The organism is Streptomyces sparsogenes, assembly GCF_001704635.1.
Taxonomy (GTDB): domain Bacteria; phylum Actinomycetota; class Actinomycetes; order Streptomycetales; family Streptomycetaceae; genus Streptomyces; species Streptomyces sparsogenes.
On sequence record NZ_MAXF01000085.1, the window covers coordinates 56710 to 113409 of the forward strand.

50 protein-coding genes and 2 pseudogenes (1 of these 52 only partly in view) are annotated in these 56700 nt (G+C 72.7%); 28 read left to right on the forward strand and 24 right to left on the reverse strand.

The features are described 5' to 3' along the window. Window positions 1–140 carry the start of an SDR family oxidoreductase gene (locus tag BBH68_RS16925; protein WP_065963266.1) on the reverse strand. 643 nt of this gene lie to the left of the window's left edge, so 140 of the gene's 783 nt are visible here — the first part of the coding sequence; the start codon lies at window positions 138–140; its stop codon lies beyond the left edge, outside the window. Window positions 141–261: 121 nt separating this feature from the next. Continuing rightward, on the reverse strand, window positions 262–1443 hold the full coding sequence (locus BBH68_RS16930; RefSeq protein WP_065963269.1) for an aminotransferase-like domain-containing protein: 1182 nt from the start codon (window positions 1441–1443) through the stop codon (window positions 262–264). 208 nt (window positions 1444–1651) lie between these two features. Here BBH68_RS16930 and BBH68_RS16935 point away from each other — a divergent pair. Beyond that, a pseudogene (locus BBH68_RS16935) lies at window positions 1652–2430 on the forward strand (hypothetical protein). Between the two features lie 117 nt (window positions 2431–2547). Here BBH68_RS16935 and BBH68_RS16940 read toward each other — a convergent pair. The 3 genes from BBH68_RS16940 to BBH68_RS16950 form a co-directional block, all read right to left on the reverse strand. Then, window positions 2548–2757, reverse strand: coding sequence for a DUF397 domain-containing protein (locus BBH68_RS16940; protein ID WP_065963270.1), 210 nt, complete (start codon window positions 2755–2757; stop codon window positions 2548–2550). Between the two features lie 183 nt (window positions 2758–2940). Then, window positions 2941–3813, reverse strand: a complete 873-nt coding sequence (locus BBH68_RS16945; protein WP_076970835.1) for a helix-turn-helix domain-containing protein — start codon at window positions 3811–3813, stop codon at window positions 2941–2943. A gap of 336 nt (window positions 3814–4149) precedes the next feature. After that, window positions 4150–4896 carry a GOLPH3/VPS74 family protein gene (locus tag BBH68_RS16950; RefSeq protein WP_065963275.1) on the reverse strand — a complete coding sequence of 249 codons (747 nt, stop codon included), beginning with the start codon at window positions 4894–4896 and terminating at the stop codon, window positions 4150–4152. Between the two features lie 259 nt (window positions 4897–5155). Here BBH68_RS16950 and BBH68_RS16955 point away from each other — a divergent pair. Both BBH68_RS16955 and BBH68_RS16960 read left to right on the forward strand, forming a co-directional pair. Next, window positions 5156–7553: pseudogene (locus BBH68_RS16955) on the forward strand (D-alanyl-D-alanine carboxypeptidase family protein). A gap of 250 nt (window positions 7554–7803) precedes the next feature. Further along, the gene (locus BBH68_RS16960; RefSeq protein WP_065963276.1) at window positions 7804–9753 is read left to right on the forward strand and encodes a hypothetical protein; all 1950 of its coding nucleotides are present in this window, start codon (window positions 7804–7806) and stop codon (window positions 9751–9753) included. 57 nt (window positions 9754–9810) lie between these two features. Here BBH68_RS16960 and BBH68_RS16965 read toward each other — a convergent pair whose 3' ends face one another. From BBH68_RS16965 to BBH68_RS17000, 8 genes are all read right to left on the reverse strand, one after another. Next, a complete protein-coding gene (locus tag BBH68_RS16965) occupies window positions 9811–11121 on the reverse strand; it encodes an ABC transporter substrate-binding protein (RefSeq protein WP_065963277.1) in 1311 nt (436 codons plus the stop codon). Beyond that, complete coding sequence (locus BBH68_RS16970) at window positions 11118–12083, reverse strand: hypothetical protein (protein WP_065963279.1); 966 nt, start codon at window positions 12081–12083, stop codon at window positions 11118–11120. Before BBH68_RS16970 ends, BBH68_RS16965 begins: the two co-directional genes overlap by 4 nt. After that, on the reverse strand, window positions 12080–13747 hold the full coding sequence (locus tag BBH68_RS16975) for a VWA domain-containing protein (RefSeq protein ID WP_065963280.1): 1668 nt from the start codon (window positions 13745–13747) through the stop codon (window positions 12080–12082). Before BBH68_RS16975 ends, BBH68_RS16970 begins: the two co-directional genes overlap by 4 nt. A gap of 12 nt (window positions 13748–13759) precedes the next feature. Beyond that, a complete protein-coding gene (locus BBH68_RS16980) occupies window positions 13760–16186 on the reverse strand; it encodes a serine/threonine-protein kinase (protein ID WP_079151029.1) in 2427 nt (808 codons plus the stop codon). Between the two features lie 47 nt (window positions 16187–16233). Continuing rightward, window positions 16234–17940, reverse strand: coding sequence for a S1 family peptidase (locus tag BBH68_RS16985; RefSeq protein WP_079151030.1), 1707 nt, complete (start codon window positions 17938–17940; stop codon window positions 16234–16236). Between the two features lie 54 nt (window positions 17941–17994). Continuing rightward, complete coding sequence (otr(A), locus tag BBH68_RS16990) at window positions 17995–20097, reverse strand: tetracycline resistance ribosomal protection protein Otr(A) (protein WP_065963283.1); 2103 nt, start codon at window positions 20095–20097, stop codon at window positions 17995–17997. 271 nt (window positions 20098–20368) lie between these two features. Then, window positions 20369–21730, reverse strand: a complete 1362-nt coding sequence (locus BBH68_RS16995; protein WP_065963284.1) for an MFS transporter — start codon at window positions 21728–21730, stop codon at window positions 20369–20371. 38 nt (window positions 21731–21768) lie between these two features. Then, a complete protein-coding gene (locus BBH68_RS17000) occupies window positions 21769–22080 on the reverse strand; it encodes a putative quinol monooxygenase (protein ID WP_065963287.1) in 312 nt (103 codons plus the stop codon). A gap of 160 nt (window positions 22081–22240) precedes the next feature. Between BBH68_RS17000 and BBH68_RS17005 the strand changes: the two genes are divergently transcribed. From BBH68_RS17005 to npdG, 5 genes are all read left to right on the forward strand, one after another. Next, window positions 22241–23071 (forward strand): Rv0792c family HTH-type transcriptional regulator, encoded by an 831-nt coding sequence (locus BBH68_RS17005; RefSeq protein ID WP_065963288.1) that lies wholly within the window; start codon window positions 22241–22243, stop codon window positions 23069–23071. Further along, a complete protein-coding gene (locus BBH68_RS17010) occupies window positions 23068–24129 on the forward strand; it encodes a TIGR03619 family F420-dependent LLM class oxidoreductase (RefSeq protein WP_065963290.1) in 1062 nt (353 codons plus the stop codon). Before BBH68_RS17005 ends, BBH68_RS17010 begins: the two co-directional genes overlap by 4 nt. Window positions 24130–24176: 47 nt before the next feature. Beyond that, window positions 24177–24920, forward strand: coding sequence for a transglutaminase-like domain-containing protein (locus tag BBH68_RS17015; RefSeq protein WP_065963291.1), 744 nt, complete (start codon window positions 24177–24179; stop codon window positions 24918–24920). Between the two features lie 93 nt (window positions 24921–25013). After that, window positions 25014–26423, forward strand: a complete 1410-nt coding sequence (locus BBH68_RS17020; protein ID WP_065963292.1) for an NAD-dependent succinate-semialdehyde dehydrogenase — start codon at window positions 25014–25016, stop codon at window positions 26421–26423. Window positions 26424–26467: 44 nt separating this feature from the next. Beyond that, window positions 26468–27175: an NADPH-dependent F420 reductase gene (gene npdG / locus BBH68_RS17025; protein ID WP_065963294.1), complete on the forward strand. Its 708-nt coding sequence runs from the start codon at window positions 26468–26470 to the stop codon at window positions 27173–27175. 19 nt (window positions 27176–27194) lie between these two features. Here the strand turns inward: npdG and BBH68_RS17030 are convergent, their stop codons facing one another. Next, window positions 27195–27827 carry a TetR/AcrR family transcriptional regulator gene (locus tag BBH68_RS17030; protein ID WP_065963296.1) on the reverse strand — a complete coding sequence of 211 codons (633 nt, stop codon included), beginning with the start codon at window positions 27825–27827 and terminating at the stop codon, window positions 27195–27197. 135 nt (window positions 27828–27962) lie between these two features. Between BBH68_RS17030 and BBH68_RS17035 the strand changes: the two genes are divergently transcribed. Continuing rightward, complete coding sequence (locus tag BBH68_RS17035; RefSeq protein ID WP_065963297.1) at window positions 27963–28787, forward strand: NAD(P)H-binding protein; 825 nt, start codon at window positions 27963–27965, stop codon at window positions 28785–28787. Between the two features lie 138 nt (window positions 28788–28925). On the opposite strand, the gene ku is transcribed toward BBH68_RS17035, so the two are convergent. Continuing rightward, a complete protein-coding gene (ku, locus tag BBH68_RS17040) occupies window positions 28926–30053 on the reverse strand; it encodes a non-homologous end joining protein Ku (protein WP_065963299.1) in 1128 nt (375 codons plus the stop codon). Window positions 30054–30083: 30 nt separating this feature from the next. On the opposite strand from ku, the gene ligD reads away from it, so the two are divergent. Then, window positions 30084–30986 carry a non-homologous end-joining DNA ligase gene (ligD, locus tag BBH68_RS17045; RefSeq protein WP_065963300.1) on the forward strand — a complete coding sequence of 301 codons (903 nt, stop codon included), beginning with the start codon at window positions 30084–30086 and terminating at the stop codon, window positions 30984–30986. Between the two features lie 55 nt (window positions 30987–31041). Then, window positions 31042–31992 carry an ATP-dependent DNA ligase gene (locus BBH68_RS17050; RefSeq protein ID WP_174589036.1) on the forward strand — a complete coding sequence of 317 codons (951 nt, stop codon included), beginning with the start codon at window positions 31042–31044 and terminating at the stop codon, window positions 31990–31992. 79 nt (window positions 31993–32071) lie between these two features. Here the strand turns inward: BBH68_RS17050 and BBH68_RS17055 are convergent, their stop codons facing one another. After that, the gene (locus tag BBH68_RS17055) at window positions 32072–33004 is read right to left on the reverse strand and encodes a 1-aminocyclopropane-1-carboxylate deaminase/D-cysteine desulfhydrase (protein WP_065963302.1); all 933 of its coding nucleotides are present in this window, start codon (window positions 33002–33004) and stop codon (window positions 32072–32074) included. Between the two features lie 227 nt (window positions 33005–33231). Here BBH68_RS17055 and BBH68_RS17060 point away from each other — a divergent pair, with 227 nt between their 5' ends. Further along, complete coding sequence (locus BBH68_RS17060; protein ID WP_065963306.1) at window positions 33232–34011, forward strand: helix-turn-helix domain-containing protein; 780 nt, start codon at window positions 33232–33234, stop codon at window positions 34009–34011. Window positions 34012–34097: 86 nt separating this feature from the next. Here BBH68_RS17060 and BBH68_RS17065 read toward each other — a convergent pair whose 3' ends face one another. Continuing rightward, window positions 34098–34934 carry a class I SAM-dependent methyltransferase gene (locus BBH68_RS17065; protein ID WP_065963307.1) on the reverse strand — a complete coding sequence of 279 codons (837 nt, stop codon included), beginning with the start codon at window positions 34932–34934 and terminating at the stop codon, window positions 34098–34100. Between the two features lie 102 nt (window positions 34935–35036). Here BBH68_RS17065 and BBH68_RS44035 point away from each other — a divergent pair, with 102 nt between their 5' ends. The 7 genes from BBH68_RS44035 to BBH68_RS17100 all read left to right on the forward strand — a co-directional run bounded on the left by BBH68_RS44035 (window position 35037) and on the right by BBH68_RS17100 (window position 43556). After that, window positions 35037–36071 carry a trypsin-like peptidase domain-containing protein gene (locus BBH68_RS44035; protein ID WP_065963309.1) on the forward strand — a complete coding sequence of 345 codons (1035 nt, stop codon included), beginning with the start codon at window positions 35037–35039 and terminating at the stop codon, window positions 36069–36071. Beyond that, the gene (locus BBH68_RS17075) at window positions 36068–36733 is read left to right on the forward strand and encodes an effector-associated domain EAD1-containing protein (RefSeq protein ID WP_065963310.1); all 666 of its coding nucleotides are present in this window, start codon (window positions 36068–36070) and stop codon (window positions 36731–36733) included. The genes BBH68_RS44035 and BBH68_RS17075 overlap by 4 nt, the downstream gene beginning before the upstream one ends. A 6-nt stretch (window positions 36734–36739) precedes the next feature. Next, window positions 36740–37381 carry a hypothetical protein gene (locus tag BBH68_RS17080; protein ID WP_065963312.1) on the forward strand — a complete coding sequence of 214 codons (642 nt, stop codon included), beginning with the start codon at window positions 36740–36742 and terminating at the stop codon, window positions 37379–37381. 73 nt (window positions 37382–37454) lie between these two features. Beyond that, on the forward strand, window positions 37455–38927 hold the full coding sequence (locus BBH68_RS17085) for a radical SAM protein (protein ID WP_065963314.1): 1473 nt from the start codon (window positions 37455–37457) through the stop codon (window positions 38925–38927). Window positions 38928–38938: 11 nt separating this feature from the next. Next, window positions 38939–40099: a formylglycine-generating enzyme family protein gene (locus tag BBH68_RS17090; RefSeq protein WP_065963315.1), complete on the forward strand. Its 1161-nt coding sequence runs from the start codon at window positions 38939–38941 to the stop codon at window positions 40097–40099. Continuing rightward, complete coding sequence (locus BBH68_RS17095) at window positions 40096–42522, forward strand: hypothetical protein (protein ID WP_065963317.1); 2427 nt, start codon at window positions 40096–40098, stop codon at window positions 42520–42522. Before BBH68_RS17090 ends, BBH68_RS17095 begins: the two co-directional genes overlap by 4 nt. 95 nt (window positions 42523–42617) lie before the next feature. Beyond that, window positions 42618–43556 carry an aminoglycoside phosphotransferase family protein gene (locus tag BBH68_RS17100; RefSeq protein WP_065963318.1) on the forward strand — a complete coding sequence of 313 codons (939 nt, stop codon included), beginning with the start codon at window positions 42618–42620 and terminating at the stop codon, window positions 43554–43556. 101 nt (window positions 43557–43657) lie between these two features. Here BBH68_RS17100 and BBH68_RS17105 read toward each other — a convergent pair whose 3' ends face one another. Next, the gene (locus BBH68_RS17105; RefSeq protein ID WP_065963320.1) at window positions 43658–44920 is read right to left on the reverse strand and encodes an MFS transporter; all 1263 of its coding nucleotides are present in this window, start codon (window positions 44918–44920) and stop codon (window positions 43658–43660) included. A gap of 119 nt (window positions 44921–45039) precedes the next feature. Here BBH68_RS17105 and BBH68_RS17110 point away from each other — a divergent pair, with 119 nt between their 5' ends. Continuing rightward, window positions 45040–45552, forward strand: coding sequence for a MarR family winged helix-turn-helix transcriptional regulator (locus BBH68_RS17110; protein ID WP_342673134.1), 513 nt, complete (start codon window positions 45040–45042; stop codon window positions 45550–45552). A gap of 25 nt (window positions 45553–45577) precedes the next feature. On the opposite strand, the gene BBH68_RS17115 is transcribed toward BBH68_RS17110, so the two are convergent. Then, window positions 45578–46195, reverse strand: coding sequence for a TetR/AcrR family transcriptional regulator (locus BBH68_RS17115; RefSeq protein ID WP_065963321.1), 618 nt, complete (start codon window positions 46193–46195; stop codon window positions 45578–45580). Window positions 46196–46336: 141 nt separating this feature from the next. Between BBH68_RS17115 and BBH68_RS17120 the strand changes: the two genes are divergently transcribed. The 5 genes from BBH68_RS17120 (at window position 46337) to BBH68_RS17140 (ending at window position 50896) form a co-directional block, all read left to right on the forward strand. Then, window positions 46337–47308 (forward strand): beta-ketoacyl-ACP synthase III, encoded by a 972-nt coding sequence (locus BBH68_RS17120; RefSeq protein WP_065963325.1) that lies wholly within the window; start codon window positions 46337–46339, stop codon window positions 47306–47308. A gap of 241 nt (window positions 47309–47549) precedes the next feature. Beyond that, window positions 47550–48065, forward strand: a complete 516-nt coding sequence (locus tag BBH68_RS17125; protein WP_065963326.1) for a toxin-antitoxin system HicB family antitoxin — start codon at window positions 47550–47552, stop codon at window positions 48063–48065. Between the two features lie 88 nt (window positions 48066–48153). Then, complete coding sequence (locus tag BBH68_RS17130; protein ID WP_065963328.1) at window positions 48154–48996, forward strand: DUF4097 family beta strand repeat-containing protein; 843 nt, start codon at window positions 48154–48156, stop codon at window positions 48994–48996. A 107-nt stretch (window positions 48997–49103) separates the two neighbouring features. Beyond that, complete coding sequence (locus BBH68_RS17135; RefSeq protein WP_174589037.1) at window positions 49104–50108, forward strand: ATP-binding cassette domain-containing protein; 1005 nt, start codon at window positions 49104–49106, stop codon at window positions 50106–50108. Then, window positions 50105–50896: an ABC transporter permease gene (locus tag BBH68_RS17140; RefSeq protein WP_065963333.1), complete on the forward strand. Its 792-nt coding sequence runs from the start codon at window positions 50105–50107 to the stop codon at window positions 50894–50896. Before BBH68_RS17135 ends, BBH68_RS17140 begins: the two co-directional genes overlap by 4 nt. A 77-nt stretch (window positions 50897–50973) precedes the next feature. Here BBH68_RS17140 and BBH68_RS17145 read toward each other — a convergent pair whose 3' ends face one another. Further along, a complete protein-coding gene (locus BBH68_RS17145; protein WP_065963335.1) occupies window positions 50974–51306 on the reverse strand; it encodes a DUF6234 family protein in 333 nt (110 codons plus the stop codon). Between the two features lie 32 nt (window positions 51307–51338). Further along, window positions 51339–51797 (reverse strand): MerR family transcriptional regulator, encoded by a 459-nt coding sequence (locus tag BBH68_RS17150; protein ID WP_065963336.1) that lies wholly within the window; start codon window positions 51795–51797, stop codon window positions 51339–51341. A 24-nt stretch (window positions 51798–51821) separates the two neighbouring features. Here BBH68_RS17150 and BBH68_RS17155 point away from each other — a divergent pair, with 24 nt between their 5' ends. The 3 genes from BBH68_RS17155 (at window position 51822) to BBH68_RS17165 (ending at window position 54655) form a co-directional block, all read left to right on the forward strand. After that, the gene (locus BBH68_RS17155) at window positions 51822–53291 is read left to right on the forward strand and encodes an MFS transporter (protein ID WP_245738085.1); all 1470 of its coding nucleotides are present in this window, start codon (window positions 51822–51824) and stop codon (window positions 53289–53291) included. Window positions 53292–53301: 10 nt separating this feature from the next. Further along, window positions 53302–54000, forward strand: a complete 699-nt coding sequence (locus BBH68_RS43150; RefSeq protein ID WP_245738086.1) for a hypothetical protein — start codon at window positions 53302–53304, stop codon at window positions 53998–54000. Between the two features lie 169 nt (window positions 54001–54169). Continuing rightward, window positions 54170–54655 (forward strand): carboxymuconolactone decarboxylase family protein, encoded by a 486-nt coding sequence (locus BBH68_RS17165; RefSeq protein ID WP_065963339.1) that lies wholly within the window; start codon window positions 54170–54172, stop codon window positions 54653–54655. A gap of 20 nt (window positions 54656–54675) precedes the next feature. Here the strand turns inward: BBH68_RS17165 and BBH68_RS17170 are convergent, their stop codons facing one another. The 3 genes from BBH68_RS17170 to BBH68_RS17180 are packed head-to-tail and all read right to left on the reverse strand — an operon-like array spanning window position 54676 to window position 56486. Further along, complete coding sequence (locus BBH68_RS17170; RefSeq protein ID WP_065963340.1) at window positions 54676–55086, reverse strand: VOC family protein; 411 nt, start codon at window positions 55084–55086, stop codon at window positions 54676–54678. Window positions 55087–55091: 5 nt separating this feature from the next. Beyond that, window positions 55092–55541, reverse strand: a complete 450-nt coding sequence (locus BBH68_RS17175; protein WP_065963341.1) for a helix-turn-helix transcriptional regulator — start codon at window positions 55539–55541, stop codon at window positions 55092–55094. A 54-nt stretch (window positions 55542–55595) separates the two neighbouring features. Beyond that, window positions 55596–56486: a hypothetical protein gene (locus tag BBH68_RS17180; RefSeq protein WP_065963343.1), complete on the reverse strand. Its 891-nt coding sequence runs from the start codon at window positions 56484–56486 to the stop codon at window positions 55596–55598. Window positions 56487–56700: the final 214 nt, after the last annotated feature.

A 56700-nucleotide genomic window follows, 5' to 3' on the forward strand; every position in this document is an offset into this window, starting at 1 on the left:
GCGGCGGCCTTCGCCAGCTGCTCCTCCGTACGGGCCCCCAGCACGGCGTTCCCGCCGTCCCGCACACACGCCGCCGCGACCCGCAGGCCGAGGCCGGGGCCGACCCCCGAGACGATGACGGTCTTGCCGCGCAGCAGCATGGGGCGCCTCCCCTGGTGATCACGACGGCCGACGGCCCTGATCTGACGTCACGTCAGATCGGGGCCGTCAGGCTAGGCCGCGCACCCCGAGAAGGCCATACCCGCGCAGCACGAGACACCCCTAGCGGAGGGCCTTCGCCAGGCGGCGCAGCCCCTCCTCGATCTCGTCCGGCGTGTGGGTCACGAACGACAGCCGCATCGCGGCCGGGTCCGGGGCGGCGGCGAAGAACGGCGCGCCCGGGACGTAGGCCACGTCGTGCTCGACGGCCACCCGCAGCCGCTCGGTCGCGTCGTAGCCGTCGGGCAGGGCGGCCCACACGAACATGCCGCCCTCGGGGCGGTTCCACCGGGAGCCCTCGGGGAGGGCGTCGCCGAGGCCCGCGAGCAGGGCGTCGCGGCGCTCGCCGTAGGCGTCGCGGACGCGGGCGAGGTGGGCGTCGAGGTCGGTGTCCGCCAGATAGCGCGCGGCGGCCATCTGGGTGACCGTCGGGGTGTGGAGGTCGGCCGCCTGCTTGGCGATGACGCAGGCGCGGCGGAGCGCCCCCGGGGCGCGGAGCCAGCCGAGCCGGAGGCCGGGCGCCATGATCTTGGAGTAGCTGCCCAGCAGCACGGTGCGGTCCGCGGCCTCCGGGTGGCTCGCGATCCAGGGCACCGGCTCGCCCGCGAAGCGCAGCTCGCCGTACGGGTCGTCCTCGACGATCCACAGCCCGCGCCGCTCCGCGATCTCGGCGACCGCGCGGCGCCGCTCGGCGGGCAGGGTGCGCCCGGTGGGGTTCTGGAAGGTCGGGATGGTGTAGAGGAGCTTCGGCCGCTCCCGCTCGACGAGCGCGTCGAGCGCGGTCGGGTCGAGCCCGTCCTCGTCGCTGGGCACGGACACGATGCGCGCGCCGGCGAAGGAGAAGCACTGCAGCGCGGCCAGATAGGTGGGGTTCTCGACCAGCACCACGTCGCCGGGCTCGAGCAGCGCCGTCGCCAGCAGGGTCAGGGCCTGCTGCGAGCCGCCGGTGACGAGCAGCTCGTCGGGGCCGGTCGGCAGGCCGCGGGCGGTGAGGCGGGCCGCGGTCGCGGCGCGCAGTCCGGGGTCGCCCTCGGTCGTCGAGTACTGCAGGGCCTCGCGCGGGGACTCGGCGAGGACCCGGTCGAAGGCCGCCCGTATCGCCTCCGCGTCGAAGAGCTCGGCCGCCGGCAGCCCGCCGGCGAAGGAGATCACCTCGGGGCGGGCGGTGAGCGCGAGGATGTCGCGCACCGGGGAGCCGGCGACCGAGGCGGCGCGGGCGGCGAGGTCGGGGAGGGCGGCGCGCATGGGACTCCTTCGCAGGTACGGGCGTGTTCCGCTGTCCTCCGCAGCCTAGAGAGATCAGTGCAGACGGCAACCGGTTTGTCCGCGATGCGGTCGCGACCCTCCCCATCTGACGCTACGTCAGCTACACATGGAGGACATGAGCAGCGACGCGAGCGAGGACACGCGGGCGGCGGCGTACGCGGAGCTGGCCTCCGTCGGCCCGTACGGGGTGCGCCCGGGCCACGCCCTGATCACCATGGTCGAACCGCATCCGGGCCATGAACACGCCTACAACCGCTGGTACGAGGACGACCACTTCATCGCGGGCGCCATGGCCATGCCCTGGATCTTCGCGGGCCGCCGCTGGGTGGCCACCCGCGAGCTGCGGCGGCTGCGCTACCCGGAGCGATCCGCCGTCGCCCAGCCGGTCACCGCGGGCTGCTACCTCACCGTCTACTGGCTCACCGAGGGCGCTACGCCGAGCACATGCGGTGGACGGTGGGCATCAACAAGCGCCTCAACCGGGACGGCCGCGTCTATCAGGACCGTACGCACGTCTTCACGGCCTTCCAGGACCACGAGGCGACCGTCTACCGGGACGGCGCGGCGGGGCCGCGCGACTTCCACGCGCTCGACCACCCCTACGCCGGTCTGGTCCTGGAGGTCGTGGCCGCCGAGAGCCCCGAGCGCCGCGCCGAGCTGCTGGAATGGCTCCGGGCCCGACATCTGCCGAAGCGCCTGGCGGGCTCGCCCGCCGCGATGGTCACCGTCTTCCGGCCGACGCCGCTGCCCCTGGACCGGATGTCCTACGTCAAGCAGGTGGAGGGGGTCGACACCCGGCTCACGCTGCTGTGGTTCCTCCAGCGGGATCCGCGTGACTGCTGGGAGGAGCGCTTCACCGGGCTCGACGAGGACGTGGCCCGCTCGGGCCTGGGCCGGGTCGAGCTGGTCGCGCCGTTCATCCCGACGATTCCCGGCACCGACCGTTACGTCGACGAGCTGCGATGAGGCCGCGAGCCCCGCGCCCGGCCCCCGTGCCCCGCGCCCCGTAAGACGGCGACGAGCCCTCTCGGCTGGGACGGCGGCCGGACGAGAGGGCTCGATGCGAAGGGCGGGCGGTGGAGTTCAGCCGCGGTCGAGGGCCCCGCCGCGGACATCGGAGACGAAGGCCGACCACGAACCCGGGGCGAAGCTGAGGATCGGGCCGTGGGGGTCCTTGGAGTCACGCACGGCCACCTCGTCGACGACGGGGGAGGCGACCTCGACACAGGCGCCATTTCCCGCGGAGTACGAGGATTTCATCCACATACTCGTCTTTCCTTGCTGAATGGACACTTCTGCTCCGATACGTTTTGTTGATGAGATGCACCCCGTTTGGAGGCGAGACCGACGTTACTCGTCAACATCGTCGGGAAAGCCGGTCGTTCACTCGACCGGATGGCATATTCCACTGGCCCCTTCCGTGCCGGGGTGCGGAGGTGTAGGGTCCGGGCTTTTTGTGTCCATTCAGCGCTGGGGTCAACCCTGCTCGTGCCGGCGCGCGTGCTCCCGGGCCACCTCGGTGATGAACTGACGGCTCTGGTCCACGTTCAGCGCCTGGGCCCGCAGGTGTTCGTACATCATGCTGTAGCTCTGCACATCGGTGTGCTTCTCGAGATAGAGGTCGCTGGTCACCCCCTCCAGATAGACGACGCTGGTGTCGGACTCATCCGAGAACTCCAGGATGGTGAACTGCCCGCTCATCCCCGGGTGGGAGCCCATCTCGAACGGCAGCGCCTGCACGGTCACATGCGGCTCATGGCTCATCCGGACCAGGTACTCCAGCTGCTCGCTCATGATCTTCGGGCTGCCGACCACCCGGCGCATCGCCGCCTCGTCCACCACGGCCCACAGCCGCAGCGGCGCGGCCGGGTCGGTGATCCGCTCCTGCCGCCTGAGCCGGACCTGGACCCGCTGGGCGATCTGCTCCTGCGGGGCCTCCGGCAGCGCCCCGCTGATCACCGCCTCGGCGTACTCCGGGGTCTGCAACAGGCCCGGCAGCACCTGCGGTTCATAGACGCGCAGCGAGGCCGCGTCCGTCTCGAAGCCGATGTAGACGCTGTACGGGACGTCGCCGAAGGCGTTCCACCAGCCCTGCTGGCGCGACTCCTTGGCCATTTGCATGAGGGAATCGACCAGCGCCTTGTCCTCGACCTTGTAGGTGCGGCACAGGTCGCGTACGTCGCGCTGGCTGATGCTGCGGCGGCCGTTCTCCAGCCTGCTGATCTTCGACTGGGAGACCATCAGCTCCTCCGCCACCTCCTCCGCCGTCATGCCCTTCTCCTGGCGGAGCCTGCGGAGTTCCTGGCCCAATCGGCGTCGCCTGACCGTGGGGCCGACGTTCGATGTCACGGGACGTGCACCTCCGGCTTCGTACTGCTGATTCATGCTGTTCAGCAGCCTGCCACTACCGGTCGGCGCCGCGCTGGGAAATGGCCGCACAGGGTGCCTCTCGGGGCACACCCGACGCATGCGGGCGGACCGCGGACCGAAGGGCCGGGACCGCAGGGGCGGCCGGGGAGTCCCGAACGGCCGCCCGGGGCGCGGGAGAACGAGCGCGCGGGGCGGTGGGCCGGCCGGTCCTCGAAGGAGACGGGCCGGTCCACCGCCCCGCGTCGGGCGGCTCCCGAACCGGGTCGGTGGGGACTGTGTGGTGCGGTCGGTCGGGTGGAGCGGGTGCGGGTGTGCTCAGCGCGCTCCGACGCGGGCCATGCTGCCGCGGCGGGACGGCTGTGCGGGAACGCCGGACGCGGGAACCGCGGCCCGTGCCCCCGGCTGGCGTCCGGTGGCCGGTGCGCGCCGTGGCTGCGCCGCGACACCGTTCTGCACGTCCATGACGGCGTGCGCCACGAGTCCGCCCATGGGGTCGTGCCTGATCAGATCCCGGAGCCTGGAGCGCGAGGAACGCCCCTCGTTCCCGGGATACAGGTGCTTGCCGAGCCCGACCGCGTGGGCCAGGGCGGCGAGCGCCGCGGTCCGCGGGTCCGGCGGCACGCCGGTGCGGATCGCGCTGTCCAGCCGGGCCCTGATCTCCCGGCTGATCGCCGTGTCCGTCGCCTGGTAGCGAGTGGTCGGCAGTACCCCGCACATCTGGCCCTCCACGGCATGCACCATGCCGCAGCGCTCCAGATGGGTGAGGTACGTCTGGCGCAGCCCCAGTCGGGGCCCGCCGATCCAGTGGACCGCGCGGACCGGGCTGCCGCGGCGGCGCAGCAGCTCCAGCGCGGAGTCCAGTGTCGGATCTCCGGTCGGCCGTGGCAGCACCACGGCGATACGATCCCCGTCAGGGGCTATCCGTCCGGCCAGAGCCAGCTCCACTAGCTGCGCTCCGGCAAGACCGAGGTCGAGCGACTGCGGCTGCGCCGTGGTGCCCGTGGTCGGGTCCAAGGCGAGCAGCAGAAGCTCCTCCGGAATTGTTCTGCGGCTCCTGCCCATCCATGCCTCCCCGCGTGGATGAATGACAGGGTGACCCCTCTCACATTGGTCTGTCGAGAGTGCGTGGGGGGTTTGAGAGGGAACCGATAGGTATGTCTTTCTCGTCTAGCGGGTGGGCGGCCCCCTGAAGGCACTCTGTCGAGGCGCCGTGGCGCGGCGGCACTCCGGGCACACAGGACACTGGTAGATGGTTGGGGCGGCGGGACGTGAGGCCGGCAGGCGGCACGCGTCCCGTGCAACGTATTACGAGGAGGCATCGGTGGCGGGCGAGTCCCCCGACAAGTCGGAGCAGCGGAAGTCGTCGGGGGAGACGACTCGCGGCGAGCGCGATCCACGGCTCGCGGTCTTGCGGGAAGGTGAGACCGCGAGCGGCGGGTCGGCGGTCGCCGTGGCGGATGACGGCTCTGAGGCGAAGGCAGTGGCGGAGTCGGGGGTTAGCGAAAGCGAATCCGAATCCGATGACGCGGTCGAGGGTGCCGAATCCGGCAAGACTGACAAGTCGGGCGAAGGGTCGAAGGGTGACGGTTCGGAGGACGAGGAGTCGGCCGAGCCCGTGGACCGGCGTACGGCGGTCTTCCGCACCCTGAAGCGCGAGCCCGCTCGCGAGCCCGGGGCGGACGGCGAGGATTCGGACGGGCCCGTGGACCGGGCCACGGCCGCGTTCGGGGTGCTGCGGCAGAAGGACACTCCGCGGTGGGCCCAAAAGGCGGACGAATCCGAAGAGCCCGGTGAGTCTCGCGAATCCGGCGATTCGGTCAAGGCTGGCGAAAAGGGCGAAGGGCGCGACGGGTCTGCCGTCGGCACGGGTGTCGACCAGCCGACGCGGGTCATCAAGGCGCTCCCGCTCCCCACCGACGGCAAGCCCGCCGACGGCCGCCGACGGCAAGCCAAGCCAAGCCAAGCCCATCGACGGCAAGCCCACCGACGGCAAGCCTGCCGATGACAAGCAGGCCGACGACGAGCCCGCCGACAAGTCGGTCGCCAAGACAGCGGACAAGGCGGCAGCCAAGCCCGCCGACGCGACGGCCGCCAAGACGGCCGCCAAGACGGCCGACAAGGCAGCGGACAAGGCGGCCGACACGGCGGCGGCCAAGGCCGCCGCCGAGACCGCCGCCAAGGCCGCCGGGAGCGCGGCGGCCGAGCCGGTGGAGAAGCCCGGCGCGCCGTCGGCCGGCGGGAAGACCGCCGACGCCGAGCGCCCCTCCGAGCGCACCAGCCGCTTCGTACCGCTGCGCTCGGACGACGCCCCGCCCGCGCGCCCGCCGGCCCGCCCGGCCGCGCCGCCCGCGCTGCCGGACCCGGAGCGGACCGCGCAGCAGCCGCTGCCCGAGTCGGAGCGTACGAAACAGCAGCCGCTGCCGCCCGCCGGCCAGCCGGCGCCGCTCGACCTGCTGGCGCAGCTCACCAACACCCCGCCGCCGCCGGAGACGCCGCTGCGGACGGCCGTGCGGCGGATCAAGATCTGGACGCCGATCGCGGTGCTCCTCCTCATCGTGCTGGGCGTGGTGCAGGCGGTGCGGCCGCTGCCGGAGCCGTCGCTGACGCTCGCCGCCGAGAGCGTCTACCGCTTCGACGGCGCCAAGCTGTCGCTGCCCTGGCCGGATCAGGGGCAGTCGGCGGTCGAGGTGGAGGGCGTGGGCAGCCTGGGCACCTCCGGGGCGCAGAAGCCCGTGCCGATCGCCAGCGTCACGAAGGTGATGACGGCGTACGTCGTCCTCAAGAGCCACCCGCTCAAGGTGTCCCAGAAGGGCCCGTCCATCCGGATCGACGCCCAGGCGGACAAGGAGGCCGGGTCCGAGGACGAGTCGCGGGTCGCGGTGAAGGAGGGGCAGACCTACACCGAGCGTCAGATGCTGGAGATGCTCCTCATCCCGTCCGGCAACAACATCGCCCGGCTGCTCGCCCGCTGGGAGGCGGGGTCGGAGAAGGCGTTCGTGAAGAAGATGAACGACGCCGCCAAGGACCTGGGGATGAAGAACACGGTCTACACCGACCCCAGCGGCTTCGTGGCGACCACCAAGAGCACCGCGTCCGACCAGCTCAAGCTGGCCAGGGCGGTGATGCAGAGCGAGGCGTTCCGGGCGGTCGTGGCGACGCCCAACGTCAAGATCCCCGGTCTCAAGAACACGATCTACAACAACAACAATCTGCTGGTGAAGCCCGGCGTGATCGGCATCAAGACCGGTTCGAGCACCCCGGCCGGCGGTGCGCTGATGTGGGGCGCGGAGAAGACCGTCGACGGCAAGAAGCAGCGGATCCTCGGCGTCGTCCTGGAGCAGCGGGCCCCCGGCATCCTGCAGAACAGCCTGGACCTGGTGCAGGAGAACAGCTACAAGCTGATCACCGCCGTGCAGGACGGCCTCACCTCCGCCACGGTGGTGAAGAAGGGCGAGGTCGTCGGCCATGTGGACGACGGGCTCGGCGGTACCACGCCGGTCGTGGCGACCAAGAACCTGACGGCGATCGGCTGGGGCGGCCTGGAGGTCGAGCTGAAGCTGACCGACGGCGGCAAGACGGTGCCGCACTCGGCGAAGGCGGGCACGGTCGTCGGCGAGCTGACCGTGGGCAGCGGCCCGGGTGAGGTGAAGGTGCCGGTGGCGTTGCAGAACGATCTGTCCGAGCCGTCGTTCGGCGCCAAGCTGACCCGGATCGCCTGATCCGGCCGGGAGACACCGTGACCGGTCCGGCGGCCCCCGGCGCCTCGCGCGCCGGGGGACCGCTCGGCCGTCTGTAGCAAGTTGTCCACACCACACCCCACCGCCTGTCCCTGAAGGCCTTTTGGGGGCCTTCGCGTGCTAGCGTCGCCTGCGCCCCCGGTCCCGGTCCCCTGGAGCGAACCGGGGGGAATCGGTACAGGATTGATGGAGCATGGGGGCAGACCTCCGGGGGAAGACGGGGAGAGCCGCAGTGACCACCGTGGATCCGACACGGGCCGACAACAGCGGGAGTTCCGAGGAGAACACCGCGGCGCGAATACGACTGCCCTCGCAGCGCTGGCCCGCCGAGGGCGCGGACGCCGCGGAGGGCACACCGGGCGCGAGCCCCGCCGAGGACGCCGGTCGGGCGCCGGCGGAGCCCGGAGCCGACGAGCCCCGGCCGGCGGAGGGGCGGGTCCGGCGGCTGTGGCGCTTCATGCGCCATCCCGTGCCCGCCGCCCTGACCGTCGCCGCGCTGCTGCATGTGGTGTGGGTGGCGCTGCTGGCCAACAGCGGCGGCGATCTGGCCGCGCAGGACGCGTGGGCGGAGTTCGCCCTGCAGCATCCCGACTCGGCGTACAACCTCGCCTGGTACGGCGGGATGCACCCGGTCTCGTACAGCGTTATCTCGCCATATTTGATGGCGGTCCTCGGTGTGCGGACGACGATGATGATCGCGGGCACGCTGTCGGCCGGGCTGCTCGCGCTGCTGCTGTGCCGCAGCCGTGTGGTACGGCGGCCGCTGTGGCCCGCGATGTACGGCGCGTTCGCGCTGGTCTGCAACGCGATCTCGGGCCGGGTGACCTTCGGGCTCGGCGCGATGTTCGGCCTCGGCGCCGTGGCGGTCATCTTCGCCTGGCCCACCAAGTGGCGTTCCCGGCGCTGGCACCACAGGATCGCCCGGGCGCTGCTGGCCGCGCTGCTGGCCGCCCTCGCGACCATGTCCAGCCCGGTCGCCGGGCTGTTCGTCGGGATCGTGGCCGCCGCGCTGTGGCTGACCCGCCGCCACCCCGCCTCGTACGCGCTGGGCATCACGCCGGTGGTCGTGGTCGGGCTGTCGGCCTGGCTGTTCCCGTTCTCCGGCGAGCAGCCGATGAGCTGGCCTTCGACGATCCTGCCGGGCATCAGCGGTCTCGCCGTCTTCCTGTTCGCGCCGAAGGGCTGGCGCACCGTCCGGGTGGGCGCGGCGCTGTATGTGATCGGCGTGGTGCTGACGTGGCTGATCCCGTCCCAGATCGGCACCAACATCCAGCGCCTCGGCATGATCTTCGGCGGGGTGGCGCTGCTCGCGGTGCTGACCTCCCGCCGGGTGCCGCCGCGCGCCAAGTGGCTCACCACGGGCCGGGGGCGGGCGTGGACGGCGCTGGTGCTGTCCCTGGTGACGGTCACGGTGTGGCAGGGCGTGAAGACGGGCGACGACGTCATCCACACCACCCCCTCGGCGTCCTGGGCGCGCGAGCTGGCGCCGCTGGTCCACCACCTGCAGCGGGTGGAGGCCGACCGGGGCCGGGTCGAGGTGGTGCCGGTGCGCAGCCACCGCGAGTCCTCGGCGCTCCCCCGCTACGTCAACCTGGCCCGGGGCTGGACCCGGCAGGCGGACATGGAGCGCAACCCGCTCTTCTACCAGGAAACGCTCAGCGCGGACGACTACCATGCCTGGCTCAAGCGCATGGCCGTGCACTTCGTGGTGCTGCCGGCCGACGAGCCGGACCACGCCGCGCGGCTGGAGGCCGAGCTGATCTCCAAGGGCCTGCCGTATCTGCGCGAGGTGTGGGGCGACGACAACTGGAAGCTGTACGAGGTCAAGGACCCCACCCCGATCGCCGACCCGCCGGCGACGGTGGAACGGGCCGGCGCGGACAAGCTGGTGCTGAAGGTGCGCGCCAAGGGTCCGGTACTCATCCGCATCCCGTACTCGCCGTGGCTGGGCCTGGTGGACGCCAAGGGCCACCGGATCAAGGCGCCGGAGGCGGAGGGGGACGGCCTGCTGCCGGTCAACCGGCACGGCTGCCTGACCAAGCAGGTCTTCGAGCCGAGCAAGGAGGGGGAGCCGGAGGACGAGTGGACCGTGCTGCACGCCCCGCACCCGGGCACCTACCGGATAGCGGGCAAGTACGACCTGCCGCGCGGCACGCCCTGCCCGGAGGAGATGGCCCCGTAAGCCGGCCCCGGCGGGGCCGGCCCGGCCCGGGAAGCACCCGGGCCGGGCCGCGGGCCACTAGCGGCACACCGTCGACGGCCAGGGCTGGTGCTCGTCCCCGCCCTGCTCGGTGCTCCGGTGGACCTTCTCCAGGCTGCCCAGCAGCGGGCCCAGGCGGTTCTCCTTGTCCGCGTCCGGATAGCTGAGGAAGGTCAGGACCGCGCGCTGGAAGGCGAGCCGCATGCGCGGCGGCATGGCGTCGGACGCGTCCAGGCACAGCGAGGAGGACTGGAGCGTCCGCGCGATCGACTGGGCGATCCTGTCGTCGCGCTGGACGGACACGGGCACCTCGCTGTTCGCGGAGAACGGCCTGGCGGAGCCCGGAGGGGTGTGCTCGGCCCAGGTCCGCTGCCCCTCGACCCCGGCGAGATAGCGCAGCAGCTCCCGCGCCTGCTCGGTGTGGCCGGTGTTCTTGAACAGCGCGGCGAAGTCCCCGGACACCTCGTGGGCGCCGCCCGGCCCGCCGGGCGGCCGGGGCGGCCCGAGCACGTCGGAGGAGAAGCCGAAGCGGGCCCGGTGGGGGCCGGGGTAGCTGCCGCGGATGAAGGAGCCCTGGTGTTCCAGGGCGCACGGCGGGCGCTTGGCGAACAGCTGCTTCCCCGCCGCCCGGAAGTCGGTGCCCAGCGCGGCCTTCGCGGCCGCCCCCGAGAACAGCTCGCCCCAGGTCCGCCAGGCCCGGGCGACCCGCGGGTCGTCCCACGCCAGCTCGCCCGTGGCCCAGCGCTCGTAGACCTGCTTGCCCTGCTGCCGCAGCAGGATGTCCTCGATCCAGTCCGTGCCGGGCCAGCCGGAGGTGGCGCCGTCGCCCATGCCCACGCACCACTGGCGGCCGTCGGCGGCCAGGGCCGGGAGGTCCCGGGGGCGGTGGCGGGTGCCGTCGTACCAGACGATGCCCTTGAGGTCGGCCTTGACCGCGATCCCGTAGACCGGCCCGTTCTCCGTCAGCCGGGGCGTCCACAGCGGGGTGTACTCCCCCTCGGGGACCACCGGGCCCAGCTCGGCCAGATAGCCGTTCGCCGCGTACGCGGTCAGCTCCCCCGAGCTGGGCAGCACGGCGATGTCGGGCGGGGTGCCGGAGCGCACCTCGGAGAGCAGCACCTCGCGCAGCGCGGTCGTGCCCTGGTACTCGACCCTGATGTGGTGCTCGGCGGTGAAGGCGTCCAGCACCTGGCGGAAGGCGTCCTCCTCGGAGCCGGTCCAGGAGGCCAGCACGCGGATCGTGCCGCCGGACCGCTGGGCGCCCGCGTCGCCCGTGCCGAGGGCGCACAGGAGCACCAGCCACAGGGCGAGCACGGCGGCGGTCACGTTCGGGCGGGTGGCGGCGCTCATCGGGCCCGGAACCTGTACTCGTCGATGCGCGGCTGGAGCCCGACCAGGACGAGCGCGGCGAGGAGCACCCCGCCCATCGGTATCCACGCCACGGCGCCGGTGCGCCAGTGGGTCTCCGCCATCTTCGTGCTCACCCTCTTGTTGGTGGTGTCGGGGGCGTTGCCGATGTTCGGCTGGCGCAGGCTGGTGCGGGCCTGGGACAGCCGGTCCTGCGTCTGGTAGCTGAGGACGGCCAGGGTGGGCACCGCGAGGAGCAGCAGCCCGGTGGCCACGAGCAGGGCGGGGTTGAAGCGGCGACGGAAGCGGTGGCGCAGGAAGCGCTGGGTGCGCACCAGCAGCACGGCCGCCGCGAGGTACGCCGCCGGGACCAGCACCCACCACGCGAGGGTCAGCAGCCGGCCGAAGGAGGTCTGCTGGTCGAGCAGGCGGAGCTGCTTGCCCTGCACCTTCGCCAGCCGGGCGAGGATGTCGCTGTCGCCGGGCCGCACCCGCGCGGCCGAGCCGTCGCCGCCGCGCAGCATCGTTTCCGCATAGCCCAGGTAGGCGTCGCGGAGGGCGGCGTTGTCGCGGTTGACGTACGCCTGCTGGATGAGGTCGCCGTAGGAGGAGACCAGGCCGGTGACGGTCAGCAGCGACTGGCGGGCCGAGGTGCCCGCGGTGGTGCTCTTGAGGGCCTGGGCCAGGGCCTGGTTGGCCGTGGACAGCGTGGTGCGGTAGTCCTCGCCGAGACCCTCGATGTCCCCGGTGCCACCGGTGAGGCTGCGCTCCGCGCCGTCGTACGAGTCGTCCAGGGCCACCTCGGCGGCGGCCACCTGGAGGATCGCGGGGGCCGACTCGTCGCGTACGGCGTGGGTGTTGCGGCTGACGCCGTAGTACGCGGTGAACAGCGCGGCCGTGACGGCCGCCGAGAGCAGCAGCAGCGTCATCAGGCGGCGGACCAGGAAGCCGCGGGTGCCGGTCACACCGCACCGGCCGGGGTGTCGGGGCCGAAGGGGGTGCCGCACTGCTGGCAGAAGGCCGCGCCGGCGGGGGCCAGGCGCGCGCAGTCGGGGCACTCGATGTCGGCGGGGGCGGGGGCGGGGGCGAGGGGTGCCGGGGACGCGGCGGGCGCGGCGGCTGCCTGGCCCGCGCCCCGGTAGCGGCTGCTCTCCTCCGACAGCACCATGGCGGAGTTCAGGTCCAGGGGCCGGATCCGCTCGCGCAGCCGCACCTCGCCCGCCGCCGCGTCCACGATGTCGACCAGCCCGCGCAGCCGGTCCAGCATCTTGCCGTTGCCGAGCTCGTGGGCCAGCCGCACGGCCCGGCCCCAGTGCGCCAGGGCCTGCCGGGGCTCGCCCGCCACATACGCGTCGTAGGCGGCGGTGACGGCCAGGCCCAGGGCGTCGTCCGTGCCGTAGTGCGCGAGCCGGGGGTGGATACGGGAGGACAGCAGCGGGTCGTCCGTCCAGCGGACCAGGACGGACCGCGCGGCCGGCATCCGCACGCCGCCCGCGCCACCCGCGCCGCCCCCGCCTCCCGCGCCTTCTCCGGAGCCCGCGCCGCCCCCGCCTTGTCCGCCGCCCCCGCCTTGTCCGCCGTCCCCACCTTCTCCGCCGTCCCTGCCTTCTCCCGCGCCCTCCGCGCATGCCCCGGTGTCCTCCGCCGGCGACAGCGCCACCTCGGCGAGCTCGATCTCCTCGTCCTGCGCGTCCCCTTCCGGGTCGGCCAGCACGCACAGGTGGTACTCGCGCACCTCGTCGCCCCACGGCCCGGTGGTCCACTCCCAGGTGCGCTCGTCGGGCCGGACGCCCTCGGCGGTGAGGTCCACCCGGGTCGGGTACACCTGCTTGACCATGCCGACCGCGCCGCCCGCGCGCGTCCGCACCCGGATCCGCACCCCGGTCAGCGCCCTGGCCATCGAGCCGCGCGCCATCGCCTCGAACTCGGCCGGCAGATCGGAGACGTCGAGCACCGCGTCCGCCCGGCCGCGCAGCCGCCGCACGATCTCCTTCAGCTCGACGGCGTCCCAGTCGTCGCCGATGCCGCGCGCGTCGCAGCTGAAGCACGGCGCGCACTCGTCGAGCACCCGATCCAGATGGCCGGGCTCGTCGTGCTCGTTCTTGCCGTCGGTGAGCAGCAGGGTATGCCGGAGCGGCGCGGGCTGCCCGGTGTGGAGGCGGCGGGCGAGGTCGAGCCAGGCGCCGATCGCGGTGCCGCCCACCGGGGTCAGCCGCGTCGCGGCGCGCGCGGCGGCCGCCTTGGTGTCGGGCCCGGCGACCGCGACCCCGCCGGTGGGCGGATAGACCACCTCCGCCCGCTCGGTGCCCCGGACCACCGCGAACCGCGTGCCCTCGCGCAGCGCTTCCACGGCCGCGACGGTGGCCTTGCGGGCCGCCCGCATCTTCGGCGCGGGCCAGCTCATCGACGAGGAGCAGTCGATGACGATGACCTCGCAGGCCGCGGCGCGCGCCGCCGCCCGGCCCAGCCCCCGGGCCTCGACCCGGACGATCGCGTGCATCTCGGCGCGGCCCGCGGCGGCCGGAAGGTACTCGTTCTGCTCCACGCTCAGCAGGAAGGCCGGGCCGCCGTCCTCCTCCGCCTCGCCGTCCGTCGTGTCGTGCTCCGCTGTCGCTGTGTCCTGGCTCAACCGATCCCCCTGTCAGACGCGGGTCATGGGCCTGACGGCGTTGGCCCGGTCGACCAGCACCTCCAGGGCCTCCGGGCTGTCCGCCTGCCGGGCCAGGGCCCGCAGGGCCTCCTCGAGCCTGGCCCGCACCACGGTTTTCTCGTCCGGCTCCCCGAACAGCGCCCCCGGCTGCCGCACGCCGCCCTGGCCGCCGCCGTACCGGAGCACCCAGTCCAAGGCGGTCTCCAGCACCTCGGCCCTGAGCCGCTCCCGGGCGTGGCCCTTGGCCCGCCCGTCGTCCAGGTACAGCCGCGGCAGCCGGGTCAGCGCCTCCGCGAAGTCCGCCTCGGTCGGCAGCCCGTCCGGGTGGCCCAGCCGGCCGGCCAGCACCCGGACCGTGGCGATCTGGGCGGCGTCGTGGTGGCGGGAGACCTTGGGCACCCCGCTGAGGACGTCGACCGCCCCGGTGCGGTCGCCCGCGGCCAGCCGCAGCCGGGCCAGGCCGAAGGCCGCGCTGCCCTGCGAGCGGTTGCGCTGCCAGACCGCCTGGTAGAACAGCTCGGCGTCGGCGTGCTCGCCCAGCTTCTCGGCGCAGTACCCGAGGGCGAGCTTGGGCGCGTACTCCCCGGGCAGCGCCCCGTACACCGCGTCGAACTCCTTCCGGGCCGCCTCCACGGCGCCCTCGGCGAGCCGCACCAGCGCGCGGTGCCAGTTCAGCCGCCAGTCGTACGGGGCGGCGTCCGTGCCGACGATCCGCTCGGCGGCCCTCACCTGGGCGTCCGCCTCGGCCGGCTCGTCGAGTTCGAGATGGGCGCGGCAGGTGCGGAATCGTATTTCGGCGGACTCGTGCGGGAAGGCGCCCAACTGCTCGATCAGCCGCCGCGGACCGCTGCTGGTCGGGGTGTTGAGCAGTGCCGCGCCCGGGTCCCCGGGGTCGGGGAACGGCACCGGCAGCCCGGGCGGCACCTCGGCGGGGCCGGGCCGGCCGTCCGCGAGCACCGGGCGGGCCTCCCCGGTCAGCCAGCGCTCCAGGCCCGGGATCCGGCCGAGACCGGAGTCCAGCAGGGCCGCGGTCGGGGCGAAGAGCGTGGACGGCTCGGGCTGCTCCCGCTCCAGCCGCAGCGAGTGGATCTCCCGCAGCACGCCACGCAGCTGCTCGGCCATCTCGCGCGCGGAGCCGAACCGCCGCCGCGGGTCGTGGGCCGTGGCGCGGGCCAGGAGCCGCCCGTACGACGCGGCGCCGAGGCCCGGCGGCCGCTGCGCGGCCCGCTTGGCCTGCTGGGACAGGCTCCCGAGGGTCTTGCCGACCCCGTAGATGTCGTGCAGCTCGGTGAGGGCGGCGGCGCCGCGGTAGACCACCTCGGGGGCGGCGAGCTTCTCGGTGATGACGGGCCGGCCGTGCCGCTGCCCCAGCCGGCGGACCGCGCCGAGGTCGATCACCTTGACCCGGCCCTCGTAGTGCATGACGTTGCTCGGCTTGAGGTCGCAGTAGACGAGCTTCTCGCCGTGCAGATACTCCAGCGCGTCCAGGATGTGCGCGCCGTAGGTAAGGATGTGCTGGTGGACGCGGGGCCCGTCGAACGGCGGGACGGACCGCGCGATGTAGTCCCTGATCTGCGCGAGGGTCACCCCGGCCACGAACTCCATCACGATGTAGCCCCGCAGGCGTCCGCTGTCGTGGTCCGGGTGGGACACGTAGTTGATGATGCGCAGAATGCCCGGGTGGTCGAGCAGGGTCAGATAGCGGCGTTCCTCGATGGCAGCGTGCTGCGCGGCCTCGTCGTCGTCGTTGAGCAGCCCCTTGACGGCGACGGGCTGGTGGTCGAGCTGGGTGTCCTCGGCGAGGTAGACCCAGCCTTGCCCGCCGTACGTGACACAGCCCACCACCTCGTACTGGCCGCCCAGCAGGTCCCCGGGGCGCAGTTGCGGGGTGAAGTCGAAGGGGTGGCGGCAGCGGTGGCAGACCCCGGCCCACAGCGCGGGCTGCCCGGCGTAGGGCGCGCCCACGATCTCCTCGCAGTCCGGCCCGGCGCAGGGCTGTCCCTGCGGGGGCGGCTGGGGGTCGTCGTCGATCAGATGGCGGAGGGAGGGGAGTTCGACCCGCGGCAGGTCCATCAGTCCCTCGCCCGCGGGCCGGACGGTGAACTTCCGGGCGACGGCGCGGCGCTGGGCGCGCACGGCGGTGGCGGTCGACTCGGACTCCAGGAGGCCGGCGGCGGAGGCGGGCGCGTCGGGGACGGGGCGGGGGCCGGGCAGGGGGCCGGTTCCGGAGGGGCCGCCCGGGGTGTGGCCCAGCGGCCTGCGGCCGCACTCCGGGCAGAACCCCCGGGCGTTGATCGGGGCGCGGCCCGCGGCCGGGCAGTCGGGGCGGACGCAGACCGCCGCCCCGCCGCGCGCCCCGCCGTTTCCCGCCCCACCCGTCGCCCCGCCTGCCGCACCGTCCGCCGTCCCGTCCGTCATCGTCCCCGTTCCTCCCCGTTTTCCGCGCATCGGCCCTGGGAGGCCGCCTACGGCCCGATCTCGTTGACGGCGCGCACGAACCGGTCCACCGCCTCCTGCGCGGCCGCCACGTCGTACGGCGCGGCCTCCAGCAGCTCGACCGCCGCGCGCTGGAGCGGGATCAGCTCGGGGTGCTCGGAGATGGCCCGGGCCCCCGCGCCCGCGGCGGAGGCGCGCAGCAGCCCCTCCAGCTCGGGAACGCGCCTGAGCTGCTCCTCGGCCGCGCGGAGCGCCGCTTCGGCGCGCCGCAGGGCCGTGGCCACGGAGTGCTCGAACATGGCCAGCTTGGCGATGATGTGATGGGTGTGCAGCCCGGGGTCGGCGCGCAGCCGGAGCAGGTTGATGCGCAGCACGGCGGCGCTGCGGGTGTACGGCGGGCCGGGCGCGGGGGAGAGCAGCGCGCGCCGCTCGGCGGCCTCGCGCTCGCGGGCCTCGGCGCGGGTCACCTGCCCGGCCAGCTCCTCCAGCCACGCGTCGATCCGCGCCCGGTCCGGGCGGAACAGCCGCTCGGCCAGGCGCAGCCCCGGCGCCCCGGGGTCGCGGAAGACCAGCATCAGCCGGCTGCCCTGGTCGGCGAGCAGCTTCATGAAGCGGACCATGGCCTCCGGGTCGTGGGCCCGGTCGACGCTCACCGCCACGATGGTCAGCGGCACCGCGTTGGCCCGGATCCGGCTGAGCGGCGAGGTGTCCCCGAGCGACTTGAGGTCCATCCGGTCGGCGACCCGCTTGGCCACGTCGGTGTCGGTGCGGCCGGTGACGTCGAGGGCCAGGTCCAGGCTGCCGATCGGCGGGACCGTGTCGCGCGGCGCGGCGGACAGCGCCTCCTCGGCGCGGCCCCCGGACAGCTCGCGGTCGGCGAGCGTCACGGCCCGGCTGAGCGCCTCGTACCGGTCGCTGTCGTCGTCGGCGATCACGACCGTCTCCACGTCGGCGATCCCCTCCCGCCCGGCCAGGCTCTCCCGCCGCAGCCACAGGGCCAGCCGCTGGGCGAAGCCGATGTCCTGCACCCCGTCGGTGAGCGGGGAGACCAGAGGCGGGTCGACGCCGCGGTGGCCGCCCGGGCGGACCCGGGGCAGATGCCGGGCGATCGTCTCGACGGGGATCATGTACGAGAAGTGCCGCCGCTCGGCGCTGGGCACGCTGTCGGAGTCGTCGTAGCGGCTGACCACCATGCCGATGACATGCCGGGTCTCCGTGTCCTCGACCCCGGCACCGCTGAAGCCGTGCCGCACCACGTGTCCGCGCGACTCCGGGTCCAGCTGGACCCACTCCGCGCGGGGGCCGGCGGTGCCCGCGATCCGGGCCGAGGACCACATACCGTGGTCGTTGCCGTAGGGGAAGCCGCACATCCGCACCGGCCGCCCGGCCACCGGGGGCAGCCGGAACAGCGGCGCGGCGTGCTCGGCGGGCTGCGGGCGGCTGAGGGTCAGCAGCGCCACATCGCCGCAGTCGTCGGCGCGCGGCGGGACCCAGCAGCCGACGGCGACGCGCGCGCCGACGGGCTCGGCGTCGGGCACGCCGACCAGGTCGACCAGGACTTCCGTGGCCGGCACCGGCCGCCCGTCCTCGGGGATCACATGGGCGCACGTCAGCACCGTCTCGCTGCCCAGAAGGATTCCGGCGCCCAGGACCTCGCCGGCCGTACTACGGATCCGTACCCGCCAAGTCCCGTCGTGGGCGGGCGCGTTGGCGGGATTGCCGATTTCCGCCCCCATGTGGCCAGAGCATACGCCCGGGACGTACGGAAGTGACCCCATCGGGCCGATGAGTCACGGGAAAGGGTGAGCGGGAGGGGTGAGGGGGCGTACGTCCGGCTTGCGCCGGTCGCGCCCCAGGGGGCGGTATCCGGACGGCCGGGACCACCACACGGCCTCACCGCGGGTCAGGCCCGGCAGCCACCGCTTCACGCCGTGCACCTCCCGGGCCGGGATCCGCCCTTCGAGCAGCCAGGCCGGTTCCCCGCCCGCGGTCTCCCGGGCGTCGGCGATGTCGGCCTCCGCCGCGGTGAGCTGCGCGGAGACCGGGGCCAGCGCGTCGTGCGGGATCTCCAGCTCGAAGGCGTGGCAGGGCTCGTACACCCGTGTCCCGGCGTCGCGCAGCGCGCGCTCCAGCACCACCGGGGTCAGGTCGCGGAAGTCGCCCGCGGTGCTGACCGGGCTGCAGAAGCCCGAGCGGACGAGGGTGACCACGCAGTCGGTCACCGGCCGCCCCTCGTGGCCCTGGGCGAGCGTCTCGTACACGGTCTCCTCGATGGCGTGGTGGAAGGCGCGGGGGAGCGCGCCCAGTTCGGTCTCGTACCGGAAGGCCGCCCCGGAGCCGGCCGGGGCGGGCTCGACGCGCAGCCCGATGGTGGCCCAGAGGCCGGTGTGCCCGCGCCGGGCGATCTCCTCGCACGCCTCGCCGACGCCCACGGGCCGCTCGATGTGGGCCGGCCGGCTGGGCTCGAAGTCGGCCTCGATGCCGAAGTCGCGGGCGAGGGTCGCCGCGATGATCTCCTTCTGCACCTCGCCGTACAGCAGTACGGAGGTGGCGCCGCCCGGCAGCGCGCGGGTGTGGATCAGCGGGTCCTGGTCGGCCAGGGTGAGCAGGGCGGCGTGCAGCCGCGCGGCGGGGCCGGGGCCGGGCTGCCGGGCGCGCACGACGGTGCTCAGGCTGGGCGCGGCGAAGTGGGTGGCGGTGCCGGTGCCGGCCGTGGTGTCGGCGTTGGTCGCGGTGTCGGCGTGGGTCTCGGCGGTGCTCTTGGTGTTGGTCCCGGCGGCGGCCGGGCCGAGCCGGTCGCCGACCCGTACCTCCGCCAGGCCCCGCACCTTCGCGATGTTCCCCGCCGTCAGCCGCCCCGCCCCGGCCTCCGCGCCGGCCCGGCCGACGACGTCGAGCGAGGTGATCTGGCCGGTGTACTCGACGGGCGTGCCGCCCGGCCCGTGGCGGTGGAGCGTCACCCGCTGCCGCACGGCCAGCTCGCCCGCGAACAGCCGCAGATAGGCGGTCTTTCCCGGGGCGCCGGCCCGCCGCTCCACGGCGAACACCGTCCCCCGCGGCGCGGCCCCGCCCGTCCCCTCCTGGCTGTTCGCCCCGTCCGGGCCGCCGGGCGCGGGCGGCAGCAGGCGCACCATCGCGCGGACGAGCGCGCCGACGCCCTCGCCGCTCAGCGCCGAGCCGAAGAACACCGGGTGGACGCGGCCCTCCGCCGTGCCGGCGGCCAGCGCGGCCCGCAGCTCGGCGGCCGTGGGCGGGGGCCCGTCCAGGACCCGGGCCAGCAGCGCGTCGTCGGTCTCGGCCAGCGCCTCGGCCGCGTGGGCGCGGAAGTCGGCGTCGTCGAGCGACCGGGGCAGGGCGCGGGCGTCCCGCGTGCCCAGGTCCCGTACGGCCGTCATGGCGACCGGGTGCGGGGCCAGCTTGTGCCGGATGTCGGCCAGCAGCCCGTCCTGGCGGGCGCCCGCGCGGTCGATCTTGTTGACGAAGAGCAGGGTCGGCAGCCGCAGCCGCCGCAGGGTCTTCATGAGCACCCGGGTCTGCGCCTGGACGCCCTCGACCGCGGACAGCACCAGGACCGCGCCGTCGAGCACGCCGAGGGCGCGCTCGACCTCGGCGATGAAGTCCGAGTGGCCGGGCGTGTCGATCAGGTTGACCTGGGCCGGCCCGACGGCGAAGGAGGCGACCGCGGAGCGCACGGTGATGCCGCGTTCGCGCTCGATGTCGCCGCTGTCGGTCTGGGTGGTGCCGCTGTCGACGCTGCCGAGGCGGTCGATGGCTCCGGTGTCGAAGAGCAGGCGCTCGGTGAGGCTGGTCTTACCGGCGTCGACGTGCGCCAGGATGCCGATGTTGACGGTCCGGGTGATGCGCGGGGCGCGCGGGGTGTGTGACGTGGGCATGCGTGGAGAAGTCCTCGAGAACGGTCGTCCGGTGGGGGCGCTGGGTCGTTCCGAGGAATCGGCGCATCGCATGCTCCTGTCGCTGGTCGGACGGACGCGGGCCATCCTGTCAGCGTGAGCGGCGGTGTCAACCGAATATCGCACGGCGGAGGATCTTGCCGACGTGTCATGCTTCCGGGCGGAGTCCTATGCCTGCCTGACCGGTCAGGTGGTGTGGTGGTCCCACCGGCTGCCGTTGTGCGGTCGTGGCCGGTGGGGCCCTGGAAGCGGCTTACTGGGGGAGGGGTTGTCCCTTGGTCTCCGGCCCGACGAACCAGACGGTGGCGATGGCGATGACGTACATCGCCACTCCGACGACCGTGGCAGCGGCAGTGATCCCGCCGAGCAGGTTGATGAGCATTCCGGTGCCGAGGGTGACCAGCGCGCCTGCGATGCGCGCGGAGTTGAACACCGCGGAGATCGCTGTGGCGCGACCCGAGGTGGGGAACAGCTCGGGCATGTAGATGGGCATCCAGGCGAACTGGCCCAGGACGAAGAACCCGGCCACCGCTGCCACGGCCAGTGCCGCCTGCGGGGTGTGGACGGCGAAGAAGAGGACCGGGACGACGGCCGCGGATACGGAGTAGTAGAGGAGCATGGTGGGTTTTCGGCCCCAGCGGTCGGCCAGGTAACCGAGCAGGAGGTAGCCGGGTACGGAGGCGCTGTTGAACACCAGGCCGGCGTTGGCACCCCATCGGGTGCCCGTCTCGCCGGTGTCCTCGCCGAGTTGGGCGGTGTATGCGGGGATCCAGGCCGACACGGCGTACAGGCCGATGACCGACACGACAGTCAGCACGAGCAGCCGCAGTCCGCGACGGCGCAGGTGGGCGTGGCTGAAGACGGCGGTGAAGGGGGAGCGCAGGAGTTCCCTGTCTGCGGCTGCGACGGTGGTGCCGGCTTCCTGGGCGGCTTTGGCCTTGCGCCGCCGGTCGCGGACCGAGGTCCACATCTCCGGGTCGCGGACGGCCCGCCGTACGTAGAGGACGATGAGTGCCGGGAGCGTGCCGATCAGGAAGAGGTAGCGCCAGGCGTTGTCGCCCACGGGCTCCAGCAGGTACCAGGCCAGCGCGGCGATGACCGCGCCGACACCGAAGCCCGACTGAAGTACTGCGGCGGCTCGTCCTCGTGAACGGTCCGGCCAGAGTTCGCCGATCAGGGCGGTGGCGCTGCCCCACTCCGCTCCCAGTCCCATGCCGGTGATGAAGCGCAGGGTGAGCAGCCACCAGTAGTCGGGTGCGAGTGCGGTCAGACCGGTGAAGAGGGCGTACCAGAGGATGGAGAGGATGAGGGTGCGGCGTCGGCCTAGTCGGTCGGCCGCGAAGCCGGCGAGGATCCCGCCGAGCGCCCAGCCGGCGAGGGTGGCCGCGAGCAGGCCGCTGACGTAGGTGGGAAGGTCTGCCAGCTGTGCTTCGGTGCCCACCGCCATGACGGCTGTGGGGGCGACGAGGACGAGGGCGTAGGTCTCGAATCCGTCGAAGGTCCATCCCAGCCAGGACGCGAACAGCGCACGGCGGCTGCTTTTGTCGATGTGGCGCACGGCTGGGGACGGGCCGAGAGGTCTGGGGGGCGACACGTCGTTTTGCAGGTCGGACATGGTGCTCTCCTTTGAGCGGTCGCGCGACGTGCCCGTCGTCAGCCGATGACGTCGACCGGCCTGAGGACGGAAACCTCGACCGGTTTGGCGAGGAGGTCGGAGAGCTGGGCCCGGTACGCCTTGTAGTGGGCCGTCGTGCGGTGTGCCTCCAGGGCCGCGGAGTCCTCGTAGCGCTCCAGGAGGACGAAGTCCGAGGCTTCCGTCTCGGTGGTGTAGAGGTCGTAGGAGCGGCATCCCGGCTCGGAGCGGGTCGGGGCGATCATCCCTTCGAGCAGGGCCCGCAGCTGCGGAGCGCGGTCTGAGGCCGGGGTGAAGCGGGCGATCACGGTCACGTGGTTCTGGTCTGACACGAGGACTCCTTTGATTCCCGGCGGGGCTACTTGCGCCCACCAGATGTAAGACGTTATAAAACGTCTTATGACATGCGTCAAGGGTTCGGTGGCCCCGCCGACCGTGACACCCGAAGGGGGTGTTACGCGTCCAGGCCTGCTGCCGGGTTCAATACGACTTATGACATCTGACATGGGCAACGAGCCCCGCTTCGACCTGTCGGCCGCCGGATTCCGGATCGAACGGGGCCGGACACCGGCGACGACGCAGCTGGCGGAGCAGATCAAGGCACTGATCCTCAAGCAGCAGCTGCCGCCGGGAACGCGGCTGCCCACGGAACGGGAGCTGATCGCTGAGACCGGTCTGAGCCGCATCACGGTCCGTGCCGCCGTGGGTGCGCTGGAGTCGCAGGGCTGGGTGGTACGCAAGCAGGGACTGGGCACCTTCGTCTCCGAACCGGTGGACCAGGAGCTGTCCTCCGGCGTGCGCACCATCACCGAGGTCCTGCTCGAACAGGGCGTCACACCGCACATCGACGTCCTGGGCTTCGGGGTCGAATCCGCTACGCCCCACGTCGCGCAGGTCCTCGGGGAGTCCGAGGTGCTGACGATCCGGCGCCGGTACGGGGACGGGGAGAAGCCGGTCGCGCTCGTCACGATCCACCTCCCGACGCGGGTGCTGGAGGCGGCCGGGCCGCTGCGCTCCGGCGAACCCGCCACCGAGACCACGTACACGATGTGGGAGCAGCGCCTTGGGGTGCGGATCGCGCAGGCCCGGCACCAGATCCACGCGGCCGCAGCCTCTCCGGACGTCGCCGCGGCGCTGGAGATCGACGAGTCCGCACCCGTGCTCGTCCTGGAGCGGGTCAGCCTCGGCCACGACGACCGCCCACTGGAAGTCGTGATCTTCCACTACCGCCCGGAACGCTACGGATTCACCGTAACGCTCCCCCGCACCGTCTCCGGTGCCCCGGTCGGCATGACCGACATGACAGAAAGGCGACATCCATGAACGACGACGATCCCTCCGGCTCGGGCACCGCCCACGAGCCCGAGCCGCACATCGGGCTGATCCTGGCCCTGACCATCCGCGGCCTCGCCGTGGGCAACTATCCCGACATGGTCCGCGCCGCGCAGGCGGCCGAGTCCTACGGATTCGACTCCGTGTGGCTGTGCGACCACTTCCTGACCCTCAGCCCCGACGACTACGTCCGGGACGCGGGCATCACCGCAGGACCCGAGAGCGACGGCGACGCCCAGCAGAGCCGCTCGTCGTCGGTCCCGCTGCTCGAATGCTGGACCGCGCTGTCGGCCCTGTCCCGCGACACCACCACCGTGCGCCTGGGCACCAGTGTGCTGTGCAACTCCTACCGCTACCCCGCCGTGCTCGCCAAGATGGCCGCCACCCTCGATGTCATCTCCGGCGGCCGACTGGACCTGGGCATGGGAGCGGGCTGGTTCCAGCAGGAGTACGAGGCATACGGCATCCCATTCCCCCCGACCGGGGACCGGGTCACCGCGCTCGGCGAGTCGCTCCAGGTGATGCGCCAGGTGTGGACCGAACCGCACCCGACCTTCCACGGTGACTTCTACCGCATCGACGGGGCGGTCTGCGATCCGCCCCCGCTCCAGCAGCCGCATCCGCCCCTGTGGGTGGGCGGCGAGGGGCTGCGGGTCCACCGCATCGCCGCCCGGCATGCCAACGGCATCAACGTCCGATGGTGGCCCGCCGAGAAGTGCGCGGAGCGCCGCGCGTTCCTGGACCGTGAGTGCGAGGCGATCGGCCGCGACCCGGCGACCCTGCGCCTGTCGGTCACCACCCTGCTCGCACCGACCGACTCCTCGGCACAGCAGGACGAGCTGCGTACCCGCTTCCAGTCGATTCCCGACACCGGACTGATCACCGGGACGCCGGAAGCCTGTGTCGAGCGCATCCGCGCCTACCAGGACGCCGGCATCGACCACTTCCTGTTCACCATCCCCGACGTCGCGGACTCGACCTGTCTCGACGTCGTCGGGGAGCAGATCCTGCCCCACATCAAGCCCGCACGGCACACGCAACTCACCTGACCCAGCCGCGCGACCACGACGCCAACGACGCAACGAAGGGCTGCCCCGTGACCTCCGAGACGACCGCACACAACGAGCCCACCACCATCGACGAGGCGTACCTGAGGCCGACCGCCTACATCGATTCCGACCACCCGCTCGTGGTAGCCACTGCACGAGAGCTGACGGACGGTACCACCACCGACAGCGAACGACTGGGCCGCATCTACCACTACGTCCGCGACCTGCCCTACGACATCCTCGCCTCGTTCCGCTATCTCGCCGAGGGCGAGTCGGCGGCCAGCGACGTCCTCGCCCACGGCGTCGCCTTCTGCATGGGCAAGGCGAGTTCGTTCGTCGCCCTCTCCAGGGCCGCCGGCATCCCTGCCCGCATCGCGTTCCAGGCGCTCCACGCCCCGAAGATGGAATTCCTCTCACCGGAGGTCCGCACCCTGTGGGGAGGGCCGGTCGGACGGCCACTGCCCTGGCACTCGCTCGGCGAAGCCTTCCTCAACGGCCGGTGGATCAAGCTGGACGCAACCATCGACGCGCCCACCGCGACCCGTCTGGGCAAGCCCTACACCGTCACCTACGACGGCGTCACGGACATCCCGACCGTCGAGGGGCCCGTCCTGCGGGAGAACGGCAGCTACGCCGACTATCCCGCCGAAGTGGCGCGATGGTACGAGCAGGTCGCCGGCGAAGTCCTCGAAGCGCTTGCCTCGCCCGCCGCGCACGAGCGGGTCGCCGCCGATGACGTGCTGTGGAGCGGCCCCGATCCGGAGCTGGTCGGCCGCACTTCCGTCGCCTGATCCGGCCACGCGAGGAGCGCCCCGGGACACCGACCGGCGGACATGCCCGCCCTTCGCGGACCATCACGTCAACCCCCAAGGAGTGAGGCCGCCATGGCCGTTCACCAGATCAACTCCGTCAACCCGGCCACCGAGGAAGTCATCGCCCAGTTCACCCCCCACTCGCCGACAGCTGTCGACGCGGCGGTCGAGCGGGCATCCCTCGCCGCCAGGAGGTGGCGGACGATACCCGTACCGGAACGGGCCGAGCACCTCAAGCGGGCCGCCGCGCTACTGCGCGCCGAACGCGACCAACTCGCCGCACTCATCACCGAGGAGATGGGCAAGCCCATCGCCGAGGCGGAAGCCGAGGTCGACAAGTCCGCCTGGTGCTGCGAGTACTACGCGACGCAGGGACCGGAACTACTGATGCACCAGCCCGTGGCAACCGGGGCCGCCCGCAGCCACGTCGCCTTCGACCCGCTGGGCCTCGTCCTGGCGGTCATGCCCTGGAACTATCCGCTCTGGCAGGTGTTCCGCTTCGCGCCGCCCGCGCTGCTGGCCGGCAACGGTGCCGTGCTCAAACACGCCTCGAACGTGCCGCGTTGCGCCCTGGCCATCGCCGACATCTGGAACCGGGCCGGCTGCCCGCCCGGTCTGTTCACCACGCTGCTCGTCGGCCCCGACGCGGTACCTGACCTCATCGCCGATCCCCGCATCCACGCCGTGACCCTCACCGGATCGACCGAAGTGGGCTCTGCCGTCGCCGCTATGGCCGCGCACCACCTCAAGCCACAGGTCCTCGAACTCGGCGGCTCGGACCCCTTCATCGTCCTCGCCGACGCGGACGTCCCGGCCGCCGCCGCGGCGGCGGTCAGCGCACGCATGCACAACACCGGGCAGAGCTGCATCTCCGCCAAGCGGTTCATCGTCGAGGAAACGGTCGTCGAGGAATTCACCGACGCGTTTGCCGCCGGTGTCGCTGCCCTGGCCGTGGGCGACCCGTTCCGCCGAGACGTACGCATCGGCCCGCTCGCCCGGTCCGGTCTTCGCTCCGACCTCGTCGACCAGGTCGAGCGCAGCACCGCAGCGGGCGCCCGAGTCGTCACCGGCGGCACGGTCCTCGACGGCCCCGGGTATTTCTATGTGCCTGCCGTCCTCGACCAGGTCACCCCGACGATGGCTGTCGCGGCGGAGGAGACGTTCGGGCCGGTGGCCGCCGTTGTCTCCGCGAAGGACCCGGCCCAGGCCGTCGAGATCGCCAACGCCACCGAATTCGGTCTCGGCGCCGCGCTGTGGACAACCGACCTGGAGCGCGCCGATCGCCTGATTCCCGGCATCGAGGCCGGCGCGGTGTTCGTCAACGGGATCGTCGCCTCCGATCCGCGGCTGCCGTTCGGCGGCATCAAGCGCAGCGGCTACGGGCGCGAGCTGGGTGTCTTCGGACTCCGTCAGTTCACCAACGTCAAGAGCGTGTGGATCGGCCCCGCGCACAACGCACCGAGCCACCCCCTCGGCGAATGACCAGCGTCCTCTCTCCCGAACCAGCCGACCGAAGGCGATCACCCATGACAGTCACTCAGCCGGACTCGCTCCCCGCCACCACAACGCACCACGAGAACACCGTCGCCATCGTCGGCGGCACCGGCGCCCTCGGTCTTGGGCTCGCCACCCGGTGGGCCCACAGCGGCGTCAACGTCCGCATCGGATCCCGGCGTGCAGAAGCGGCGCGGAGCTGCGCCGACACACTCCCCGGAGCGGTCGGCGGGGACAACGCCACCATGATCGAAGGCGCGGCGGCGGTGGTCGTCGCTGTGCCCTTCAGCGCACACGTCGAGACGATGCGCGCCATTGCGAAAGTCATCCAGCCCGGACAACTGGTCATCGACACGACCGCGCCCCTTCTGCCCGTCGGCCCCCGCGGCCTGCGCCCCGTCGTCCCCTGGGCCGGTTCTGCCGCCGAACAGGCCCAGGCCCTGCTGCCGGACGGCACAGGCGTGGTCTCGGCTCTGCAGACGGTCAGCGCCGCCACCTTGCAGGACATCGAGCGCCGGCTGGACGAGGACGTACTGCTCTGCGGCGATCACACGGCCGACAAGGTCCTGGCCGCTGATCTCATCGACCGTATCCCGGGGCTGCGTACCGTCGACTGCGGCCTGCTGGACATGAGCGGTGTCAGCGAGCGGATCACCGCGCTGCTGATCGGGGTCAACAGGCGTTACAAGACCCACGCCGGCATTCGGCTCACAGGTCTCCCCGAGCCTCTCGCCCGGTGAGCTCGTTCCCTTTCCCACGTCAGCGCGGGTCCCGCTGCTGCGCGAGGTGGCGGACGATCCGGCGGAGCTGCTCGGCGTAGTGTTCGCGGAACTCGGGGGAGTCCGGGTCGAGGCCGAAGAGCTGCCGTACGGCGTGGGGCAGCGCGACCGGCGCCGAGACCAGGCTGATGAACAGCAGCATCGCGGCGGCGGGGTCGAGGTCCTCGGCCAGCTCGCCGTCCTCCTGGCGGCGCCGCAGTGCGGAGAGGTCCTCGCGGGGCTCCTCCAGCGCGCCGCCGGTGAGGCCCTTCCAGAGGTTGAGGCGGGTGGCCCGGGGGTCGGCGAAGGTTTCCCGCAGATAGCGGACGATCAGCTCGTCGAGGGGGAGGGCCGGGTCGACGATGTCCTCCTCCTCGCGGCGCAGCCACTGGCGGTGCAGCTCCTGGTACAGCCCCTCCTTGCCGCCGAAGTAGTAGCTGATGAGCTGCTTGTTGAGCCCGGCCCGGTCCGCGATGTCCTGGACGCGGGCGCCCGCGTACCCCTTCTCGGCGAACTCGTCCATGGCGGCGTCCAGCAGCAGCCGCCGGGAGCGCTCGGGGTCGAGCTTGCGCTCCGCGGGCGCGGGGGCGCGGCGGGGCTTCTTCGGCGGTTCCGGTGGCTCTTTCTCCTGCACCCGCTCAGGCTAGCCTCAGGCCGCCGCCTCCATCCATCTATCTGTTTGACAAGTTCATCTGTTTGGATGAATGTGGAGGCTATCAATGCAGTGGCACAGCAGGGCAATGAACACGGCACAGCAAGGAGATTCGTCATGATCGTGGTGACCGGGGCCACCGGGAAGGTCGGCAGGTATGTGGTGGACGAGCTGGTCGCGGCGGGTGCGGAGGTCCGCGCGCTGACCCGCGACCCCGACGCGGCGCGGCTGCCCGAGGGGGTGCGGGTGGCGCGGACCGAGGACCTTCCCCTGGAGGGCGCCGAGGCGGTCTTCGTCAACCCGGCGGTGCTGTGGGGCAAGGGCGCCGGCGAGCTGCTGAGCGAGGCCACGCGGGCGGGGGTGCGGCGCGTCGTCACCCTCTCCTCCTCGGCCGTGCTGTTCGAGGGCCCCGGCAACCCCATCGGCGACCACCACCGCGCGCTGGAGGCCGAGATCGAGGCGTCCGGGCTGACCTGGACGCATGTGCGGCCGGGCGCGTTCGCCTCGAACGCGCTCCAGTGGGCGGGGCAGATCCGCGAGGGTGATGTGGTGCGCGGCCCGTACGCCGAGGCCCACACCGCGCCCATCCACGAGGCCGACATCGCGGCCGTCGCGGCCCGCGCCCTGATCGGCGACGACCTCGCTGGCCAGGCGCCGGTGCTGTCCGGGCCGCAGTCCCTGACCTTCGCGGAGCAGGTGACCATCCTCGGCGAGGCCCTCGGTCGGCCGCCGCTGCGGTATGAGGAGATCCCGGCGGAGGCGGCACGCGAGGGGATGACCGGCGGCGGCGTGCCGGCGGACATCGCGGACTCGCTGCTGCGGATGTTCGCGGAGTCCGTCGGCCGCCCGGCCGAGATCTCCCCGGAGACGGAGCGGATCACCGGGCGCCCGGGGCGTACGTTCGCCCAGTGGGCGAGCGACCACGCCGCCGCGTTCAGCTGACGCCGCCGCGGGGGCCCGCCGGGACGCGGCTCCCACGGGATGCGACCCCCCGGGGCTTACGGCCGGGGCCGGCGCCGGGGAGGCGGGGGAGGCGCCGGGGCGGCCGTCCGGCTGCCCGGTCGCTTGGCGGGTCGACCCTCAGGAGGCCGACCGGCCGCCCGCCCGCTTGGCGGCGGCCTGCTTCTTGGCGGGGGCCTTCTTGGCCGCGGCCTTCTTCGCGGTCGACTTCCCCGCCGACTCCGCCGCCGACCTCCCCGCCGTCTTTCCCGAGGCCGTCTTTCCCGCAGCCGTCTTGGCGCCGGCCTTCTCGGCGCCCTTCGAGGCGCTCTTCTTCGCGGGCGCCGCGGTCTTCCTTCCAACGGGGGCCTTCTTGGCGGGCGCGGCGGCCTTCCCGCGCGCCCGCAGCGGGTGGACCGTCGCCTCCCGCGCCTCCTCGCCGGCCGCCTCCGCCGCCTCCCCCTCCTCCGCGGCCTCGCCCGTCCCCTCGCCCCGGGCCTGGCGCGCGCTGCGCACGCTGTCCCGCAGCGCCGCCATCAGATCCACGACCTGGGCCCCGGCCGGGGCCTCGCCGGGCTCGGCCGTGGGCGTGGCGCCGGCCATCTTCGCCGCCACCAGCTCTTCCAGCGCCTCGTGGTACTCGTCGCGCAGCTCGTGCAGGTCCACCTCGCCGAGCGTCTCCATCAGGGTGTCGGCCAGGTCGAGCTCCGCCTCCCGCACCGTCACCCGCTCCTTGGGGGCCACCCCCACCGGATCGCGCACCTCATCCGGCCACAGCAGCCGGTGCAGCGCGATCGCGTCGCCCACGACCCGCAGCATGCCCAGGCGCTCCCGGCCGCGGTGGGCGTATTTGGCGATGGCGACCTTCTCGCTGCGTTTGAGCGCCTCGCGCAGCAGGGCGTACGGCTTGGCGGCCGCGGTGCCGTTCGCGCCGAGGTAGTAGGCGTCGCCCATCTGGAGGGGGTCGATGTCCGCCGCCGAGACGAACGCCTGGATCTCCAGGGCGTGGGTCGTGGGCAGCGGGAGGTGCGCCAGGTCGTCGTCGGTGATCGGGATCAGCGTGCCGTCGGCGTCCTCGTACGCCTTGCCGATGTCCCCCGCGTCCACCTGCTTGTCCTCCAGCTCGCAGACCTTGCGGTAGCGGATCCGGCCGCCGTCCTTGGTGTGCACCTGCCGGAAGGAGACCGCGTGGTCCTCGGTCGCCGGATACATCTTGATCGGAATACTGACCAGACCGAACGAAATGTTCCCATTCCAGATGGATCGCATGCTTGATCCCTTTCGTGAGATTCTTATCGTATGTCCCCGATCGCGGAGGTGGAGGGGCGGCGCATCGCGCTCAGCAACCTCGACAAGGTGCTCTATCCGGCCACGGGCACCACGAAGGGCGAGCTGCTGCACTACCTGGCGGCCACCGCCGGCCCGCTCCTCCGTCATCTGCGCGGCCGGCCGCTGGCGTTCCTGCGCTTCCCGGACGGCCCCGACGGCGAGAAGTTCTTCACCAAGAACCCGCCCCCGGGCATGCCCGACTGGGTGCGGACCGCCGAGGTGCCCCGCCACGAGGGGGAGACCGCCCGCCAGGTCCTGATCCAGGACCTGGCCTCGCTGATGTGGGTCGCCAACCTGGTGGTCGAGTTCCACGCCCCCATGTGGCGCGCCGACCGCGACCCGGGCCTCGCCGACCGCCTCGTCTTCGACCTCGACCCCGGCCCGCCGGCCACGATCGTGCACTGCTGCGCCGTGGCCGAGTGGCTGCGCGAGCGGCTGCGCGACGACGGGCTCTCCGCGTACGCCAAGACCAGCGGCTCCAAGGGGCTGCACCTGCTGGTCCCGGTGGAGCCGACCCCCTCCCGGCAGACCACCGGCTACGCCAAGAAGCTCGCCATGGAGGCCGCGGCCGCCGTGCCCGGCCTGGTGACCTCCAAGATGACCCGCTCGCTGCGGCCGGGGAAGGTGTTCGTCGACTTCAGCCAGAACGCGGCCGCGAAGACCACGGCCGCCCCCTACACCGCCCGCGCGCGCAGCGAGCCGACCGTCTCCGCGCCCGTCACCTGGGGCGAGGTCGAGCGGTGCGAGGACGCCATGCAGCTCGTCTTCCGGATCGACGACATCGCGCCCCGGCTGGACCGCCACGGTGACCTGCTGGAACCCCTCCTCGACCCGGCCCTGGCCCGCCCGGTCCCCCCAGGAGTAGCGCCATGAAAACCCCGCTGCCTGGAGCCCCCCAGCAGCCACCACGACCGCCTGGGACTGCGGGATGATCCCCCACTGGGACCCACCCTCTCGGCTGCCGCTGCTGCCGCCCGTGGAGGTGGCGCTGGCCCGCCCCGTCCAGGCGTTTCCCGACCCGGCCGGGCGGCGGCTGGCGTACGAGCCGAAGTTCGACGGCCACCGCGTACTGATCTTCCGTACGGAGGACGACGTCCTGCTCCAGGCCCGCTCCGGCCGCATCGTCACCACCGCGTTCCCCGACCTGCGGGACGCCGCGGAACGCCTCCCGGCCGGCACGGTCCTGGACGGGGAGGTCGTCGTGTGGACTGGCGGCCGTACGGACTTCGCCGCCGTCCAGAAGCGCGCCGCCGCCACCCGCGCCCGCGCCGCCCGGCTCGCCCGGGAACTCCCCGCCTCCTACGCCGCCTTCGACCTGCTGGCCGCCGGGGACCAGGACCTCCGCCCGCTGGCCTACGAGCGGCGCCGCGCCCGGCTCGTCGCGCTGCTGGAGCCGTACGGGCCGCCGTTGCAGCCCGTCCCCATGACCACCGACCCGGAGCTGGCCGCCACCTGGTACGACTCGCTCCCGGGCATCGGCGTCGAGGGCCTGGTGATCAAGAGCCTGGGCCAGCCCTACCGCGCGGGCCGCCACTGGTGGAAACTGCGGCACTCCGAGACGCGGGAGGCCGTGGTGGTCGGCGTGGTCGGCCCCCGCCACCATCCGCGCTCCCTCGCGCTGGTGCTGCCGGGCGACGACGACCCGGTGGTCTCCACCCCGCTCTCCCCGGCCGTCCGCGCCCAGATCTCGGCCGCGCTGCGCGGCCTGCCCGCCGCCCCCGAGCCCGTGGCGGCCGGCCCCGCCCCCACGGCCAAGGACATGGTGGGCACCGAGATCTCCTACCGGCCGGTGACCCCCGAGCTGACCGTGGAGGTACGGCAGGACAGCACCGCCCGCCACGCGGCGACCACGGTGATGCGGTTGCGCGGCCCGGAGTAGCCGCGCGGGTTTGCGGTGAGTATGGGACGGCGACACGCCGACGCGACGGCGTGTCGCCGTCCCATACTCACCACAAACGTCAGACCGGGTCCGGCGGCCCCGTGATCACGGCGGTGACCCGGCTCCCCGGCGGCAGCGCGGGGCCGCCCGCCAGGTCGTACACGCACCGCAGCATCTTGGCGACGTACCGGCGCTCGACGGCCAGCCCGTGCCGCTCCTCGAAGTCCTCGGCGAAGGCGGCCAGCCCGGCCGGGACCCGGCCGTAGCCGCCGCCGTGGTGGTCGTGGTCGATCCGCCAGTTGGCGAAGGCGCGCCCCCACCCCAGCTCGTGCAGCCGCGCCACCTCGCCGTCGAGGTACCGGGCGCCCTTGACCACCGCGACGCCCAGCGCCCGGGCGCCCTCGGGCAGCGCGGTGGCGATCCCGGCGAGCGTGCCCCCGGTGCCCACCGCGCAGCACACCACATCGCCAGGACCCAGGTCGGGCAGCTCCGCGACGATCTCCGCCGCCCCGCGCGCAGCCGCCACGTTCGTACCGCCCTCCGGCAGCACATAACTCCGCCCCCACCGCTCCTCGAGCCGCCGGACCGTCCCCGGCTCCGCCAGCCCGCTCAGCGTCTCCCGGAAGCGCGCCCGGTCCCAGAACGCCAGCTCCATGCCGTACGCCTCGGCCCGCGCCAACGACCAGTTGCGCGGCGCCCGGGCCAGCTCGTCACCCCGTATCACCCCCACCGTCCCCAGCCCCACCGCCGCCCCGGCGGCGGCCACGGCGCGTATGTGGTTCGAGTACGCCCCGCCGAACGTGAGCAGCCGCGCGTGCCCCTCGTCGAGCGCGGCCCGCAGATTGGGTGCCAGCTTGCGCCACTTGTTGCCCGGCACCGCCGGATGCACGAGATCGTCCCGCTTCAACCGCAACTCCACCCCCCGCCCGGCCAGGCGCTCGTCGTCCACCCGCCACACCGGGGACGGCAGCCGGGGCGCGAGGGCGAGAACGGGGTCGAGGGCCGGGCTCATCTCTCCATTCTGCCTGGTGGGGCCGGTCTACCCGGCCTCGCCGCCGACCGGCCGCGAGGGCGCGGGGCGCTCTGTCCGTCATGGTCCGCCCTCTCTGTCGCGTCCGGTCGCGATCGTGCCGCCGGTGCCCGGGACACTGCGACGGCAGAAAGGGCGTTGCTCGGGCGTCCCTCAATAGGCGTCATTTAGGTGTCATTAGACGCCGGTTGGGGCTAGCGTCAGGTGTCATGACGACCGAGGTGCACGTACCGAACGACGCACTGCGGGCCGTGCGCATCGGCCTGCGGATGAGCCAGGACGACCTGGCCAAAGCGCTCCGGCGGGCAGGGGCCGAACTGGGCGAGCCGAACGACGCCAGTAAGAGGCTTGTCCAGCGCTGGGAAGCCGGTATCAGCAGGTCGCCGAGGCCCGTGTACGTCCGCGCTCTGGAAAGGGTCACGGGGATGTCGCCCGAGTCGTTGGGGTTCGCCCCGCAGGTGCCCTTGGCCAGGGTCCACGGCGACGGACGAGGGGGACACGACATGGCTCCGAGCCCTGAGGGCGTCGCCTCCGCCTCGGCGGAGGCCAAGCCGGTCCCGCAGACGGCCGAGGTCAACTACAGCGGCGTATGGCTGTCCCGGTACGAGTTCTACTCCTCGGGCCGCGACGACTCGTTCGAAGGCAGGCACTACGTCGTCCTCGTGCAGCACGGCAACCGGCTGACGGCGCGTTCGCTGAAGGGAGCTTCGTCGAACCCGGACTCGCCGCTCTCGCTCGACCTCACGGTTGACCGGAACGTGGTCACGGGCACGTGGACCGAGCAGACGGCTGCTGACGGCTATTACCAGGGCGCGTGCTACCACGGCGCGGTTCAGCTGCTCGTGGAGCCGACGGGCCGCCGCATGGCGGGCAAGTGGGTCGGGTTCGGGAAGGACTTCGACGTGAACACCGGGCCTTGGGAGCTGAGGCTCATGGACACCTCGACGTCCAAGGTTGCTTTGGAGCGGTACAGCGTCCCGCCGGAGTGACTGGATCCCTGAGGGCCCGCCGGGTCCTCGACTCTGGCCAGGACACCGCGCCACGGCCTGCGCGCACCCGACGGCGACGCGGGCCGTCAGGCGAAGCGCGCGATCGCGGTCATGGTCGGCCGGAGGTTGCGTACGCCCGGCAGCCGGTAGAGCAGCGGCGTCAGGGCCCCGAAGTACGGGCCCCGGCCGCGTGGCAGGTGGAGTTCGCGGACGTCGACGACGCCGGGGTGGGCCGTGCGCACCTTGGGCAGCTCGCCGGCGTTCAGCGACCACGGCATGCCGGGCATGCGGTAGTTGCGCGCGGGGCCCTTCTCGCCGCGCAGGGTGGCGGCGCCGAGCCAGCGGGGGACCGCGTCGAAGACCAGCGCCCCGCCCCGGAACCGCTCGGCGCACGCCGCGATCAGCTCCCGCACCTCGCCCGGCCGCAGATACATCAGCAGCCCCTGGGCGGTGATCAGCACCCCGCGCGCGGGATCGACCTCGTCCTGCCAGGACAGGTCGAGCACCGACCGGGCGAGGGTGCGGCGCCGCTCGGTGTCCGGCAGCAGGGCGCGGCGCAGTTCGGCGGTCTCGGGGAGTTCGACGCACAGCCAGTGCGCGCGGCCGTTGTCGATCCGCCAGTACTGGGTCTCCAGGCCCTCGGCGAGGTTGACGACGGTCCCGTCGGGGTGTTCGGCGAGGAAGTTCCGTACGGCGTCGTCGAAGGTCCGCACCCGCAGCGCCTGGCCCTGGGCGAGCAGCGGATGGGGTGGGTCGAAGGTCTCCTCGAAGGGGTAGTCGAGGCGGTCGACCAGCTCGATGGCCTTGGGGTCGTGGAGCACCGTCCTGGGCTGCCGGGCCTCGTACGCCCGGTGGTAGAGGTTCCACAACAGGGTCTCGGGGACGGGGCCGAGTCGCACGGGTAGCTTGTCCTGGTCCGCCATGTGCCTGCTCCCTTCCGGTCGTGCCTTCCGCGAAGAATATGCGTGAGGTTACATTCGGGACCTCACCCGGAACAGGACCCGCATCTCCCCTATGCTGGGACCGTGCCGCATTTCCTCGACGCGCTGCCCTTCGACTGGAGCAGGCCCGAGTCCCGCGAACTGCTCGACTTCCTGGCCGGTATCCATTTCCGGGAAGGGCCGGTTGTCGAGTTCGCCGTGCGGGCGGGGGTGAAACCGGCGACGATCGCCTGGGACCGGCCGATGTATTCCGTCTGGCACGACCTGATCACCAAGGCCCGTAACCAGAATCGACTGCGCACGCTGCTCGAACAAGTGGCGGAGAACGACGAGGCGGTGGCGCTGCGGCTGGGGGAGTTGACGGCGGCGGATCCGGTGGTGGAGGCGCCGGCCGGGGCGGACACGGGGGTCGTGTGGAAGGGGTTCGACGCGCGGGGCGCGTGGGAGCGGCAGATCTTCGACGAGCCGACCCTGCTCGACGTGGCGTTCATGCGCCGTGGTGTGGAACTGGCCCCGGCCGTCGCGCGGTTGCTGGTGACGCTGGAGGGCGGGCGGGCGTACGGCACGGCCTTCCGGATCGGCGGCGATCTGCTGCTGACCAACCACCACGTCCTGTACGACCCCGGCCCCTCGGGCTTTCGGCCCGCCCGGGACGTCGAGGCCTGGCTGCACTACGAACTCGACACCGCCGCCCGGCACCGCGTCCCCACGGTGGTGCGCTGCCGGCCCGAGACGATCACCGGGGACCGGGCGCACGACTGGGCCGTGATCCGGACGGCGGAGCCGCTGCCGGACGGGATTCCCGTCATCGAATTGGCCGCCGGCGAGCAGGTTTCGGTCGGCGAGCGGGTCTATATCATTCAGCATCCGCACGGCGGGGTGAAGAAGATAGGAATGCACCACAACGTCGTCCGCCATGTCGATGACGATGTGATCCAGTATTGGACGGACACCGAGGCCGGTTCATCCGGCTCGCCCGTCTTCGACGAGCGCTGGCAATTGATCGCCCTGCACCACCGGTGGCTGGCGGTGGAGGATTCAGGGAAGCGGGAATTCCGTAACCAGGGGCGGCGGATCTCCCGGGTGGCGGAGGGGCTGGCCGCGGCGGGGGTGCTGTGACTGACGGCGGGGGTGTTGCGAGGGATGAAGGGGGCTTTCTCGACCGGGTCCCCTTCGCCGCCGGGGACCCCGAGGCGCGGGAGCTGCTCGACGCCCTCCTGGCCGCGTACGACCAGGCGGCCGAGGTGCGGGGTTTCGTCCTGGCGGCGGGCCTGCGCGCGGCCGAGTTCTCCTGGTCGGCGCCCATGGCGGAGGTGTGGCCGCAGGTCCTGCGCCGGGCGGCGGATCAGGGGCGGCTGCGGCGGCTGGTCGGGGTGATCGCCCAGGACCCGAACAGCGCGGCGTACGCGATCATCGGCCGGCTGGCCGCGGCCCCCGCGCCCCAGGCCGAACCTGACGCCTTCCCGTCACCGGCCGCCGCGCCCGCCGCGCCTGACGTATCCGCCGCGCCCGCCCCCGTCCCGTACCGCGCGGGCGACGTGCGCCGGCTGGTCGCGGAGGCGCTCGACGACGACGAACTCACCGCCCTCTGCCTCGACCATTTCCCCGCGGTGTACGGCCAGTTCGCCCAGGGCATGAGCAAGTCGCAAAAGACCATCCGGCTGATCGAGTACTGTGCGCGGCGTGATCGGCTACCGGACCTCGTACGACGGGTGGGCGAGGTCAACCCCGTCAGGCACCGCGAGTTCACCGACCGCCTGGAAAGCCGAGACGAAAGGTGAGCGAGCATGGACGAGCGTGAACTGAAACTCAATTCCCTGGCGCGGTATGTCAAGGCGTCGGAGTTGTTCGTCCTCGAGGAACACGGGCATTGCGAGGTGCCCGCCGGATGCGGCGGTGTGGTGCTGCGTTGGCGCAATCCGCGGGCCGGAGTTCCCTTCACGATGTGGCTGGAGACCGACGGCCCGTGCGAGATGTACCTCGACGGCACGACGCCGACCTCCGCCCGCCCCTTGGTCCCTTTCGGCACGCATGTGCTCGCGTTCGAGATCGCCTCGTACCACCCGGCCTACACCACGCTGATGTTCGCCGGGGTGTACAAGCCGGATGACGAGACCCATGTGCGGACCATGGACCCGCGAGGGGGCACGGAGACTTCCGTGCTTTCGGCCGCCGACGGCAGTTGGACGTATTCCCTCGACGAGCCGGAGGACGACGCCTGGATGCGCCCCGATTTCGACGACGACGGCTGGCGGCCCATGGAGCTACGGCCGGACCGGCGGCCGGCGGAGGATCCGGAGCGGGATTCCGAGCCGTATCGGGTGAGAAGGCTGAGGGAATTCGGCGCGGTGGGGCTGGGGGTTCCCGGGCGGGGCGGCCGGGTGTGGATCCGCAAGGTCTTCACGATCTCCGATCCGCACGCGGCCTGACCGAACGGCCCCACGGCAGCGGCCACCATCAGCGGCCCGCCATCAGCCGCCTGACAACACACGGAGGTTAACGATGCCGGAACGGGCCCCGCTGGTGCTCATCCCGCAATTCTTCGGCAGCCTGGTCTTCGACCGCCGTACGTCGCGATATCTGCCGTTCGACGCCGAGGCCACGGACGTCCTGAGGCGGCTGAGCGCGCGCCCCATCGACCACGTCCTCGGGGAGACGGCCGACGCGGACCGCCGCGTCCTGATCGAGCGGCTCTTCGAGCACTTCTACGACCTGGGATTCTTCACCGTGGACGGCCGGTTCGCCGGGGTCGTCAAAGAGGACCTGGACGTCCCGCCGGACCATCTGACCGGCCCGCTGGCCGTCCATCTGGAGGTCATCGCCTCGTGCAACCTGGGCTGCACCCACTGTTTCGCCGGTGACCTCCCGCGCCGTGAGAAGCGGCTGAGCCTGGAGGAAATCGACCGGCTGTTCGCCGAGATGGCGCACCTGGGCAGTTTCCGGCTCGGGCTCACGGGCGGCGAACCCCTGCTGCGGAAGGACATTTTCCGCATCATCGACATGGCCCTGGACCATGGCCTGGCCCCGTGCATCACCACGAACGGCCTGCTCATCACCGAGGAAATCGCCAAGGAATTCGGCAAGCGGGAACTGGTCTGGCTCAATGTCAGCCTGGAGGGCGCGACGGCGGAGACGAATGACCGGGTGCGCGGGCCCGGCACCTTCGCCAAGGTGCTGGACCGTCTCGCCGTGCTCCGCGAACACGCGCGTTTCACCCTGGCCTTCACCATCATGCGGACCAACCTCGAGGAGATCGACGCCTGCGCGGAACTCGCCCATCGCGTGGGCGCGGACACCGCCGTGTTCCGCCCGCTCTACCCCGTGGGCGTCGCCGAGCGGAACCAGGAATTGATGCCGAGTTTCGCCGAATACACCGAAGCGCTGAACGGCCTGGCCCGCCTGGGCCGGGACAATCTCGACGACCCCTTGGACCTGCGCCACATCGACCCGTTCAGCCCGTATTCCCGGCAGGAGACGCAGTCGGTCATCCACCAGAACTACGGCTGCGGCGCCGGGAATCTCGTGTGTTCCGTCTCCGTGTCCGGCGACGTCAATCCGTGCAGCTTCCTCGGGCCGGAATTCGTCGCCGCCAATGTGCGCGACACCTCCCTCGCCGAGATCTGGCACCACAGCGCCGGCTTCCGGGCGATACGGGACCTCCCGCACACCGACCCGGCCAGCGGCCACGGCCAGAACGCCACTTTCGCCGGCGGCTGCCGCGCCCGCTCGCTCGTCCTGGCCGGCTCGGTCAACGCGCCCGACCCCTGGATCAGCGAACAGGTCGCGGCGGAGCGGCGCTCGGGCTCGGCGGTCCGCAACCCGCTCGTCGTGTTCGACGTCTCGGCGCGGCGGCCGCGTACGGCCCCCTGCCAAGGCGCCCAGCCCACCGGCTCCCACGGCTCCCACGGGTCCTGCGGCGCCCACGGGTCGTGCGGCGCCCTCGGGTCCTGCGGCTCCCACGGGTCGTGCGGGTAAGGGCGGCGCAGATGGGATCCGCGTACGACTGGCTGCGCACCGACCACACCGCCACCGGCAGCCCCCGGGACCTGCTGCGGCTCGCCCGCGAGCTGGAGGACCGGGGCGACCCGCGCACGGCCGCGACCGCCTACGACCGCGCCCGCATGGTCGCCCCCGCCGACCCCGAGATCGCCGAGGCGCGGCGCGCCCTGCTGGACCGGATGGCGGTGGAGGAACACGGCATCGTCTTCCGCTACGTCCCGGCCGGCTCCTTCGTCATGGGCAGCCACGGCGGCGACCCGGACGAGCGCCCGGCGCACCCGGTGCGGCTCGACGACTACTGGCTGTCCGAGACCCCGGTGAGCTGGGCGGCCTACTGCGACCTGATGGACTGGGAGCCGCCACCGACCGGGATGCCCCGGGACCAGGAGCCCCGCGGCGGCTCGGTCGACCCCGGCTGGTTCCTGTACGAGGCGAACAAGATCCGCCTCCAGTACTGCGAGGACGCGACCGTCCGCGCCACCGACTGGCACGCTCACGCGCCGCGCCACGAGTGGGTCGACGGGCAGGGCGAGCGGATCGACTCCCGGACCCTGTTCGGCTCCCCGCGCCGCGACGACCCCCGGCGGCCCTGGGCGTATGACCGCAAGCCCATGGTGGGCGTGTCCTGGCAGGACGCCGAGGAGCTGTGCGCGCTGCTGTCCACCCCGAGGGTCCGCTACCGCCTGCCCACCGAGGCGGAGTGGGAGCGGGCGGCGCGCGGCGGCCTGCCCGGCCACCGCTACCCCTGGGGCGACGAGCCCCCGACCCCGGACCGCTGTGACTCCGGCCGCTTCGACGAGTTCTCCATCCTGCCCATGAGGCGCCTGCCCCCCAACGGCTACGGCCTGTACGCGATGAGCGGCGGGGTGTGGGAGTGGACCGCCGACTGGTACGACGCGGAGTACTACCGCGACAGCCCGGCCGCCAACCCCACCGGGCCCGCCCGGGGCCAGGAGCGGGTGCTGCGCGGCGGCTCGTGGGCGGACTGCGCGGAGGCGGTCACCGTGTCGTTCCGGATGTCCCGTGACGCGGGCAGCTGGCGGTCGGGCGGATGGGGCGCCCACATGACCCCGAACATCGGGTTCCGGCTGTGCCGCAAGGACCTCGCGCCCGCCGGCGAGGACCCCGCGCCCCCGGTGACGCCATGACGGGCCCGCCCCCGTACGACACCGTGTCCAACGCGGGCGCGGTGCGGGCCCTGGTCGACCGGGCCCTGTCCGAGGACGAGATCCGGGACCTGTGCTTCGACCACTACCCGGAGGTCTACCGGGAGCTGGCGGCGGCCATGAGCCGCCGCGAGTGCATCCGCAGGCTGGTCGCCTGGTGCCACGCCCGGCAGCAGCTCGGCGCGCTCGTCGCCCGCGTCGCCGAGCTGAACGCGGAGGCAGTCGCCGCCCACGCCGACGCGCTCGCCTCCGCCCCGCGGGACCCGGGCCCCCGGCCCGTGCCGGCCGCCCGCTCCCTGACGGCCGGCGTCATCCACGCCCTGCCGCCCGCCCCCAGCTTCGTGGGGCGCGCGGACGAGCTGGCCGCCCTCGACCGCTTCTGGCGGGACGACGGGGCGGGCGTGCTGGCGCTGCTCGGCCTCGGCGGCGCCGGGAAGACCGCGCTGGCCGGCGAGTTCCTGGCCCGGCTGCGGGCGGGCGAGGCCGACCCGCCGCCCGACGAGCTGTTCATCTGGAGCTTCTACCTCAACCAGGACGTCAAGGAGTTCCTGGAGGTCGCGTACACGTACTTCAGCGGCGGCGCGGTCGTGCGCGGCAGCCCCACGGGCACCTTCTACCTGCTCGCGGAGCTGCTCGCCGGGCCGGGGCGCAGACTGCTCGTGCTGGACGGCCTGGAGCGGGTGCAGCGCCCCTGCACCGACCGCCAGGGCGCCTTCGGCGACCTGAGCGACCGGCTGCTCGCCCAGGTCATCGACCGGCTCGCGGACGGCCTGGGCGGCACCAAGTGCCTGATCACCAGCCGGCTCCCGCTGCCCCGGCTGACGCCCTGGCAGGGCCGGGGCTACGCCTGGCTGGACATCGACCAGCTCAGCCACGAGGACGCGGTGGCGCTGGTCCGGGGGCGCGGCGTGCGCGGCGACGACGACGCGCTGCACGCCCTCGTCGACGAGTTCGGCGCCCACGCCCTCACCCTCGACCACCTCAGCGGCTACCTCGTCGAATACGCCGCCGGCGACCCGGCCCGGGCCGCCTCGCTGCCCGAGCCGCGGGCCGACTCGGGAGAGCCGCAGGAGCGGCGCCTGGCGCGGGTCCTCGACGCGTACGAGACCGTGCTGAGCGAGCGGGAGAGCGCCCTGCTCGCCCGGCTGTGCATCTTCCGCTTCGGCGCCTCCGCCGAGCAGCTCCACTCCGTCTTCGCGTGCAGCGCCAGCGCCAAGATCGCGGGCCCGCTGCGCGGCCTGGACCGGCGGGACATCCTCGCCACCCTGCGCCACCTGCTCCAACTCCACCTGGTCATGCGCGAGTCGGCCGAGCTGTTCACCGTCCACCCGGCGGTCCGCGACCACTTCTACCGCTCCTTCACCGACCCGCGCTCCGTCCACCAGGCCGTACGCCGCCACTACAGCGCGCTGGTCGCCGGCCCCGGCGTGCTGCCCCCCGACCACCCCGAGACGCTGGACCTCCTCGAGGAGCTGGTCCACCACTCCCTCGCGGCCGGCCATGTCGCGGAGGCCGAGGAGGTCTACCGGCTGCGCATGGGCGGCTACGAACACCTCGCCTGGCAGACCGGCCAGTACAGCCGCTGCGTCCGCGTCCTGGAGGAGTTCCCCGTCTGTCCCGACCCGGGCGGCCTGCTGTGGTGCTACCGGGCGATCGGCGACCTCCCCGCCGCCCTGTCCCGCATCGACCCGGACGACACCTGGTGGCTCGCCATGATCGGCACCCTCCGGGGCCGCCACCGCGAGGTGGCCGGCCTGCTGCGCGGCAACCGCCACGACCCCATCCTGGCCGTCGCCCGCGCCCTCACCGGCGGCATGCCCGTCGATCGGCTGGCCGGTGCCCCCGTCTGGTTCGGCCTCCCCCTCTCACCGGCCGAGTGCCTCCTGGAGGCCGGCCTGACCGAACCGGCCCGGGCGTATGTCTCCCGCGCCCGGGAGGCCCTGGCCGCCCAGGGGCGGGACGCCGTCTGGAACGACGAGCTGGCCCGCTACGACCTGATCGAGGCCGCCCTCGAATGCGACCGCGGCGACCTGGTCATGGCCCAGAGCCTGCTGGAGGCGGCCACCCAGTGGATCGTCACCTCCGGTTCCCAGGAACACCTCTGCCTCCTCCACCTCGGCCGGGCCCGCCTCGCCCGCGCGCAGCGCCACCACGCCCTCGCCGCCAGCGCGCTCGGCGAGGGCCTGCGCACGGCCGAGCAGTGCGGATTCGGCCTCTACCACCTCGCCCTCCTCCTGGAGAAGGCCGAACTCGCCCTCGACACCGACGAGCCCGACACCGCCCGCGACGCCGCCACCGCGGCCCTGGCCGCCGCGTCCGACCCGGCCTGCCACGACATCCTGGCCATGGCCCGAGCACGCCGTCTCCTGAGCGCCGTCGAACAGCGGCCACATCCCCTAGGGTGAAGACATGCTTTGACGCCTGCCCGCGGCCCGGGCACCCCCGACACCTCCTTCGCACGGCCCATCCCGACCCTGTGGACCCCGAAGGAGACCTTCCCATGAACACGTCGACACCCAAGACGTCGACACCCATTGACGTCCCCGACGCCTTCGCCGCGTCGTACGGCACGCAGGGCGCCTCCGCGCGCGCCTGGCTCGCCCGGCTGCCCCGGCTCGGCGGTGACTTCCTGGACCGCTGGGAGCTGCGGCCCGACGGTCCTGCCGCCCACGGCATGGCGTCGCTCGTGCTGCCCGTACGGCGGGCCGACGGCACCCCCGCCGTCCTCAAGCTTCAGGAGCCGCGCGAGGAGACCGCGGGCGTCGCGGCCGGGCTGCGGGCCTGGCGGGGCGACGGCATCGTACGGCTGCTGGACCACGACGAGGAGAGCGGCACCCAGCTGCTGGAGCGGCTGGACGCGGGCCGGCCGCTGTCGTCGCTGGCCGACGACCACGCGGCGATGGGGATCCTGGCCGAGCTGCTGGCCCGCCTGACCTCGGTGCCCGCGCCCGAGGGCCTGCGGGGGCTGGGCGACATCGCGGCCGCCATGCTCGATACGACCCCGCGCGCCGTACGCGCGCTGCGCGACCCCGCCGAGCGGCGGCTGGTGCGCGACTGCGCGTCCGCCGTGGCCGAGCTGCTCGGCGAGCCGGGCGACCGGCTGCTCCACTGGGACCTGCACTACGACAACGTCCTGGCCGGGGAGCGGGAGCCGTGGCTGGCCATCGACCCCGAGCCGCTGGCGGGCGACCCGGGCTTCGAGCTGCTGCCCGCGCTGGACAACCGGTGGGACGAGGTCGTGGCCACCGGCGATGTGGCGCGGGCGGTGCTGCGCCGCTTCGACCTGCTGACCGAGGTCCTCGGGCTGGACCGGCGGCGGGCGGTCGGCTGGACGCTCGGCCGCGTGCTTCAGAACGCGCTGTGGGACATCGAGGACGGCAAGCCCGCGCTGGAACCGGCCCAGGTGGCCATCGCCACGGCCCTGATGCGCCACCGATAGGCCGTGCGGTAGGGGCGGGCGGTAGGCGAGGGCGGTAGGGCCGGGCGGCCCGGGCGGTGGGCGAGGGCGGCAGGGGCGGGCGGTCCGGGCGGTCCGGGTGGTCAGCTCAGCACCAGCAGCGTGGCCACCGCCGGGCCGACCGCCCCGCCGAGCTGGTAGCCGAGGATGAACAGGCCGATGGCGGTGGGGCGGTGGGCCGCCGGGACGGCGGAGGCCGCGTCCATGGACTGGGTGGCGTTGGCGCCCGTGGCGCAGAACACCGCCGCGCCCGCCGCCGCGAGGAGCGCGGGCGCGCTGTGGGCCCACGCCGCCGTCGCCGCGGCCAGCGCCCCGACCGTGAGCAGCACCGCCCGCACCCGCGCCCGGCCGAGCCGCGCCGACACCGCCGCGAAGCCGAGGGCCAGGGCCGAGCCGGTGAGCAGCGCCACCAGCTGGCCCGTGGCCACCGCCCCCGTGGACCAGCCGGTCCGCCCGGCCATCAGCCGCGGCACCGCGAACAGCAGCAGGAAGTACGAGGTGGAGAGCGTGAGCGCCATCAGCGTCGCCGTACGGAAGACAGGCGTGCGCAGCACCGCCGACGGCACGAACCCGTCCGGGCGGCGGCGTATGTGCAGGGCGAGCAGCACGGTCGCGGCCACCGCCGCGCCGGCGGCCGGCAGCGGACAGGAGGGCAGCAGGATGACGCCGGTGACCAGGGTCGCGAGCAGCAGCGAGCCCCGGGTGTCGAAGCGGCCCTCGGCGGGCGGGGCGGTGGGAATGTGGCGCTCGACGGCCGGTACGGCGAGCAGCGCCACCACGGACACCGCCAGCGCCGCCCGCCAGGACACCGCGTCGCTGAGCCGCTCGCCGAGCAGCGGACCGGACGCGCCCAGCATGCCGAACCCGGCGCTGATCACCCCCATCCGCCGGGCGTCGCCCACCAGGCTCATCGCCACCGCGATCAGCCCCGCGCCGCCCGCGGCCTGCGCCGCGCGCCCGACGAGGGTCAGCGGCAGCCACGGCGACGCGACCAGCGCGACGGTGCCGCCGAGCACGAGGGCCGCCCCGACCCGCAGCGCCGTCCGCGCCCCGCGTCGCCGCAGCAGGGTCGCCAGCAGCGGCGTCCCCACGCTCAGCGCCCAGGCGAAGGCGGTGACCAGCCAGGCGGCGGTCGCGGTGCGGACGCCCAGCGAGCGGCCCATGTCGTCGAGGATCAGCACCGGGGCGTTGGCCCCGGCGGCGACCGGCGTGGCCAGCAGCGTCAGCCAGAGGACGGGGACCCGGCGGGCCCGCTGCCGGCTTGCGCCGACGCCGACGCCGGGGCCGGGGCCGGTGGCGGGGCCGGTGCCGGTGCCGGCGGCATGGGTGATCGAGGTGGCGGACAACGGTTCCCCCTGTTTACCTCAAGGTTGACTCTCTCAATGTTGAGATAAAAACAGCCCGGCTCTTGTCGCGTCAAGTGTCTTAACCTTGAGAAGGTCTACGCTGAAGGAACCCGAGGGGAGTGCCGTTGAGCGACATCGTCGATGTCATCGCCGAGCAGTGGGTGAAGGAACGCCCGGAGCTGGCGGACGACCTCTGGCCGATCCAGGTGCTCGCCCGCGTGCAGCGCATGCAGCGCGTCATCGACAAGGCGCTCAAGGCGTTCTGCGCCGAACACGGCCTGGAGCCGGGCGAGTTCGACGTCCTCACCACGCTTCGCCGCTCGGGCCCGCCCTACGCCCTGACCGCGGGTGCCTTCCTCAAGGCCGCCATGGTGACCTCGGGCGCCATCACCAACCGCATCGACCGCATGGAGGCCAAGGGCCTGGTCGAGCGGGTGCGCGAGGGCAGCGACCGGCGCACCGTCCTGATCCACCTGACCGAGCGCGGCCGGGAACTCACCGACACGGTGATGACCGCGCATCTGCGCAACTACGCCAAGATCCTCGACGGCATCGACCGCGACGAGTGCGAGCGGACCGCCGCGGTCCTGCGCAAGATCCTGGAGGCCCACGGCGACACGTCCATCACCTGATCCATCACCTGAACGGTGTCCGGTGTCAGTCCGACGGGCGCGGGCCGAGGAGCCGGTCCAGGGCGCGGCGGGTGCGGTCGCCGGCGTCCGGGGCGCCGAAGAGCTGGATCTCCTGGTTCAGGGCCATATAGAGGCCGACCAGCTCGTACGCGATCTGCTCCGGGTCGGTGTCGTCCGGCAGGTCGCCCGCGGCGACGGCGGCGCGCGCCTCGAGGGCGAGCCGGCGCCGCCAGAGCCCGGACAGCCGGGCCACCGCGTCCCGTAGGGCACCGTCGCGCGCGTCGAACTCGACGGAGGCGGTGGTGAACAGGCAGCCGCCGGGGAAGGTGTCGCGCGCGGTCTCCATGTACGTGATCCACGCCTCGCAGATGGCGCGCAGCCGGGGCAGTCCCGGCTCCGCGTCCCGCGCGGGCTCCCACACCAGCCGCCGGAAGGCCGCCGCACCCGTTTCCAGCGTGGCGAGTTGCAGTGCCTCCTTGGTGCCGAAGTGGCCCAGCACCCCGGCCTTGCTCATCCCCAGGTCGGTGGCGAGTCGCCCGAGGGTCAGCCCTTCGAGCCCTTCGACCGAGGCGAGGGCGACACCGTGCTCCACGATGCGCTCCCGCGTTCTCCGGGCTTCGGCGGCCGACTTGCGTGGACTCATGGCGTCAGGGTACCCGGCCGCCGACCATTTAGCGTCCGACCGATCGGTTGCTATATTCCGGGCGGTGAGGCGTAGACAGTGTCTGCGCCGTCCAGTTCGGAAGAACAAGCCGTGGGGAGAACAGCCGTGAGGAGAACAGCCGTGTCGGGAAGCCGCATCGCCGCCCTGGGGCACTATCAGCCCTCGCGCGTGCTGACCAACGACGAGCTGTCGACGATGGTCGACACCAGTGATGAATGGATCCGCCGCCGCACCGGCATCGCCACCCGCCGTATCGCCGCCCCCGACGAGTCCGTCACCGACATGGCGGCCGCCGCCGCGGGCAAGGCGCTGGCCTCGGCCGGACTGCGGCCTTCCGGCATCGACCTGATCACCGTGGCCACGTGTACCGCGATCGACCGCTGCCCCTCGACCGCCGCCCAGGTCGCGGCCCGCCTCGGCATCCCGTCCGCGGTGGCGTACGACCTGAACAACGGCTGCGCGGGCTTCACCACCGCCCTCGCCGGCGCCGACCACGCCGTACGCGCGGGCGCCGCCCGCCATGCCCTGGTCATCGGCGCCGAGAAGATGTCCGACGTGACCGACTGGACCGACCGCGGTACGTGCGTCCTGCTCGGCGACGGCGCCGGAGCCGCCGTGGTCAGCGCCGTCGAGGAAGCCGACGGGGCCGAGGGCGCGGGACGCGCCGGGATCGGCCCCGTCGTCTGGGGCTCCGACCCCACCCGCGCCGACGCCGTACGCCTGGTCGGCGACTGGCACCCGCACTTCGCCCAGGAGGGCCAGAGCGTCTTCCGCTGGGCCACCGGCGAACTCCCCGCCATCGCGCGGGAAGCCTGCCGCCGCGCCGGCCTGACCCCCGCCGACCTCGCGGGCGTCATCACCCACCAGGCCAACCTCCGCATCATCGAGGCCGTCCTGCGCCAACTCGACCTCCGTGACGATGTGGTGATCGCCCAGGACGTCGTCGAGTCCGGCAACACCTCCGCCGCGTCCGTCCCGCTCGCCCTGTCGAAGCTGACGGAACGCGGCGACATCCCCTCGGGTGCCCCGGTGCTGCTGCTCGCCTTCGGCGGCGGTCTGTCGTGGGCGGGCCAGGTCGTCGCCTGCCCGTGAGCGGGTGAGCGGCAGACCCTGTAATGGCGCCGGGTGGCATCGCGTGGCACCGCTTGGCGCCATTCGATGCCACCCGGCGCCATTTCCTCCTCCTATAGGCGCGTCGGCGCGCGTGATGCCACGGCGACACAGATCGTCTTCTCCGTATTTCCCCAGCTCAGAGCCGTCAACGCAGAGTCCACCCGCAGCGCGACACCATCCGGGCTTGCGTATGGCGCCACCGTGATGCCATGATGGCGTCATGGACCTCACGCCGTATGTCGACACCCTCCGCCGCGAACTCGCGGTGGCCGCCGAGGCCGGCGGGGAAGAAGCCCGAGAGCTGGCCGAGCGGCTCACCGCTCCTCTGGAGTCGGCGACCCGACTGACCATGCTCAATGTGCTCTCCGCCGCGATGGACGAGATCACCCGTGAACTCGCCCCCGGCTCGGTCGACCTGCGGCTGCGCGGGCTCGACCCCGACTTCGTGGTGACGCCGCCGCCCGCCGACAGCGGCGCCGTGGAGGCGGTCGCCGCACCCGTCGAGCCCATGGCGCAGACACCCGCCGAGGGTGACGAGGGCGGCACCGCCCGCGTCAACCTGCGCCTGCCGGCCCACCTCAAGGCGCGCGCCGAGGAGGCCGCGAGCCGCGAGGGCCTGTCGGTCAACGCCTGGCTGGTCCGCGCCGTGTCGGCCGCGGTCGAGGGCGGCGCACGCCCCCGTACGACGGAGAAGGCCCGCACGGTCGGACAGAGTTTCACGGGCTGGGTGCGCTAGCCGCGCCCGCGCCCGAAAGTACGGCACTTCGCCCACACCACGTCCCACCAGCGGGGACGGCCCAAGGACTCATGAGGACGGTACAGCCATGCCTTCTTTCGACACTCCGGAACCGATTTCGGTCATCGCCCATGTGGGCGCCGGTTCCCTCCGGTTCACCGCGAGCGACCGCCCAGACACCGTCGTGGAGGTGCGGCCGAGCAGCCCGAAGCGGGACAAGGACGTGCGGGCCGCCGAGCAGACCGAGGTCACGTACGCGAACGGCGTCCTGACCGTCAGGACGAAGGAGCGCCGTTTCGTCGGGCCCAGCGGTGCCGTCGATGTGACGGTCGACCTGCCCGCCGGCTCGCACGCCGAGGTGACCGGAGCCTGGACCCAGGTGCTCGGCGAAGGCCGGCTCGGTGAGGTCCGGGTGAAGACCTCGGGCGGCGATGTCCGCCTCGACACGACCGGGCCGCTCCGGATGACCGTCTCCCACAGTTCGATCAGGGTCGACCGGGTCGAGGGCCTGGCCGAGATCACCACCAGCACCGGCAGTCTGCGCGTCGGGGCCATCCACGGCTCCGCCGTACTGAAGAACTCGCACGGCGCCACGACCGTCGGCACCGTGACCGGTGACCTGCGGGTGAGCGGCGCCCACGGCGACATCGACATCGAACGCGCCGAGGGCTCGGTCACGGCCACCACCGCCCACGGCGGTCTGCGGGTCGGCGAAGTCGCGCGGGGGGAGGTCCAGTTGGAGACTTCCTTCGGCGCCATCGAGATCGGCGTCCGCGAGGGCACCGCCGCCTGGCTCGACGCCGGCTCCGAGCGCGGGCAGGTGCACAACACCCTCGCCGACTCCGCGCCCCCGGCGGAGACCGAGGACACCGTCAAGATCCGCGCCCGGACCCGCTGGGGCAACATCGACGTCCGCCGCGCCCGGGTCTGAGCACCGGTCCCGCGCGCTCGCCCACCCCCTCTCCGGTCACTTCTCCCGCCCCGCACTTCTCCCGCCCCGCCACATTCACCTCCGAAGCCTTCGAATGGGAGGGCTCCATGCCTTCTTCTGTCATGCCCACGTCCAGCCGCGCGGATGGTCCGCAGCCGCCCGCCGCCATCTCGACCGCCGGTCTGCGCAAGTCCTACGGCGACAAGACCGTCCTCGACGGCATCGACCTGCACATCCCGGCCGGGTCCGTGTTCGCACTCCTCGGCCCGAACGGCGCCGGCAAGACCACCATCGTGAAGATCCTCTCCACCCTGATCTCCGCCGACGGCGGCCAGGCCCAGGTCGCGGGCCACGGCCTGGCCACCGACCCCCAGGCCGTACGGGCCGCCATCGGCGTCACCGGACAGTTCTCTGCCGTCGACGGGCTGATCACCGGCGAGGAGAACATGCTCCTGATGGCCGACCTCCACCACCTGCCCAAGCGCGAGGGGCGACGGGTCGCCGCCGAGCTGCTGGAGCGCTTCGACCTCACCGAGGCCGCGAAAAAACCGGCCTCCACCTACTCCGGCGGCATGAAACGCCGCCTGGACATCGCCATGACCCTGGTCGGCAACCCGCGCATCATCTTCCTCGACGAACCCACGACGGGCCTCGACCCACGCTCCCGCCACAACATGTGGCAGATCATCCGCGAGCTGGTCACCGGCGGCGTGACCGTCTTCCTCACCACCCAGTACCTGGAGGAGGCGGACGAACTCGCCGACCGCATCGCCGTCCTGAACCACGGCAAGATCGCGGCCGAGGGCACCGCCGAAGAACTCAAGCGGCTCATCCCCGGCGGACACATCCGCCTCCGCTTCACCGACCCGGTCGCCTACCAGACCGCCGCCACCACCCTTGGCGAAGCCACCCGCGACGACGACGCCCTCACCCTCCAGATCCCCAGCGACGGCAGCCAGCGCGAACTGCGCTCCATCCTCGACTGGCTCGACACCGCCGGCATCGAGGCGGACGAGCTGACCGTCCACACCCCCGACCTCGACGACGTGTTCTTCGCCCTCACCAGCACCGACACCACCCACACCAACCAGCGCAAGGAGACCGTCCGATGAGCTCTCTGACCCTCGCCGCCCGCGACGCCTCCACCATGCTGCGCCGCAACCTCCTCCACGCCCGCCGCTACCCCTCCCTGACCCTCAACCTCCTCCTCACCCCGATCATGCTGCTCCTGCTGTTCGTCTACATCTTCGGCGACACCATGAGCGCCGGCATCGACGGCGGCGCGGCGGACCGCTCCGACTACATCAAGTACCTCGTCCCCGGCCTGCTGCTGATGACCATCGGCAGCACCACCATCGGCACCGCCGTCTCCGTGTCCACCGACATGACCGAGGGCATCATCGCCCGCTTCCGCACCATAGCCATCCACCGCGGCTCCGTCCTCGTCGGCCACGTCATCGGCAGCGTGCTGCAATCCATCATCAGCGTCGTCCTCGTCGGCGCCGTCGGCGTGGCCATCGGCTTCCGCTCCACCGACGCCACCGTCCTGGAATGGCTCGCCGCCTTCGGTCTGCTCACCCTCTTCGCCCTCGCGCTGACCTGGATCGCGGTCGGCATGGGCCTGGTCAGCCCGAACGCCGAGGCCGCCAGCAACAACGCCATGCCGCTGATCTTCCTCCCGCTGATCTCCAGCACCTTCGTGCCCATCCACGCCATGCCCGGCTGGTTCCAGCCCATCGCCGAATACCAGCCCTTCACCCCCGCCATCGAAACCCTCCGCGGCCTCCTCCTGGGCACCGAGATCGGCCACAACGGATGGCTCGCCATCGCCTGGTGCGTCGGCCTCGCGGTCCTCGGCTACTTCTGGTCCACCTCCACCTTCAAGCGCGACCCCAAGTAACCCCCGCCACCACGCGGAACACCCCCAGGGCGGCGTACCCCGACACCCCGTCGGCGTACGCCGCCCCGACGTGGGCCCTACCGTACGTCCGCGCAGCCCGGGTCGGCCGGGGCGTCGTAGCACTTCTGCCGTCGGTATTCCTCATGCGCGCTGTCGCCCATCGCGTCCGTCACCGCCATGGCGACGAGGGTGACGACCACGACCAGCGCCTGGCCGTAAGCCACCGCCCCCGAGCCCCGCGCCCCGGCGACGATCCCCGCCACGGCGGCGATCCCGGCCACCACGCCCATCTTCACGATGTACGGGCCGACGGGGCCGGGGATGGACTGCGGATCCCAGGAGAAGTACTCCTCGGCCCAGGCCCCGACGAACAGCACCGCCACCACGGCCAGTTGGACCACGATCAGCACGCAGGAGGCTAAGCCTCTGCCGGGTTCTTTCGTCACCGGTCCACCGTGTCCGCGCGGTGGGGCGCCCACAGCTGGTCCGCGTCGCCGGCCGCGAGCCGGCCTCGGTAGATATCGATCTTGCGCTCGATGAGTCTCAGGTTCTCCTGCAGCTCGGCGATCCCGGCGAGCACTTCCTCGCGATGCGACTCCAGCAGGTCCAACCGCTGGTCCTCGTTCCCCCGCCCTGCCGCGACCAGCTCGGCGTAGCGGCGGATGCCCTTGATGGGCATGCCGGTCGCCCGCAGATGGGTGCAGATCTTGATCCATTCCAGGTCGAGCCGGTGGTAGCGGCGCCGGCCGCTGTTGGTGCGGTCGACGGGGGTGACGACCAGTCCCACGCGTTCGTAATAGCGCAGCGTGTGCACGCTCACCCCGGTGCGGCGGGCGGCCTCACCGATGCTCAGTCCGGCCTCGGGAACGGCCTCCGGCGGCTGTCGTTTGACTTCGACCACGCTCGAAATCCTAGCGTCCCGGACATGCCCCAACCCATGCCCGAACTCAGCCATCGCCGCCGACTCCTGGTGCTCGCGATCTGCTGCGCCAGCGCGATCGTCGTGGTGATGGACATCTCCATCGTCAACGTCGCCCTGCCGTCCATCCGCCGCGATCTGCACGCCTCGGTGTCCGGCCTGCAATGGACGGTCGACGCGTACACCCTGGTGCTGGCCACCTTCCTGGTGCTGGCCGGGTCGGCCGCCGACCGGCTCGGTCGCCGGCGCGTGTTCCAGGTCGGCCTCGCCGCCTTCGGACTCGGCTCGCTGCTGTGCGGCCTGGCACCGAGCCTCGGGTGGCTGATCGCGGCGCGGGCGCTCCAGGCCGTCGGCGGCACGATGCTCAACCCGGTGGCGATGGCGATCGTCGCCACCACCTTCCCCCACCCCGCCGAGCGGGCCAGGGCCATCGGCGTGTTCGCCTCGAGCACCGGCCTGTCGCTGGCGCTGGGTCCGATCCTCGGCGGCGCCTTGGTCGACGGCTTCGGCTGGCACTCCATCTTCTGGATCAACGTGCCGATCGTGGCCGCCGCGCTGGTGTGCACCGCGCTGTTCGTGCCCGAGTCCCGCGCCGCCCGGGCGCGCCGGGTCGACCCGGTGGGCCAGGTCCTGATGATCCTCGTACTGGGCGGCGTCGTCTTCTCGATCACCGAGTCCAGGCAGTTGGGCTGGACCTCGCCGGTCATCCTCGCCCTGCTCGCCGTGGCCGCGCTCGCCGTACTGGGGATCCTCGCCTACGAGCCACGCCGCGTCGACCCACTGCTGGAACTGCGCCTGTTCCGCAGCCTGCCGTTCGCCTCGGCGATCCTCATGGCGCTCTTCGCGCTGTGCGGATTCGGCGCCTTCCTGTTCGTGACCACCCAGTATCTACAGGAGGTGCGCGGCATGTCGGCGCTGGCGGCCGGGCTGTGCCTGCTTCCGGTCGGGGCACTGGTCGTGGTGCTCTCCCCGTTCACCGGCCGCCTGGTCGGCGCGCGCGGCCCCAGGCTTCCCCTGGTCGTCGCGGGGGGCGCGCTGGCGCTGGGCGGTGGCGCCTCGCTCTGGCTCGGACCGGCCACCCCGCTGCCGTTCGTGCTCTCGATCTACCTGCTGTTCGGCGTCTTCCTGGGCACCGTCAACCCGCCGATCACCAACACGGCGGTCTCCGGAATGCCCCGTTCGATGACCGGGGTGGCCACCTCGCTGGCCTCAGCGGGCCGGCAGACCGGAACCACCCTGGGCGTCGCGGTGTCCGGAACGATCGTGGGGGCGGCCCTGCCCCGCGGGGGGACGGCGTTCGTGGCCGCGGAGCGCGGCGTGTGGTGGCTGGTGCTCGGTCTGGGCCTGTCCATCGTGGGCTTGGGCCTGCTCAGTACGGGGCGGTGGGCCCAGCGCACCGCCACGGGAGCGGCGGCTCTGTTCGAGGAGGTGGAGCGCGGCGGGGAGCCTCGAACCGTCCCTGCGGGCCGCCCCTAGAGTGATCCGCATGCCCATACCTGTGCACGCCCTCGCCCATCGACCGTTGACCGCCGAGGCCGTCGCGGAGCTGATCGCCCTGCCGACGGCACCGCGGACCCCCGACGACGTGGACACCTTCGACGCCGTCGAGGCGGAGATGCGGCAGCGCGGATGGAGCTGGCAGCACGAGTTGGTGACCGACTCGTACCGCACCGGACACGGACACCTGCTGTGCACCGAGGGCGAGAGCCCGTTCGGCGACCCGGACGCCCGCCACTTCCTGGTGTTCGGTGAGCTGTACCCCGTCGATCCGGACGAAGACGAAGGCGAAGACGAAATCAGCACGGCCAACGGACAGTGGCTGTACGACTTCATGGACAGCTGGCAGCAGCTCCCCGGCTGGACCGGCCGCCGCCCGGCCACCGACCAGGACTGCGAGGCCGTTCTCGCGCAGGCGGCGCAGGTGGTGACCGGCCACCTCGGCAGGGCCCCCGAGCGGACGGTCCTCTCCGCCGAGTCCCTGGCCATGGGCCCCGCGCTGACCCACCGCGTGTGGCGCACCGACACCCACGCCCTGGTCCTCGGCCCGGCCCCCGACAACCTCCCGTACGGCTACCTCACCCACCTCCAGCTCTCCTACACCCCGCTGAGCTGCGGCCCCGAGCTGCCGCCGGCGGACGACGAAGAGGGCCTGACCGAATGGATCAGCGACCACGTCGACTGGTGACCCGGAGCCGTCGGGGGACACCGATGCCCACCGCTTTGTGACACCCCCGCCCCATGGCACTTGGCACATCGCCGAGGCGTCACAAACGACCGGGTCGCCGGCATCTCTTGTGTGTCGGAACACCGCGCGGACGACCGCGCGGTACGCCACAACAAGTGAGGACCAAGCGATGGAACCCCGTTTCAACCTGATGGCCAACGAGCTGGGCGCCAAGATCGGCAAGCGGTTCGCCAATGTGAGCCTGGCCATCCAGCAGTCGTCGCTGCCCCAGACCATCCAGGACCTGGTGATGCTGCGCGCCAGCCAGATCAACGGCTGCGGCTTCTGCGTCGACTTCCACAGCAAGGACGCGGCGGCCGCCGGGGAGAGCGCGGTGCGGCTCAACCTGGTGGCCGCCTGGCGTGAGTCCACCGTGTTCACCGAGGCCGAGCGGGCCGCCCTCGCCTTCGCCGAGGAGGGCACCCGGCTCGCCGACGCCCACCTCGGCGTGTCCGACCAGACCTGGGCCCAGATCCGCGAGCACTACGACGACGACCAGACCGCCGCGCTCGTCTACCTGGTGGCCGTGATCAACGCCGCCAACCGGCTCGGCGTGATCGTGCGCAACCCGGGCGGTTCGTACCAGCCCGGCATGTTCGCCGACCTGGCGAACTGACCGATCTCGCCCCAGGTGCCTCAGCGCACCTCCTTGATACGGATCTGGTTGCCGGCGGGGTCGCGGAAGGAGCAGTCGCGCACCCCGTACGGCTGCTCGGTCGGCTCCTGGATCACCTCGGCGTCGGTGGCCTGGATCCTGTCGAAGGTGCCGTCGAGGTCCTTGGTGGCCAGGAGGATCCAGCCGTAGGTCCCCTTGGCCATCATCTCGCTGATGGTGCGGCGCTCGTCCTCGGTGACCCCGGGGTCGGCGGCCGGCGGGGCCAGGAGGATGGAGGTGTCGGGCTGGCCGGCGGGCCCGACCGTGATCCAGCGCATCGCGCCCTGGCCGACGTCGCTGCGGACCTCGAAGCCGAGGACGTCGCGGTAGAAGGCCAGGGAGGCCTCGGGGTCGGTGTGCGGGAGAACCGTGGTGTCAATGGTGATGTCCATGGCTCTCACGCTAGCTCCGGCCCCGAAGGGCGTGCTTCTCGATTCCTGACCGGTCGGGTCACCTGCTTCGCCACACACGGCGGCATCCCCGCCGTCGCCCGCGCCGCCTCGCGCCGGTAGACGCTCGGCGGCACACCGACCAGTTCGGTGAAGCGCGTGCTGAAGGTGCCCAGCGACTGGCAGCCGACCGCGAAGCAGACCTCGGTGACGCTGAGGTCACCCCGCCGCAGCAACGCCATCGCGCGCTCGATCCGCCGCGTCATCAGGTAGCCGTACGGCGACTCTCCGTAGGCGAGCTTGAACTGGCGGCTCAGGTGCCCCGCCGACATGTTCGCCCCACGGGCCAGCGCCTCGACGTCCAGCGGCTGCGCGTACTCCCGGTCGATCCGGTCCCGCACGCGCCGCAGCCGCGCCAGGTCGCTCAGGTGCTGCTCCGGGGTGGTTTTGCTGCTCACCCGCGCGATCGTGTCACGCCGCGTCCGCGATGCCTAGTGCCGTCACACCCCGCCCTACGCGGCGACGGCCACGGCCCCCTCCTTCAGCCCGCAGTCGCGGCAGAGGGCGGGCTCGGCGGCGCGGAAGGCGCGCTCGCAGCCGTCGCAGGTCTGCCAGGGGAGGACGGGCGGTGGCGTGCGGGGCGGCGTAGGGGGCGGCGTATGGGGCGCGGGGGCGGGCGCTACGGCGGGTGGGGGTTCGCTGAGGCGGAAGGTCAGGATCCGGGACGGGCGGGCCAGGAAGCGGTCCGGCAGCCCGGTGGTGAGGAGGCTGGTGAGCTGCCTGGGCCCCACGCCGACCGCGAACCACCGCGCGACGGCCGGGGCCAGCTGGGCCACCTCCCGCCGGGACAGGATCAGCCGAGGGTCGGCGATGCGCAGCGAGGCGAGGAGGGCGACGGCCTGCTCGTCGCCGTCCACGGCCTCGGCCGCCTCGGTGGGCTCCGTCGCCCCGTGTTCCGGCTCCGGTGCTGGTGGGGCGGGCTTCCGGGGGCGCGGTGGCGGGGCGATCAGCTGCCGCTTCGGCAGGCCTCGCTGCGGTGCGTCCTTCGGTACGTCCTTCGGTACGTCGCGGAAGTACGTACGCGTACGGACCAGCCCGCCGGGCCCGCGCTCGCGCCGCCGCTCCAGATAACCGGCGGCCTCCAGCTCCCTGAGCGCCCGCGAGATCAGGATCTCGCCCTCGGTGAAGTGCTCGCACAGCGCGGCGATGCTCACCGGCGCGCCATCGGGCAGCGAGAGGATGTAGGCCGCGACACCGATCGTGACCGCGCTGCCGCGCCGCTGCGCGAGGGCGTTGGAGATCACGGTGAAGTCGGCGGTGAGACGGGTACGGATGTGGATCACGCCGGAGGTCGGTAGTCCGGCGTCGACGCGCGCATGCGCGTTAGACTGCGGCTCAGCCATCGGGAAGGTGCTTCTTCCTGATCGGTCAGGCCCTCGTTCGGGATGCCAGTCCCGGCCGGGGGCCGTCGTCTGTTTGGGGTTGTTGCGGCGAACGTAACCGCCCGCCTCCCGCACCCGCAAGCCGGTCACTCGTACGGGTGATGTGGGAGGGGAGGGTGGGTGGGAGGTTCTTTTCCTCAGGTTCTTTAGGGGAGTTGGTGGCCCACCGAACCCC

Excerpts from the sequence above, each read along its gene's own strand:
- BBH68_RS17115 (WP_065963321.1), bottom strand. The coding sequence starts at position 46,195 with ATGAGTCCACGCAAGTCGGCCGCCGAAGCCCGGAGAACGCGGGAGCGC.
- BBH68_RS16980 (WP_079151029.1), bottom strand. The coding sequence starts at position 16,186 with ATGACGGACGGGACGGCGGACGGTGCGGCAGGCGGGGCGACGGGTGGG.
- ku (WP_065963299.1), bottom strand. The coding sequence starts at position 30,053 with ATGCGATCCATCTGGAATGGGAACATTTCGTTCGGTCTGGTCAGTATT.
- BBH68_RS16985 (WP_079151030.1), bottom strand. The coding sequence starts at position 17,940 with ATGGGGGCGGAAATCGGCAATCCCGCCAACGCGCCCGCCCACGACGGG.
- npdG (WP_065963294.1), top strand. The coding sequence starts at position 26,468 with ATGACAGTCACTCAGCCGGACTCGCTCCCCGCCACCACAACGCACCAC.
- BBH68_RS16930 (WP_065963269.1), bottom strand. The coding sequence starts at position 1,443 with ATGCGCGCCGCCCTCCCCGACCTCGCCGCCCGCGCCGCCTCGGTCGCC.
- BBH68_RS17080 (WP_065963312.1), top strand. The coding sequence starts at position 36,740 with ATGGACGAGCGTGAACTGAAACTCAATTCCCTGGCGCGGTATGTCAAG.
- BBH68_RS17100 (WP_065963318.1), top strand. The coding sequence starts at position 42,618 with ATGAACACGTCGACACCCAAGACGTCGACACCCATTGACGTCCCCGAC.
- BBH68_RS16995 (WP_065963284.1), bottom strand. The coding sequence starts at position 21,730 with ATGTCCGACCTGCAAAACGACGTGTCGCCCCCCAGACCTCTCGGCCCG.
- BBH68_RS17020 (WP_065963292.1), top strand. The coding sequence starts at position 25,014 with ATGGCCGTTCACCAGATCAACTCCGTCAACCCGGCCACCGAGGAAGTC.
- BBH68_RS17125 (WP_065963326.1), top strand. The coding sequence starts at position 47,550 with ATGGACCTCACGCCGTATGTCGACACCCTCCGCCGCGAACTCGCGGTG.
- BBH68_RS17135 (WP_174589037.1), top strand. The coding sequence starts at position 49,104 with ATGCCTTCTTCTGTCATGCCCACGTCCAGCCGCGCGGATGGTCCGCAG.
- BBH68_RS17090 (WP_065963315.1), top strand. The coding sequence starts at position 38,939 with ATGGGATCCGCGTACGACTGGCTGCGCACCGACCACACCGCCACCGGC.
- BBH68_RS16965 (WP_065963277.1), bottom strand. The coding sequence starts at position 11,121 with ATGAGCGCCGCCACCCGCCCGAACGTGACCGCCGCCGTGCTCGCCCTG.
- BBH68_RS17130 (WP_065963328.1), top strand. The coding sequence starts at position 48,154 with ATGCCTTCTTTCGACACTCCGGAACCGATTTCGGTCATCGCCCATGTG.
- BBH68_RS17065 (WP_065963307.1), bottom strand. The coding sequence starts at position 34,934 with ATGGCGGACCAGGACAAGCTACCCGTGCGACTCGGCCCCGTCCCCGAG.
- BBH68_RS17140 (WP_065963333.1), top strand. The coding sequence starts at position 50,105 with ATGAGCTCTCTGACCCTCGCCGCCCGCGACGCCTCCACCATGCTGCGC.
- BBH68_RS17155 (WP_245738085.1), top strand. The coding sequence starts at position 51,822 with ATGCCCCAACCCATGCCCGAACTCAGCCATCGCCGCCGACTCCTGGTG.
- BBH68_RS17170 (WP_065963340.1), bottom strand. The coding sequence starts at position 55,086 with ATGGACATCACCATTGACACCACGGTTCTCCCGCACACCGACCCCGAG.
- BBH68_RS17180 (WP_065963343.1), bottom strand. The coding sequence starts at position 56,486 with ATGGCTGAGCCGCAGTCTAACGCGCATGCGCGCGTCGACGCCGGACTA.
- BBH68_RS17010 (WP_065963290.1), top strand. The coding sequence starts at position 23,068 with ATGAACGACGACGATCCCTCCGGCTCGGGCACCGCCCACGAGCCCGAG.
- BBH68_RS17095 (WP_065963317.1), top strand. The coding sequence starts at position 40,096 with ATGACGGGCCCGCCCCCGTACGACACCGTGTCCAACGCGGGCGCGGTG.
- ligD (WP_065963300.1), top strand. The coding sequence starts at position 30,084 with ATGTCCCCGATCGCGGAGGTGGAGGGGCGGCGCATCGCGCTCAGCAAC.
- BBH68_RS17055 (WP_065963302.1), bottom strand. The coding sequence starts at position 33,004 with ATGAGCCCGGCCCTCGACCCCGTTCTCGCCCTCGCGCCCCGGCTGCCG.
- BBH68_RS17085 (WP_065963314.1), top strand. The coding sequence starts at position 37,455 with ATGCCGGAACGGGCCCCGCTGGTGCTCATCCCGCAATTCTTCGGCAGC.
- BBH68_RS16950 (WP_065963275.1), bottom strand. The coding sequence starts at position 4,896 with ATGGGCAGGAGCCGCAGAACAATTCCGGAGGAGCTTCTGCTGCTCGCC.
- BBH68_RS17050 (WP_174589036.1), top strand. The coding sequence starts at position 31,042 with ATGATCCCCCACTGGGACCCACCCTCTCGGCTGCCGCTGCTGCCGCCC.
- BBH68_RS17035 (WP_065963297.1), top strand. The coding sequence starts at position 27,963 with ATGATCGTGGTGACCGGGGCCACCGGGAAGGTCGGCAGGTATGTGGTG.
- BBH68_RS17060 (WP_065963306.1), top strand. The coding sequence starts at position 33,232 with ATGACGACCGAGGTGCACGTACCGAACGACGCACTGCGGGCCGTGCGC.
- BBH68_RS43150 (WP_245738086.1), top strand. The coding sequence starts at position 53,302 with ATGCCCATACCTGTGCACGCCCTCGCCCATCGACCGTTGACCGCCGAG.
- BBH68_RS17165 (WP_065963339.1), top strand. The coding sequence starts at position 54,170 with ATGGAACCCCGTTTCAACCTGATGGCCAACGAGCTGGGCGCCAAGATC.
- BBH68_RS17005 (WP_065963288.1), top strand. The coding sequence starts at position 22,241 with ATGACATCTGACATGGGCAACGAGCCCCGCTTCGACCTGTCGGCCGCC.